This is a genomic window from Ruminococcus sp. RTP21204st1_B2_RTP21204_210225 (assembly GCF_040914135.1).
GTDB classification, from domain to species: Bacteria; Bacillota; Clostridia; order Oscillospirales; family Ruminococcaceae; genus Hominimerdicola; species Hominimerdicola aceti.
Genome location: NZ_JBCPGA010000010.1, coordinates 1 through 57,671, shown reverse-complemented (window position 1 = coordinate 57,671; position 57,671 = coordinate 1). Strand labels below are relative to the sequence as shown.

Genomic DNA, 57,671 nt, shown 5'->3' with positions numbered 1-57,671 from the left:
GTCCTCACTGCAAGACAGTGATATCCGAGTAGAATGGTACAGTGTTGAAAACGACAAGCGCACAAAAATAAATGCCCATGGCACAAGCATGTATGTGGGGCGTATGGGCAACAGTGACAATGGTACGCATTATCAGGCAGATGTATATTATTTAGGCTGGGATTCCAAGCTCAATCATTCATATACCTATGACGCATATATCTTCATTGACGAGCCGGTATTTACTGCTCCTGACAAATTCCACTTGGATAAAAAGGCAAAATTCGAGGTCACAAACAATACGCCAAATGGCGCAGTAAGGCTCAAATATCTATGGGAAGTGAGCAAGGACGGCGGAAAGACTTTCACCGCCATTGACGGAGAAACTTCTTCTGTTTACGAGCCTACTATAGAAAGCCAAATGAACGGCTGGCAGATAAGATGCAAAACATGGGTATCAACAGGAGACGGACAGAAAACTGAACCGACCGTTTTCGGCCCTGTTACGATAAACTTCTCCGAAAAAGCACCGGTCATAGTAAAGCACCCGCAAAGCGGTTCAACAAACGCTCCCAGCCAGCCTGCACCTGTTAAGCCTGGAGAAATAACTATCGTAATTGAACGTTACTATTTCTTCAATGTAGAAGCAACAGGCAGTGAACCGCTCCAATATCAGTGGCAGGAAAGCAGCGATAACGGAGAAACTTTCGTGGACATCCCATATACCAACGACAATTCACATTCATTAAAAATGCGAAAAGAAAACAACGGAAAGCTTGTGCGCTGTGTTGTATCAAATGAATACGGCTCTGTAGTTTCAAATGCGGCAAAGCTTACAATATATTATTCTCCTGAGTTTACAGCCTCACTCGGCAATAAGACCATAAACAGCGGAGAAAAGGCTACGTTCACACTTCCTATCGCTCAGGGAAATCCTTACGGAGCTGAGGTGATATGGCAGGTGAGCAAGGACGATGGAAAGACTTTTGCAGACGTTACCGAAGCTGACGGAACGTTCTCTCTTGATTCAAAAGTCGTGGACGGCAAAGAAAAATGGTCGACTACTTTCACCACCTGTGCAACGAACATAAGCTTTAACGGATATATGTACCGATGTACGGTCAAGAACGCTGAAAATGCGGACTATGTGGGTACTTGGGTATCTGAAAAAGCAACGCTTACAGTAATAAGAAACTGCGAAGTAGACGGACATATATTTGACGAGGGAACGATAATCTCCGAGCCAACTTGCATCGATAAGGGTGTGAAGAGGTTTAATTGCTCCGAATGTTCACAGTACAAAGATGAGCCTATAAACCCATTGGGACATGATTGGAAAGAAGCGACCTGCACAGCTCCAAAGACCTGCAAACGCTGTCAGGCTACTGAGGGCGAGCCTATCGAACACAACTTCGGCGATTATATATCCGATGAAAACGGACATTGGAAGCAGTGCAGTGAGTGCGGAACTGACAGCCAAAAGGAACTTCACTCCTACAAGTGGAATACGGAAGACGGCGAATATTGGCAGGAATGTACAATTTGCGGATATGAAACGAAAAAATCAACTATTTTGAAGATATCCATAAACGGAACTGACGAGACCTGTCCTTTAGGTGATTATGAATTTACATTTGCTCTGCCTGAGGGCTGTACTGACGTGACAGCAGGCTTCAGATTTGCAGGCGACGGTACGGAATTGGCGTTTACCGAAAAAGACGATCTTTACACCGCAAAGGTAAGTGCATCAGATCTTGAGAGCGGAACAATGACGGTTTACGCTTCGGCAAAACTCAAAGACGGTTTTGTCATCACAGGTGAAAAAGAAGTAACCGTGCTGAAAAACCATGTGGGCGGCACTGCGACTTGTACTGAAAAAGCAAAGTGCAAATTCTGTAATAAAGAATACGGCGACCTTGACCCGACAAATCATACAGGCAAACCTGTTTGGGACTTTGACAGCAAAGAACACGAGAAAAAATATGATTGCTGCGGCGAGGTGACTATCGAGAGAGAACCCCACGAATGGAACGCAGGCGAATGTACAGAGTGTGGATACAAGTGTACACATTCCGGCGGCAAGGCGACCTGCACAAAGAAAGCCACCTGCAATATCTGCGGCAGTGAATACGGCGATATCGACCCGAACAATCATGGAAAGCTCACACATATAGATAAAGTTGACGCAACACATGACAAAGAGGGAAATATCGAGTATTGGTACTGTGAAGAATGCGGCAAGTATTTTGGTGACAAAGGCGGCACAAAGGAGATACAAAAGGCAGACACTATTACAGATAAGCTGAAAGACACTCCAAGTGATGACAAAAAAGATAGCTCAAAGCCAGATAAGACGAAAGGCGATTCAAGCGAAATCAAGGCAGACAGCTCCACGGCTGATAAGCCTAAGAGCGAGCAGAAAAATCCACAGACCGGAAGCGGCAGTGGTATGAGCCTTTGGCTTGCAATGCTGTTGATAAGCGGCGGTGCGGCAATGGGAATAAAGAAAAAACACAAGAAATAACTGATCTCTTAACTGCACACAGCGGTTGTCTCAAACGGCAGCCGCTGTTTTTTGATCAGCATGACAAAAAATTTGTTACCCAAAGTTAAATTACCCCTTGACCTGTGGCGAAAATAGTAGTAAAATAGAAATGTAAATACAATAATTGAAAGGAATGTTCATCATGCCAAAGTTTATCGTTGAAACATCTGCACGTCACGTTCACGTTACTCAGGAAACTCTTGAGATACTGTTCGGAAAGGGTGCAACACTTACAAAGAAGAAAGATCTTTCACAGCCTGGTCAGTTTGCTTGTGAGGAGAGAGTTACAGTTGTAGGTCCTAAGAAAGAGCTTGCAAACGTATCTATCCTCGGTCCTGTAAGAAAAGCAGACCAGATCGAGCTTTCAGCTACAGACGCACGTTCTATCGGCGTTGCCGCTCCTATCAGAGAGTCAGGCGACACAGCAGGCTCAGGCGCTTGCAAGCTTGTTGGCCCATGTGGCGAAGTTGAGTGTTCTGAGGGCGTTATCGTTGCTAAAAGACATATCCATATGACACCTGCTGACGCTGAAACATTCGGCGTAAAGGATAAGGATATCGTTGCAGTAAAGATAGAGTCTGCAGAAAGAACAGCTATCCTCTGCGACACTGTTATCAGAGTAAGCGACAAGTTCGCTCTTGCTATGCACATTGATACAGACGAGTCAAACGCTGTAGGCGCAGGCAGAGAGCAGTACGGCGAGATAGTTAAGCTCTAATTTCATAGTACATATAAGACCGCTCATCATAGGGCGGTCTTTTTTCATATAAAATAATCATCGCCGCAGGCGATACCATAATTCCTCATTCCTCACTCCTCATTCCTCACTATTATTACAACGTTTCGATTGACACAAAACTCCACCTGTGATATAATTTTCTTGTAAAACACATAACGCAAATATGGAGATCATAAAATGAATAACGATACAATAAAACTTATACGCAAAACCTCAAACGTAAATTCACTTATGGTGATAATTTTCTATATGCTTGATATCGCACTTATAAGACTTGGCGACTTGGCGGTGTACCATATCGCAGGAAAGTCAGCCTACTATGAGGATATCGCTCAGCTTGTAAGCTACTGCATACAGTATCTAGTAGTTGTGCCAATAGTTCTTGTGGTATTCAGACTTGTGAGTGGCAAAAAAGAGGGACTTAAAATAACAGCCTGTTTCAGAAAGTCTTCAATGCCTGCAAAATGGGTAGCAAAGTGGATTGTCATATCATTCGGACTTATCTATGCCTCAAATTATATCAACACATTTATTTTCTCATATGTGCAGAAAGCTTCTGGAACGAGCCTTAAAGGCGTTGACTTCACTTCAAGCGGCACTGCCCTGGGCGGCGTAACGAGCGTGCTGGCAATGTCAGTGCTTGCACCGTTTTTTGAGGAGCTTATGTTCAGAGGTACGCTTTTCAGAAATGCCGAAAAGTGTGGTCAGCTCACAGGCATTATAATGGTGGGGCTGACATTCGGTCTTTGGCATGGAAGCTATCAGCAGATACTCTATGCGGCTGTTATGGGAATGTGTGCTTGCTTTATGGTTGCAAAAACAGGATCTATCTTCCCGTCTCTGATACTTCACTTCACCATGAACACTATCGGAGCAATTCAAAGCGTCGCACTTGGTTCGATAGACTTTGACAAGTTTGCCGCAGACCTTGAAAAAGGTCAGATCACAGGCACAGCACCAATGATAATAATTGCTGTCGCTCTTCTCTCTTTCGGTCTTATGATAGCTGGTCTTGTGCTTTTTGTAAAAGAGCTTAGGTATCATCGTGACAGCTTCAGGCTCATAAACTTCTGCCCTGACGTTTCACAAGGCCAAAAGATAGTCATCTATCTCACCGCACCTGTTACCATACTCGCCTTTGCCGGGCTTATCTTCATCACAGTCCGCACAGCTTTAGGTCTTGGGCTATTCTAAAATACGCATAAAAATAACGCAGACTTTTTACAGCCTGCGTTATTTTTTATCAGGAGTTATTTATTATGATTTAAGGCTTGCGATCTTCTGGTTGAGTTCCTTGATCTCGGAATCTACAGTTGCAGAATACTTCTCACGAACCTGCGTCCATGTGGACTGTACACCCTCTTCATTAACATTTGAAGCATCACTGTAGAGTGCGTCAACAAGGCACTGGTTTCCGTCAAACTGCTTTCTGTCGCCGAGAGCGGAAGATATACCGTAAGCATAGTCAAAGAGCATAAGGTAATCGTCAGAAACAACGTCCATTTTCACATCATACATCTCGTCTGTCCAATTAGGGTTGTTCTCCATGAACTTGTCCTTGTTTGTCTGCTCATACTTAGGATCTGTCTTTGAGGCTCTTACGCACTCGAACCAGCACTTAACAGCTTCGCTTCTTGTTGAGCCTTTTACCCACATGAAAGCTGTCATATCAGAAGTTGTTATCTTCTGCTGATTATCGTCATACTGAGGAATAGGAACAACGCCCCAGTTCTCGCCCTCCTTTGGAGTCTGGTTGCCTGTATAAGCCCACTCGCCCATTGCATAGAACAAGCAGTTCTGATTGAAGCAATCTCTTGCAGAGCCTACCCAGCCGTTGAGGATAAGTCCGTCCTTCATCATATTATAAAGGAAGTTCTGAGCCTTTTCTATATCAGGGTCGTTAAGATTGCTTGAAAACTCGTTTGTTGCAGGATCATAGTTTACAAGACGCTTGCCTGTCTGCTGAACAACGTGCGCTCTAAAGAAGCCGTTTACACCGTAACGCTCAGTATCAGCCGGTGCGTTGCCAACATATGAGGACATGATATCCTCCCAATTCTTCCAAGTCCACTCATTGTTTACATAAAGCTCATATGGATCGTCAAGGCCCTCTGCGTCAATGATATCCTTATCATAGCAGAGCATAGCAGAAGCAGAATAGCCAAGAGGCGCAACATAGTGCTTTCCATTGAGCATGAACTGATCTGCTGTATCCTTTGTTGCAGACCACAAAGGCTGGCTGAAATCAACTATGCTGTCGATAGGCTGATACATATCCTTTACTACCTGTGAAGGGAATGCAAGCCACTCATACTTGAATATATCAGGAATGTCCTTGTTAGCTGTGATAGCAGCAGCAAGATTATCAAATCTGTCCTCATTTGAAGTCTGCTGGAATCTTATCTTTCCGCCCTTGCTCTCAAAAAGCTGAAGCTCTGTGCTCTTCTCAGGACTGCCCTTAGTAGGGTTAAGGTCGCCCTCACCGAGATAAAGTATCTCTTTTTCAGCACCCTCAGGGATAGCCTCGATAGATTCCGTGTCAGCTACCGCAACGTTCTCTGTTGCAGAAAAATCGTCCTCCGCATTGCTTGAAGAGTTTGATGAGCTTCCGCAACCCGCTACTCCTGTTGCCATTGACAAAGCCATTACAGCCGCTATGTACTTTTTGTAATTCATAAAATATTCCTCCATAATTCAATATTTTAGCATCAAAGCTGTCCGTATGTAGTTGATGAGTTCATATATTAAATCTTGCTATAATTATACAACACATATAAAGCTATTGTCAATCACCATTATAGCACAATTATCAGCAATTTCATTGTACACTTTGCACAATAAAATCCATATGTATTGTTAAAGCGCAATATTACAATCGGTATCGTTTAAAATATGCGCATAAAGTTCAAATATTCAATATGCCCGTTTTGAATGAATATACAACAGATACAAGAGCTTTTTGTAGAAAACATTAACCAAAACAGCAAAATATGTACAGCATTTATGCAGTTCGTAAAACTTTTTTCATGTAATCGTTTGATGTTTTCAGTGGTACTTGTAATTAGCGAATTATTATAGTATACTTGTTTAAGAAGATTTTTTACCGAAAGGAAATTGCTTGATATGACAGATTTTGAAAGAAACAAAGCAAGGGTGACAGCCGAATACGAGGCTCTCATCAACAGAAAAAACATTGTGTCCGACAGCTATAACGGAATTTATGACAGATACGTTTACCCTGTTCTGACAGCCGCGCACGCACCTATTATCTGGAAATATGACATGAACCCTGAGACAAATCCATACTTCATGGAGAGATTGGGCATAAACGCAGTACTGAACTCAGGCGCTATTTATCTCAACGGCAAGTATTACCTTGTTGCAAGAGTTGAGGGCAATGACAGAAAGTCATTTTTTGCAGTAGCAGAGAGCGACAGCCCTGTTGACGGTTTCCGTTTCTGGGACTTCCCTGTTCAGCTTCCTGACACTGAACCGGAGGAAACAAACGTATACGATATGAGATTAACACAGCATGAGGACGGCTGGATATATGGTGTATTCTGCTCAGAGAGCAAGGACAAGACTTCAAACGATCTTTCCGCCGCTACAGCTCAGGCCGGAATCGTAAGGACAAAGGATCTTAAGACATGGGAAAGACTTCCTAATCTCAAGTCCAAGTCACCACAGCAGAGAAACGTTGTACTTCACCCTGAGTTCGTTGACGGAAAGTACGCATTCTACACACGTCCACAGGACGATTTTATCGAAACTGGCTCAGGCGGAGGAGTATGCTTCGGTCTTTGCGAAGACATCACAAACCCTGTTATCTGCACAGATGAAGTTGTTATCTCACCAAGGCAGTATCACACAATCACAGAGGTAAAGAACGGTGCAGGCGCAGTGCCTATCAAGACACCAAAGGGTTGGATACACATTGCACATGGCGTAAGAAACACAGCCGCAGGTCTTAGATACGTAATTTATGTATTCGCAACTGACCTTAAAGACCCTTCTAAGCTAATCGCTTCGCCGTCAGGACTTTTCATTGCACCACACGGCAGTGAAAGAGTGGGTGACGTATCAAACGTTGCGTTCACAAACGGCGCGATCGTTCGTGAAAACGGTGACGTGTATATTTACTACGCTTCATCAGACACAAGACTTCACGTTGCGGCAACAACTATCGACAAGCTTATGGATTACACATTCAACACTCCGTCAGACCCACTGCGTTCTGTTGACTGCGTAAAGCAGAGATGCGATCTTATCAGAAAAAATCTCGAATATCTTAACAAGTAATATATCAAACACAAACAGACGGCTTCTGCTGTCTGTTTTTTTGTACACTAACAAATATGGTATATCACAATTTTGTGAAAATTCATAGCTCACCGCTCTCCTGCATTTGTACCTATGTTTTGTCTGCCGCAAAACTGCTGAGTCCCTTTACCGCAACTTTTTTTATATACCCTCTTGCAATCGTCCACAATCTATGGTATAATTAATTAATAAAAGCACAATATATGCAATATCACGCACAAAATTTTCTCTTAACTAAGGAGTGTTTATAATGAGATGTCCTTTTTGCAACTATGAAGATACAAGAGTAATAGATTCACGTCCAAGCGAGGGAAAAAAGCGTCGCCGCCGTGAGTGTCCGAAATGCGGAAAGCGTTTCACTACTTATGAGGTGGTCGAAAAGCCACAGCTTATGGTATACAAGCGTGACGGCTCGTTTGAGCCTTTTGACAGACAGAAGCTTATAAAAGGCATTCAGAACGCTATCAAAAAGCGTCCTGTCAGTGTTGATGATATGAAAAACCTTGTTGACGATATAGAGAACACCTTTGCAAACAAAATGCAGACCGAGACCACTACAAGTGAGATAGGCGATATGGTGCTTATGGGTCTGAAAAAGCTTGACCACGTTGCATATGTGCGTTTTGCTTCCGTTTACAAGGACTTTTCAGACGTTGATTCGTTCATTCAGATAATCACTGAGCTTTCTGACAAGAAGAAATAAATAAGAGCGTTCCGATAATTTTCGGGACGCTTTTTTTGCACCAAAAAAGCGGACAGCCTAAGCCGTCCGCCATATTTTTTATATTGTATTAAAGCTGTGTATCAACAAAAATTGTATAGATAGCCTTCATTGCAGATTCAAAATCAGCCTCATTCACACCGATGATGATGTTAAGCTCGCTAGAGCCCTGATCTATCATCTTTACGTTTACATGAGCGTGTGCAAGGGCTGAGAATATTCTGCCTGCTGTACCTCTGTTTGACTTCATTGCACGTCCCACAACTGCAATAAGCGCAAGGTCTGTTTCAATATCAATTGTATCAGGGTGACAGTTTCTGTGCAGACCTGACATTATCTCCTGCTCCTTTGGAGCAAACTCTGCCTGATGAACAACGACAGACATTGTGTCGATACCTGATGGCATATGCTCAAAGCAGATACCATTCTTCTCGAATACTTCAAGCACTCTTCTGCCGAAACCAAGCTCTGCGTTCATCATATCCTTTTCGATATTAACTACAGTAAAGCCCTTCTTTCCTGCTATACCTGTGATCGTGAATGCAGGCTTCTGAGATGTGGACTCAACGATCATTGTACCCATATCCTCAGGCTTGTTTGTGTTCTTGATGTTTATTGGGATACCTGCTTTTCTTACAGGGAAAATAGCGTCCTCATGAAGTACGCCTGCACCCATGTAAGAAAGCTCTCTCAGTTCCTTATATGTTATGGTAGTGATAGGCTGTGGGTTGTCGATAATTCTAGGATCGCATACCAGGAAGCCTGATACGTCTGTCCAGTTCTCATAAAGATCAGCGTTTACTGCTGCGGCAACGATAGAACCTGTTACGTCAGAACCGCCTCTTGAAAATGTCTTGATAGTATCGTTTGGCATTGAGCCGTAGAAACCAGGTATTACTGCATTGTCAAGTGTAGCTAATCTCTGAGGAAGCACCTCGTTTGTTCTTGCAGAATCGAACTGACCCTGATCGTTAAAATAGATAACATCGGCAGCGTCAACAAAGTTATATCCAAGATATTTAGCAAGAACGATACCGTTAAGATACTCGCCACGGGAAGCCGCATAGTCACGTCCCGCCTTGCCGATAAAGCAAGCCTTGATAGTTTCAAACTCCTTGTCAAGAGAAAGGTCAAGACCCAAATCATTGATTATGCCGTAATATCTTTCCTTGATAGCGTCGAACTCGCTGCTGAAATCCTTGCCCTTTGCAGCAAGATCATAGCAGCCGTAAAGCATATCAGTTACCTTTGTATCGTTTGAAAATCTTTTACCAGGAGCAGACGGCACAACAAATCTTCTTGAGCTTTCCGCTGTGATTATCTCCTTAACCTTTTTGAACTGCTCAGCACTTGCAAGAGAGCTTCCACCGAATTTTACAACCTTTGTCATTTCACAAACCCCTTATAAACTATAGAATTAATCCTGTCTGCGTACTTTTCCCACGCTGACGTTACAATAAATAGTATACCGAATTTGCGTGATTAAGTCAATGTATAAATGGACTAATTTTTATAGTTTTTTTGGTGTATGTTTGTGAAATACGCTTGTATTTGTATGACGGACAACTCATGCTTATCTGTCTGCCTATTATCTGTAATGTTCGTCTATCCACTTATCATGTTTTCGTGAAAGAAAGCCCCAGCGTTCTTCAACACAAAATGCAGCAGATAAAACAAGCGGCAAAGAAAGCAGCACAGCCGCAATAATAAGAATAGCCATATTACTTACGTTCACAAGAACGCCTCCCGTCTCGGTTTTGTTATGACTATATTATAGCGTTCCTTACTTAAACAGACCTTAATGCAAAGTGAAAACCATGTGAAAAAAAGCCCCGACCGAAAGTGCGGCGCTGATATAGCAGTATAATCCCAACTACTATATTAAGACCAAAACAGCGAGCTATGAAAATGAAAGACAGATACTTCCACAAGAGAGGTATCTGTCTTTTTACATAGAAGAAACGACTTCCGTTATTAGATTTAACTGGAACTAGTGGTCTGAACTAATTTATTCTTTATGATTTCCAGACTTTTAAAACCATTATGTTCAGATGAAAAACCAGAAATAATTGCTTCCATCGTTTCGGAACTCCAGTAAATGGTTAGTTTTTTCTTTGTGCGAGTTATCGCTGTGTAAAATACACCTTTTGTTATTTTTTCGGTATTAACGCTCGGAATAACAACTTTTACAGAATCATATTCTAAGCCTTGTGCTTTATGAATCGAAACGGCATATGCTAACTGGAAAGGTATAATAGTCTTCTTAGCGTTTTCCTCGTCATCAACTTCATCTTCATCGAAAGCATATACAATGAGTTTAATCCGAGTTTTTTCGTCTATGGTGTCAATGTACTCTATTTGATCTGATTTACATTGTTGTTCAGTAATTATTGTTTCCACATCAATAGTAAACGCTATTTGATCATCAGCCTTTTCAATTTCAACGATGATCCCTTTAAGATTATTATAAAGATATGTGAAACGAGAGTTATCATTAAAGAGAATTTTGTCTCCCTTTTTAAACCTCCAGCTTTGCCATATTATAGCTTCTCCATTTGGATTTGCATTTTGGAAATAACTGTTTATATTATTTAACCCGAATTTCCCATCATAGTTCAAGCATAAAACAACTTCATCTTTAACGTCAGAAGTAAAAATATCTGATCCGATTTCCTTTGAAAAGGGCCCGTCTATGACGAGTTTTTCGGTGATCCTAACATCATTGTTCCTTACTTCTTCCCATAGGCTCAGTAAGTTTTCTTCCCGAGTCCGCCAAGTATCAAGTAATTCAACGTTAGCTCCATGTGTAGTTATGATATCTTTAGCATAATAAAACCAGTTACCAAAATCAATTGATTCGATTTGATTGATGTCTCCTGCAAGGACAATCAATGAATCCGAACTAATTTTACTAATAAAGTTAAGCATCGTTCGATTATCTATTGTACTGCACTCATCTACAAAAATAATATCATAATCTGGCAAATTAACTCTTCTTGTAAAACTATCAATACAAATAAAATCAGAATCTGATCCTGGATTATCAATTCTTCTTTGAAGGTGTTGAATGGCAGCATGTGTTTTAGTAAGAAAAAGCTTTTTTGATTTGGGCATAAGACTAGATATATAATTAATAAGTGTTGTTTTACCCGTTCCAGCAGCACCATATATCAACAGTATTCTTGAATTAACAAAAGCATATTTAATTGCTTTTTGCTTGGAAACATCAACCTTGTCAAAGAGTGCTGAATGATCTTTTATAAATCGTGCGTTTAGTTCTTTTTGACCTTTAATTCCTGCTTGCGTAAAATCTAACAATCTCTGTAGAATCTTAAGTGTAATGGTTTCATAGGCAGATATTGTAACTAAGCCACTATCATTTACTATGCTATATCCTTGATCTTGCTCCCACTCAACTAAATACTCATTATAATCGTTAATGGATTTGTCTGAAGCAATTTCGCTTGCTTTGAAATATAATTCACCCGATTTATTTATCGCATTTCTTATTCTTAGATATGGTAAAAGAATATTGATTTTTTCTGTTCCAGATGCACTAAGTATTTTTGTTATACTAACTTCAGCTGTTTTACTATGTGGTAAATTTGCTAGAAGCGGATTGCGTTCAAATGGACGACATCCTGATGCAAGGTAAAGAGGGGAACCAGCTAGCATTTTTGTGAATCTATTAGGCATTACATCAATTAGACTTTTTTCACGAAGATTAATCAAAAGATAACGAACAACATTTTTTCCAAATATTACGGAATCGGAAGAATAATCTCTTCTCAATATCTCAATCACTTCTCTAAAGTGTTTAGTGTTTGTATTACCATATATTTGATCAGTAATTGAATGGAAATCCATTTCTTGTAAATCAATAAGATCAAGCAACGTCATTCCCGTTTTGGTGAGAAAACTCATTAATTCAGCATACTCGCCATAGTTTGCATTCAAACTTAATGGAATATTTAATATTCTTCCAAGTTTGTTTAAACAAGTAGGTGCAATGGATACCCTCCAGTTTGTGATGATTTTTATATTTGAAGCAATACCCCATAAATCAATCGTTGTGTCGGTATAGCCAATATTAATTGAATAACCAGTTGAAATATTCTGCTTTGAATAAACAGTTATTCTATTAAATTTAGTAGCATATTTATTGGCTAATTGCAAGGTGATTTCATAATAACGTTTGGTGCCAACATAAAATGGCATTTTCTTTTGAACATAAAAACGTGTGCTTTCCATAGAACGAGGTGATAAATCCGTAGATTCAATAGCTTTTGCAACTATATTATAGTACTCGTTGTCAAGTTGATCCGTATTTAGTGGGAACTTTTCAAGGTTTTGCAAGATTAAAATCTTGTAAATATTATCGAAAAATTCTCTAATCTGCCACATGAAGTTATAGTATTTTAGCATCAATCTTTCAGATTGACCATCTTCCGGAATACGGCAATCAATATACTTCAATCCTCTTAAAAAATTAGCAAGATATTTAGTTCTCAAATCGAGTTGAGCTTGTTCATATGCTAATTGAAGATTTGGCTTTGAGCATCCAAGATTATAAGAGTTTAGTAAAAGAGCCGCTCTACAAAGATCATATAATTTCGGTAGAATATCTTGTGAGACTTCATCTCTAGTTGCGCCAAGGCTTTCTATTGTATCAATACTTCTGACTATCGACCTATTACAAGCCATTACAATTCTTTTGATCTCATCAAGATTAAGCTGAGTTGAACTAAGCTTATTTACAAATGAATGATGTTCAATTATACGATCAAGTTTTTTACAAAAATCAATAATACTTTCATCAGTATTATAAATTTCCTCTGAGGGGGCGAAATCAACCGTTATACTTCCTTGAGTGAAATTTATAGAGTTGATATAGTCTACAGACATATACTTCCAGAAAACACGTTCAGAGCCTCTTTCATCAGGATTAAGTACAACAAAGAGTATTCCGGGGTCTAAGGTGACATCCATAGCCATCGTTGCAGGAAAACCAAGACTTTGCAATGAATATTTGATTTTCCCATTATCCTCTCTGTATGAATGAGATCCTTTTATCTGAACAAAGAAATTTTGCTTAGGTCGCCTTGATACATCAGGATCTGCTACATATTCAAACGTTCCATCAGTATTAGGCCACTTATCATTAGATGCAAATAATGGGTTAATCCGCCCATTTGAACGAAAAAAGAATTCTAATGTAGAGACAGCAGCTTCGTCTTCTGCTGATCTTTCAGTATGCGTTTTTATGTGCTTTTCTATTAGTTCTTTGGGCTGCTCTAACATTTTTTACTCCTTTCTCTGCCTAAGGCAAACAATCGCATCATTCAACCTTATTATAATAATCTAGTCTTAAATCATTAAGTTCTTTTCGTACAGCCCGCCAATCCTTCATGTACAAATCCATACATGAAATAAAAACTGAATTATGTGTACGTTCCTTTAAATGGAGAAGTTCATGCAATATTACATACTCTAAACACTCGATTGGTTTCTGTGCAAGCTGTAAATTAAACCATAGTTTTTTCTTCTCTGTATTACAAGTTCCCCAGCGAGTTAACATATATTTGGTTTGCCAAGAATCACAGTATAGCTCGGTAAGCCTTTCCCACTTCGGAAGTAATCTTTCAATTTCCGCTTTTAGTAAGATACGGTACTGCTCTCGCACATAGTTTTCTCTTTGCTTTACTGTACTTTCTTCACGCATAGAGAGTATTACCTTATCTCCTTTTATTTCAAATCCGTTCTTTTGTGAATTAGGCTGAAAGGATAGATAATATTGTTTTCCCCATATGAAAAGCGTTTCTCCGCTTACATACTGACGTTTAGTGCTTCTTGCCTGATGTTGAAACTTTTCAATCTGTTTTTTGATCCAAATAAGATTTGTTCGGGCATATATTTCTATTACCTTATCATCAATAGATGACGGAGCAGAGATAACGACGTGTCCATCAGGAGGCTTGACCTGAAGATGCATATTCTTGATATTCTTTTTATGGATATCAATAGGTATGCCAGAAATCATAATTGTCATATATTAGTATTCCTCCTGCTTTTCGATGATTTTAAATAATCTTTCGACTTCAGAATCATCATTAAGAATAATGAATAAAGCTTTCTTTATTCTATTTTCTTTTATAGGATCACCACGGAATCCACTCATTTTACTGCTAAGAACAGCATTATGAAGTTTGATTGCTAATATTTCATTACCGTCAGTATTATCGTATAGAGCTTGCAAAGCCTTACTTTTTCTTATGCTTTCAGGATAGTCTTCATTTTGTTCCGGATGTTCAACATTTTTAGCAAGTTTTATTTGTTCCTCAAGGAGTTCCTTATAAGAGATAACGCCTTGCTTTCTTTTTTGAATCAGCTCATCCAGTATTGTTGACATCTTTTCATAATACTTAGGGTTGACCGCAACTTTTTCTACCATTTTACGACGAATATTATTTTCAATTGCTTCAGCTGCTCCTTCTTTTTTATCTGAGGGGGCATCTTCTTCGGTCATGATTTCTCCCTGTTCTGCTACGAAATCAAGTAGTGTTAGATCATCGAACTCACCGATTTTAACGCTATCTGAAGCTGTAATATAGTTGTCGATCAGTTTGCGCATATCCGGCTCATAAGCTTTAAAATCCAAGAAGTCTCCACTTTTATTTCCGATTGTCTGTTTCAGCTCAACATAGAATTTTACTTTTTCATCGTATGCAGATACTTCTTTGGCAGTATAAATATCAACCATGTATGGCTTGGCTTCTGCAAATGCACGAACTAAACCGCTTACAAGCTTATAAAGCCTCTCTCTAAGGCGAGAATAGATCTCATCAGTTTCTTCGCTCATGCCGGATTCTCCGCAGAAATAATGCATATACTGTAAATCACCCTTTGGAGCTTCTACGCCTTCGCATAGTTCTTCCAACTGATCGTACACTTCATTGAAATGCTTGATTGCTTCAGCGCTTCTATCTTTGATAAGTCCATCGACATCTTCCGGATCATAGTTTTCAAATGCACCTGATGTATAGGTGTCCATAGCATTCTTTAGGTCTCCGAAAAGCTGCTTATAATCAACGATATATCCAAATTCCTTTGTGTCACCATCCAGTCTGTTAACACGGCAAATAGCTTGGAACAAACCGTGATCCTGCATACTCTTGTCAATATACAGATATGTACACGGCGGAGCATCAAATCCTGTGAGCAGCTTATCAACCACAATGAGCAGTTTCATGTTTGCAGGCTGGTTGATAAACTTATCTTTAACATCTTTTTCAAAGTCCTCGACTTTTTTCTGTATTGAAAGCTTTTCAGGAAGATTATCAGGATCAAGTCCTAACATACGGAGATATATCTCGTATTTTTCAAAAGTTTCAGTTTCATCATCGGCACTTACAGTATCAGTTCTCAGATCACCGGCTTGCGGAGTGTAAGAGGAGATAATCGCACACTTCTTGAAACCTCTCTGCTGGAAGATCTCATAATACTTGCAAGCAGTATAGATCGAATCTGAAACGAGAATTGCATTTCCATTTCCGTCCATTAGGCGAGGCTTCAAATCAAAATCCTGAATTATATCCCAAGCGACACGTTCAAGCCTTGAACGGGAACTATAGATTTTCTGCATACTTGCCCATTTCTCTTTCAGCTTTGCTTTAGCTCTGCTTGAAAGAGAACGTGTTTTAACGTCAAACCATTGGTCAACTCTGTCATGAGCGCTAAGCTCCTGGGGGATATCTCTGTATTCATATCTCAGATCAAGCACAACACCGTCACGCACAGCTTCGTTATACTTATAGGTATGAATATAAGTGCCAAACACTTCTATGCTTGTCTTCTTATCTTTTTTCAGAAGCGGTGTTCCTGTAAAACCGATGAATATCGCATCAGGCATGATTGCCTGCATTGCTGCGTGGAGCTTGCCTGACTGCGTTCTGTGACATTCATCAACAAAGACAAAGATTTTTCCTTTCGCCTTAAAGTCAGCAGGGAGCGACTTCTTCAACTCATCAATATACTTGTCATAATCGGATTCAGTAGCTTCTCCGCCACGACGACCAAATTTATGCACCAATGAACATAAGAGTGAACTGTCATAGGAATTCAACTTACGGAGCAGATCATCACAGCTCTTGGTTCTGGTGATCTTTTCATCAACACCAATGTATGTCTTTTCAATCTGCTCATCCAGTTCATCACGGTCGGTGACGATAAGCACACGAGAGTTTTCTTCTTTACAATTGGCAAGGATCCATTTTGACAGCCATACCATTGTCAACGTTTTACCGCTGCCTTGAGTATGCCATAGAATACCGCCACGCTGTTTTGCTAATCTGTTCTGAGTACGTTTTATGCCGAAAAACTGATTATAGCGGCATACCTTCTTAATGCCCTTATCGAAAACTACAAAATTCTCAATGAGGTCTATAAAGCGTTTCTTATCGAACATCTGATACAGCTGCTGAAGCAGGAGGTTATCAATATGATCGCAGTATTCCATAATACGTGCATCTTCAGGATCACGCTCGTCTTCGTTTTCATGGAATCCGTCAGGCTTCCATTCCATATAGTATTTTTCGCCTGTCAGAATAGTGCCGTAACGCAGACCTTCTATTTCATTGCCTGCCATACAAAACTGCACTGTGGTAAAGAACGATGCAATAAAGCCGTCCTTCTGATTGGTAAGGTTCTGCCTGATACCGTTTGAAACGGACACGCTGCTCTTTTTCAGCTCTATAACTGCCATGGCGATGCCGTTGACATAAATAACAAGATCTGGTCTTTTCTCCTGACGGTCAATAACCGTTACTTCCTCGGCTATTGCAAAATCATTATTTGTAGGGTTATCAACATCAATGAAGTAAACCGTCTTAGGGGAGCTTTCGGGAGTTTCCTTGACCTTGGCACCGTATTTCAGCAGCGTATAGACCTTATGGTTAGCATCATAAAGCCCATGTGTCATATCATCAGCAGCTTTCACAAGTTCGGCAACAGCACCGTCTATCAGCCTTTCACTGTAACCGCTAAGGCGCAGGTACGCACGAAGTCGGTCTTCACGGATATTTTTATTTGCTGTGTCTTTCAGGTTGCCAATATATTTATAATCGAGGATATTTCTGTTCTTAAAGAAATCAATTACACGATTTTGCGTGGTTCTCTCGGTATCACCGATACTCATACGTACATTCCTCCTTAATGTGTTTGTTATTTCATGGAAAAAACTTTCTGATCAATCCTGCTTTTATGCTTTTATATTTATCACACTTACGCTGGTGAAGGGTGATAAGGGTGTCAAGTTGAGAGAAAAAGGTTCCGATTTTTTGCTGTTCATCTTTTTGAGTAGGTAATAAAATAGGTGTCTTTTTCCCGCTTTCGATAGTATAAGTTCCGACTGTTCCTATTCCAGCAGATTCTTTTATAAAGTTCTGAATGAAACTACCGTTAAAAGAATGATAGAAAAATTCGCCATCTATTCTATCTTCATTTTTGAACCAAATAATATTTCCATCCTTGAAGTATAGCGGTTCTTCGTTGTTTATCAACATTGGAACGCCTATTGTTCCAACACCCGTTACAAGCAAATCACCAATTTTCACTTTGCCCGATAAAGCACTGTACTCATCATATTTCTCTTGTGATATAAATAACGGTTCAGAAACTTCTTCGTTTTTTGATACTGCTACAATATCTCTTGCTCTTAAAAATCTTACACCTGAATCTGTCCAATCGGACTGATGAATTCGTTTTACAGATGTTATTTCCATCAGCTCACCCAACTTACGTTGTTCCCAAGCGTCAGTAAATCCTTTGAATCTTAGTTCAGGCTTATCAGCACCATTTTGGGGAAACATTTTTTTCAGCATAGCCGCTTTGAATTGAATCAACTTGTCACACTTACGCTGATGAAGGGTGATGAGGTTGTCGAGGTTCTGAAAATATGCTGAAATTTCTGCTTGTTCATCAAGCGATTTTGGATACGAAATACTCGTTCCTTGTAATGCAGATTTTGAAATTGAGGTTACTTTTGTTCCCTGCATTAAAGGTATCAATGTATCGTGATAGGAATTTGAATTTAAGTAATATCCAAGGTATCCAGAAGCATATTCTTCCTTTGGTCTTACTGGAATTGTATGCAAACCCGAAAGAACTGTTTTATCGCCTAAATTGGCTATTTCACTGCATTTTCCTACTGTCGCATCTTCTGCTGTGTCAGCAATAATAACATCACCATTTTGAAGATAGGAGTTCTTCATAGCTGTTACAATTTTATCAGAATTTATATATGCTAACGGCTCATTTCCAACATCAAGAACCTCGCCATATTTTATAAGCACATCGCCATAGTGAATGTTCTGTGCAAGTCCGCTTTCATCACACAAATCGGCTCTTGAAAGTGTGTTATTTTGAAGTATTTCAAATACTGAACTAAACCCACGCTGTTCCCAAGTGTCAGTAAATCCTTTGAATCTTATCGCCGGAGTTTTGTTATTATTCGACATCGTTTGAACCTCCGAGCAATTCTATTAACTCTGCAAAAGCTTTCATATCATAATCATTGCCTGTTAATTCACCAAGCATATCTGACAGTGATGATTCTGCTTCGTTTATCTGACCGTCAAGGTCTGTAAGTGTAAGCTTATATCTTTTTGAAAGCTCAGTGATACGCTCGGCAAGCTTATGAGAAATTGCTGTGTACAGATCAATTATTCCCTTGCCTATGGCATAATACCACTTCTTGTCTACAAGCAGTTCCTTGATCTCATCATCGGTAAGTGACGCATATCTCTCACGAGCCTTTTCATCAAGTGCCTTATCCATTTCTTTTATAAGCTTTGTAGACTCCTCAGACCTTTGTGCAAGCTCAAACGCTTTCTTTAACTCTTCATAGTCATCGGCGTATGCAGCAGGTGCAGGCGCTTCTGCACGGGCTGCACTTAAAGCATTATTTATGGATGTTTTGGTTACTGTTCCTTTATCGGTATACGCAACTTCCAGTTCAGCGTGCTTGTCGATATACTGTGTATATTCCTTCTTTTTCATTGACGGAAGAAGATTCAAAAGCGTTACAAGGCTGTCAATAAGCGGAGTATGGACATTTTCCATGATCTTGTCGATTTTCTCCTGAATGTCCTTGCTCTTGACTTTTCCACCCTCTGCAAGTTCCGATAATGCCGAGTCTTCTGCCGATTTCTCGATCATTGCCATGAGTCTTGAATCGGTCTCTGCGACAATATCCATAAGGTCATCTATCGCCTTTTTCTCCTCGGGGAATAGCTCTGAGATAACTATTTTCTTCGGAATAAGCTTACCTTCCCAGCCTGCAACCTTTAGCTCAGGGTTGCCGTCAGCATCGGTTTTCTTTGTCTCCTTCATGATGTTCTCGGTCTCTCTTGCAATTTCATAGCCCTTATCATCCGAGATTATCAAAGAAACATCGTCATTAAGCACTTCGTTCCAGTATGCAAGAAGTATCTGGTAAATATCATACTTGTTGATAAGCAAGATATCTTCAAATGCTTTCATTATATTCTCTGCCAACTCGGATATGAGAATTTTGGCAGAAACGGAGCTATCAAGTTTTTTCAACTTTGTATCTGCAAAAGATTTCCAGTCTGTGAATGCCTTGTCGATAAGATCCCCATATGCCGAGAATTCACCATTAGCATATATCATTCTGCGAATGTCGTTTTCTTCCACATTCAGCTTATAATAGCCATCACTAAGCGAACTGAGCAACTCATCTTTCAGCGTCGGGAATGCATCCCAGTATTTACTCAGTGCATCTATATCCACAGCAGGGATACCGCCGTGAATATGAGCATAAATATCCTGAATATCCTCAGGCTCGGAAGAATCTATATAACGGGAAATATTCAGGTTATAGCCATTCTTCTCTTTGATCTCCTTATTGGGAACAAAGCGAGCATATTTAGGATCATCTGTAATCTGCTCATTGAATGTAGTGACTATGCGATAGATATCCTGTTCACGCAGTCTGTTCTTGTTTCCGTCCTTAACAAATCCCTTTCCTGCATCTATCATAAAGATTCCGGAACGGTTTTCAGCACCCTCTTTATCGATTATAATAATACAAGCAGGTATTCCCGTACCGTAAAACAGGTTAGGCGGCAGACTGATAATGCCTTTGATCCAGCCCTTATCAACGATAGCCTGACGAATAGTACCTTCAGCATTTCCACGGAACAGAACACCATGAGGGAGAATGACAGCAGCTTTACCCGTAGATTTCAGCGTTTTTAATATGTGCATCAACCAGGCATAGTCGCCGTTTTTCTCAGGTGGTCTATCTCCATAACCGGAGAACCTTCCATACTCCTTCAAACCATCTGACCAGTTTTTAAGAGAAAAAGGGGGATTCGCAACAATATAGTCGAAGCGTTCCAGTTCGGAAGAATCTTCATTTTTGATAAACTGAGGATCAGAAAAAGTATTACCTGCCATGATCTTGATAGTAGCTTTATTATGAAGAACGGCATTCATTTTAGCAAGACCTGCCGTCGAACTCTCTTTTTCCTGTCCATAACCTGATATCTCAAAAGGAACCTCTGCAAGTGCTCTGATAAGTAATGAACCACTACCACAAGCAGGATCACATACTGTGGCATCATGATCCGTACATTTATCTATGCCTATAACCTTTGCAAGAATGCGTGATACTTCTGCCGGGGTATAGAACTGCCCCTTACTTTTACCGCTTTCGGTGGCAAAGTTTCTCATAAGGTATTCATAAGCATCGCCAATGATATCGTCACCGTCAGCTTTATTATTTGAGAAATCCAATTCAGGACGCTGAAAAATGGCTATAAGCTTTGTGAGCTTATCGACCATTTCCTGTCCTTTACCGATTTTTGCTTCATCATTGAAATGTGCGATGTCAATTACACCTTTTAGACTGTCATTTACTTCAGCAAGGCGAGCGATGATTTTATCTATACCTTCGCCAATATTCTTCTTGTTCTTGAGTGCAATAAAGTCATCAAAAGAACAGCCTATTCTTTTTTCGGGATCAGGATTGGGATCATGTTCTTTATCGAAAACGGTCAAATCTCCGTATTTATGTCCCTTATACTTATCCGTTACATACTTCATAAACAAAAGGGTTAGTATGTAATCCTTATACTGTGATGCATCCATTCCTCCGCGCAGTGCATCACAACTTGCCCATAGTGAACTATATAATTCCGTTTTCTTAACCGCCATAATACGAATCTCCTTACAATTAAGTTGCTATATTTCCTACTCAATAGCACTTTTGCCGCTTTTTACCCATGCATCAAGCTCCGAGCGTTTGAATTTCCACTGCTTACCGATTTTGTGGGCAGGGATATCTTTATTATTGCGAATCCAACTTCGGATAGTAACAGGCTTGATTCCTAAGTGTTCAGCTGCCTCTTCAAGGCTTATCCATTTTTCATTAACAGCGCTATTTCCCATTTTATCACCTCTTGTAGTAGATGAAATATATAACAATCCATTATGATTATACTATATCGGTTTGAAAATTACAAGAGGTTTAGTGTTATTTCGTGATATTTATACTAAGTTTATGTATATGCATTGTGCATTTTTCTTGTCGTATAGAACGAGGCTCTCAGAATCACTCTGAAAGCCTCGTTTCGTATTTATAGATATCAGAACGGATGCTGTATCTGACAGCCGCAGTGAGCCATTTTCGTTCGCCTGAGAGCATACCACCTGCACTATCAGAAAATTTGCTCCGAATTAACGTCCACCTTAACAGCAAACTTATTCTGAAAGTGCAGTTCCTCCACGATGAGAACAGCGGTGTTATCGGGAGTGTTCCTGAGTGAACCAACAAAGGTAATCGTACCGCCTTTGGAATAGAGAAAACTCACAGCACTTGCATTATCATCAAAAGCGAGGCAGGTGAAAGTATCGCTCTCGACATCCTCAACGCCTTTCTGCTTAGGCTGCTCAACGGCGATACTGAATTTACAGTATTTAGGGTCATCTTTGGTAGTAACAGCAGGCTCGCTTAGAAGCCTGCATGACATCATGATCTTATTCAACATAGTCTGCTCCTTTCAATCTTCGTCCGAACACTCGTTAAGCCCGTGTATAAGCTGAATGTATACGCACTCTGCTCGGTCGTGCTCCTCGCCGTCCGTGGACATCATTATTTCAAGGAAATATGCCTTAGCCTGTTCATAGTCCGTCCAGACTTCACGCTTGCCATTGCATACGGTAGTGACCTTGTTTGTTCTCGGCATTGCCAATTCTGGTGTTTTCAACATAGCTGTGTACCTCCATAATTTTTATCGTGAATCCATTATATCCGATAAAACTACCGGAGTCCAGCATATTAGAATGATTGTAATAATTCTTGTGAAAGGCGCAGCAAAAGTATGTTTTTCCCCAGTGCATTGCGCTGTGATGCTAATTGACTTTTTCGAGTATGTGTGCTATGATATTTGAAAAGAATTCTAGTAAATGCTAAATCAGCAGACATTTATGTATTGATTAGAAAGAATTATCGGAGGTTTTTATATGAGCAACACCGTTGATGTATATTTTTTATTTAAAATCATGCCAATTGAGTATATTGATAATTTTGCTAAAGGAAATTTCTATTTTTCGTGTTGTGGAAACTGGGTAGATATTGCTAAAAAAGGATTTGGAAAAGGACAAGGAGATAAATATGAAGGTGTATTTGCCAAATATAAAAGGAAGAACAGTAGAAAGCCAGTGAAGTATTATAAGACACTTTTTAAAAAAGATTTAAAAATCGAACAAGAAGGAGATTATGTATTATTAAGAAGAATATCTTCCTTATATATTCCAGCAATTTGTTTTTATAGTTTGGATAATAATACATCAATAGAGTTTTTCCCTGAAAAAGAAAAGGCTCGAATCGAGGAAATCATAAACAATTGTGGAGATGCAGAAGAAATAACTGTTGATAAATTCCCGCTTGGAATATCTGATAAATATTTGTCGGAGTTTTCTATCGACTCAGACAAAATAGATGCTGTAACGATACAGCCTCGAAAAGTATTGAACGAATTTAAAAATAAAGGATTATTCTATCAAAAAGTTACTTATATTGATATGGATACCGAATTCGACATATTTAAAGATAAGCTATATGAAAAATACGGTTTTAACTTTAATGATGCTATTGATAAACATATTGAGATATTTTTCAAGGATAAAGCAAATTATTCACATCAATGTGAATTAAGAGCGATTATTCTTGATGAACGATTAAAAAGTATAAAACGAGGAAAAACAATACATCTCGATAATCTTTCAAGTATCAGCGTAAGTGGAAAAGACGGAGCACCAGTCAATGCAACCGGTAAAGATTTCATATGCTATACCAAAAACGCAAGAGATTTATTTGGCAAAGTAGTTCTGAAAAAGCTGAATTAAACCATCCTAATATTGAAAAGATATTATTTGGATATTGTTCTTTTTAGCTTTGTTTATAAAGATTCTTTCTCCTCCCACTCCTCGATGTTTCTGCTGATGTTTTTATTATAAACCCGTGCGGAAGTCACGTCAATCCACGCTCCGTAGAGTGGATTATTCGATGCATTTTTTCTGCTTAGATTCGGGGGATTGGGGGCATCCCTCAGCAAGCATTGTATGTCGTTTCTCACGAAACTTGTGGGAACGATATACCGTGCTTGCTGAGGTTGAATTTTGTCCCTTGGGGGCATCTCTGTTTCCGAGCCATCAGGCTCGGTATTTTTGCTCACTTGTGGTTCAAGGGATAGCATCAGTTCTTGTAAAAATCTCGGTCGGGGTCATAGGAGCAGAGCTCCTGTCAAGCTATGTATCGGAGCATTCAAATCTGAAAATTTGTAATGCGGAGATACCGAGCTTGCTGGGATTGATTATGCCCCCTTGGTACTTCTCTGTATCCGAGTCATCAGGCTCGGTGTTTTTGCTCACTTGTGGTCAATAATTTTGTATCAGATCTTCATCTATTATCGTTCGGGGCATAGGGGTAGAACCCCTGTCAAGCTATGTATCCAGCATTCAAATTTGAAATTTGTAATGCAGGGATGCCGTGCTTGCTGGATTTGACTTCAATCGAAATTGATAGCCGTATAGAAATTAGCGCTTGGATGACATTTAATAAATAATGTGTAGTTTAGATATTGCAAATAATAAGACAAAATGCTATAATATGTACATAGGTATATGGTTTTATTTGGAGGTATAACGGAAATGATAGATACACTCACGGCGTATAAATGCTCATTTAGATTTTTGCAGCGTAATAATCCATTAATAGGCGAACAGAGAAATGCCATAAAAGATGATAAAAACCAGATTATTCCTTCTTGGAATTTTTGAATGACTACACAGAGTATACTAAGGATATTGCTGTGGGCGAAAGTTCTCATAGAGCAATTTCTTTATCTCAAGATAATATAGATTATTCAGAGCAAAACGATATTTGTAAATGGCATATAATTATGAGTGCTGGAAAACAAGGACAGCCTGTTACAGTTGTTAAAATACATACAAAGAAAAGATATAATTATGGATCGGATACGGCGGCTTTATATAACCATCATGTGTTTTTTTATCAAAAATCTGATTCAATTATTGCTATCTTCCATAGACAGAATGGATCGGGATGTAAGAGCGTTTTCCTTGAAACCGCAAATAAAGCAATCAAATCTCGAGGTATTAAACTTGAGATGGAATTAATTATGCCTATGAGCAATTCAGTTATCGATGCCACTCCAACAAAGATTACTCTTCAGTATAAAAAAGATGTAATCTCATCAGATGTTGCTGATAATATAGGTAAACATAAGAAAAGCTATCTGGTGCGTGAATTAGGATTGAATTTAAGTGTTAATGAAAATAATAGTATCATGCGGATTTTTAGAGATTTTCAATTACGCAGAATTCCTTCAAATGAAGCTTTTGCATTAATAAAGGCAGAAATTAATGATTCAAAAGAATACAATGACGCTGAAGTTAATGTTAAAATAGGAAATAGGCGAAGGAAAATTAAATGGAATGAATTTGAATCTATGATGGGCACTTATGATATTTCAGAAAAACTATATAATGCATATAGTAAATCGAAAGATTTTGTTCGTGAATTATACATATCAGTTGATGAATATTATAATATGATTACAGATTCAGAGGTGATTTAATATGCTTGAAAAAATAGCAAGTATATCTGTTATTGTTATTTTAATATGTATGCTATTCTTAAATCCCAAAGTCAATATAATAAAAATCCTCATAAAACAGCTTTCGGTTTTTAAAAATGCTAAAAATGAAAAGATATCAGTATGGGATTTAGTCTGCTTTATAGTTGCCCCAATAGTATTAGCTATACTACTTGTTTTTATATTGGGATATGATATATCCAATAGTGTCGCCAGTGTTTTGACTACCGTGTATGCCTTTGTTTTTACAGTGCTATTCGGGTTTGCAGCTGTTCTTGTAGGAAAGATTGATAGTAAAAATGAGCTTGAAAAGCAAGTAACTGAGGAGACTTTTGTTTCAGTGCTAACTTCAAATATTCTATCATTGATTAATGCAATAGCATCTATAATCTTACTAAATATTAATGAAGACTCAGAATGCGTTCGCAATTTAGTATCTGCTATTATTTACAGCATTTCATTTATCACAATTATGCTTTTATTGATGATAACTAAAAGAACATTTATCATATACTGTGATAAGAAAAAGAAATAAAACCATATCTGAAGCAGTCTTTTTAGGCTGCTTCTTTGCATTTTCAGTATAAATTGCACCGGGGAAAACCGAAAATCATTCCAAAGTTCGTGCGCAATGCGGCTGGACAATCGCCCTCATTGCGCGCTATAATATTTATAGTCGCAAAATACTCGGTCGGTCGAAAGGAAGAAGTACCGACCTTGTGGCTGCATAGAGGGTAAGAGAGATAAAGCGATGCCCTCACCAATGCTTAGAGATATAAATGCAAAGGAAAGATCGCTATGAAAAAAGATAACAACGTGTCAGAGTACAAGATTGGGCGAACAACTTACATCGTGAAGTTAGTATTCAACCCTGCTTCAAAGGAACGACTTGCGGATATTTTGCAAAGGCTGATAGACCGTGAGTGCGAAGAAATGCTCGGTGAATCCGGACAAGAACCTGAGAAGCAGGCTGTGTAATATTAGCATTTCGGCGCATTGCCATTGACGGTATATTGCGCTATAATGATAACATAGCTCGCTTTATCTGTCGGGAAGGAAGATTAATATGACAGACAAGATAACAGCGTTGTATTGTCGTCTTTCGCAGGACGATATGTTACAGGGTGAGAGCAACAGCATCACCAATCAAAAAGCTATCCTCAAAAAGTATGCGGAGGATAACGGTTTCAGCAATCCCGTTTACTACGTTGATGACGGAGTTTCGGGAACAACGTTTGAGCGAGACGGCTTCAAGGCGATGATGGCAGATGTTGAAGCAGGCAAAGCGGGAACGATCATTACCAAAGATTTGAGCAGACTCGGCAGAGACTACTTGAAAACCGGTGAGTACATTGAGATCATATTCCCTGACTATGATGTCCGCTATATCGCTATCAATGATAACGTGGATACTCTCAAGAGCGAGAATGAGCCGATGGCTTTCAAGAACATTTTTAATGACTGGTATGCCAGGGATACGTCGAAGAAGATCCATGCTGTATTCAAGGCAAAGGGTCAGTCGGGCAAACCGCTTTCTCTGCCTATTTACGGGCACAAGGCATCTGAGGAAGATAAGCACAAGTGGATCATTGATGATGAGCCTGCAGCGGTTGTCCGCAAAATATACAAGCCCTGCATCAGCGGCTACGGTCCGATTCAGATTGACCGTAAGTTAACGGAGAAAGGTATTCCCAATCCAACGGCTTACGCTATATCGCAGGGAAGAAACCCGGCTAACAAGAATTCAAGGCTTGACCGCTGGTGTACTGAAACTGTCATTGACATTTTAGAGCACTCTGAATACATCGGTCATACGGTGAATTTCCGTACACGCCGCAAGTACTACAAGAACAAGCGTAAGATTGAAAATCCAAAAGAAGACTGGCTCATCTTTGAGAATACCCATGAGCCTATCGTCACACAGCAGGAGTTTGAGCTTGTTCAGGAGATGCGTAAGAATAAGCGCAGAAATCAGAAGCAGGAAACTGTAAATCCGTTTTTAGGTATCTATTACTGTGCCGACTGCGGAAAGAAGCTGTATCTGTGCCGAGCGACAACCATGACCGAAGATCAGGAACATCTGAAATGCTCTACTCATTCAGCTGATAAGGATAGATGTTCAGCACATTATATCAGGACTGTTGTGCTGAAAGAGTTGGTTCTGAATGCACTGAACAAGCTCCTTGATAATGTCAAAGACAATGAAGCTGAGTTTGTGCAGACAGCCATGGACAACTCTGCGTCAAAGCATTCCTCTGATGTTTTTAAGGCAAAGAAAGCTCTCAATCAGGCTGAAAAGCGTATTGCTGAACTTGACAGGCTTTTCGCAAGACTCTATGAGGATAATATTTCAGGAAAGATTTCTGACGAGCGTTTTGCTGTATTGTCCGCAGGATATGAGGACGAGCAGAAGAAATTGAAAGCGTAAGCATCAGAACTTACTGCTTTTATTGAAACAGCAGAGCAGAAATGTGCTGATGTGAACTCCTTTATAAAGGTAGTGCAGAAGTATGAGCATATCACGGAACTTACTCCCGAGATTATGCATGAGCTTATCGAAAAAATCGTTATTCATGCTCCTGATAAGAGCAGCGGTCACCGCACACAGCAGATCGACATTTATTATCGCTTCGATGTCGCAGTATCGACTGCGGTCGCTGACAGTATGAAGTACGACAAAAAGAGAAAGGCTGCGTAACTGCGATGTTACGCAACCTTATCTTCAAATCACATAAACTGCTTTATGCGCCCCGACCGAAGTCAGGGCTTTTTTCATCAGACTGCTTAAACCGTCACAGCCTGAGTATTATTCTTTTTAAGCACCTCAATAAAATCTTTTTCAGGAACAGGCTTTGAGAAGTAGTATCCCTGAATGAAATCACAGCCCATGCCAAGAAGCGTGTCGAGTTGGTGCTTGTCCTCGATACCCTCGGCGACTATCTGCATATTGAGCTTCTTTATCATCGCCACTGTACTTTCAATGGCGATATGCGCCTTTTCGCTCTTGAAACATTCCCAGACTATTTCCTTTTCAAGCTTGATAAACCTGAAAGGCAGGCTGAGAAGATATGTCATATTTGAATATCCCGTACCATAATCGTCAAGTGCAAACTTCACACCATAGTCGGAAAGGGTCTTGATGTTTTTCTCCATAATGTGCGGAGTATACACCGCCGCAGTTTCCGTTACTTCAAGACAAATAGACGATGGGTCTACCTTGTATCTGTCCATAATGCTGAGAAGCTGCTCTACAAGGTCAGATTGCATACACTGGACTACCGACAGGTTTACCTGCACATATTCGATACCAAGTGAAGTTCCCACGCCTTTCTTTATAAAGCGGCAGGCTTCCTCGAAAACATATTTGCCTATTTTGAGTATCTTGCCGTTTTCCTCAGCTATAGGAATAAATTCCTGTGGAGGGATAAATCCAAGCTTTTCATCCTTAAGCCTAACAAGGGCTTCACAGGAAACTATCTTGTTTCTTGAACTTGAATATATCGGCTGATAGTATACCTCAAAGCCACGATTATCCAGAGCCTTGTCTATAGCATTCTCTACCTCGCTTCGACGTTTGCTGTCATAAAAGTTTATGTCAGTTGCATGAAGAAGTCTTTCCGTTTCAGGTTCACGATGCTTGAACTGCTCGATAAAGTCCACCAGCATATCTGCATTGTCAACGTCCTCAGGGCAGTCAATACGCATAAAGCAGGCTGTTATCAAAGTATCCACAGTACCTATATTCCAGTTTTCAGACAGCTTTTTCCTTATCGCACGATACGTTTCCCCCACCTTTTCAGAATTCTTCGGAAACATAAGAGCAAAGCATTCGTCCTCCAAATAAAATCCATCGCCCAGATTAACAAAGTTATAAAGATAGTCGGAAAAGCTTCTTAACAGAGAGTTGGAAAAACGTCCGCCAAAGGTTTTCATAAACATTTTGAAATCCGGTATCCTTATGAGCAATAATGTAAAATCAGAAGCTGAGGCATATTTTATGGAACACCTATTGACAAAGCTGCTCCAGTTGAGCATTTTCGTTCCTTGGTCTATCATATCGTCCTGACTTTGCAAAGTGAACATTATTAGAAGCATACATACAGATGCCGCAAAGCACTCCACAAGAAGGTGTTTATTGATCATCTGAACAATTACCGCCACTACCGTCATTGAGATAAAGGCTGTTATAGAAGTGACCACCTGTCTTGATAGCATACTTCTGTTACCCATTGCGTAAACGATGCCAAATATAAGATAATAAATCGCCACAATGTATGTAAATGGCTGAAGAGTGCCACGATGATAACCACCTTGACTATCCACATAGATTATAAAATGTGTTACAGGCGTCGTAATCACAAGCAAAAGGTCAACGATCATCGGTGTATATAAAAAGCTTTTGAAAAGAGCCGACATCTCTTTATAGCCGTCCGTCAGGAAAAGTATATAGATCACAAATAGAAACGGAATAAGATTATGTGTAAAATAATAAGCCGTATGGAAGAAGATTTTAAGCCCTATGCCCCATTCGCCGGTAGAAAACACACTTAAAATATCCAACACAGTTGACAAAGCCGAGTCGCCCACGAGAATGCCAAAGACCTTATTCTTATTGCACGGAATACGCTTTTTGAAATAGAATACAACTCCTGTGATAGCATATATCACAAGGGCACATATATCATAATGGATAATATAACCCACAACGCAGACCTCCCCGTATTGTTATGATAATATTTTAACATAACTCTGTTATGGCTTCAACCGATTTAACAAAAAGTTATAATATTTTTGGTTGTGTGCATAACTTACATATAAATAAAAGCCCGAATTTATGGTTTTTGTCAATTATTATCTATTCGTTGTAATGTTCATTCTTGCGGTTTACTGATAAGATATCATAAACATTTTAACATTGTCCTAAAGCTTCACCCAAAAATGAAAAGTTAGAAAAACGATGATAATTTAACTTACGGCAAAAGATTATACATAGTTTTAAATAATTTTTAAATTTGTCGGTTTGACTTGACTAATAAACAATATAGAGTTATACTGAAATCACGGTAAAGATCCTGTCAGAGGACTTGTTATATGCTCGTATTTTGGCAGAGTTTCTGTATATGCCGAAATAATTAGTTCTTACTAATATCTAAAAACAAAACAGGAGGTAATATTATGTTAAAATGTTTTAAAGACGAGAAATTCTGGTGTGCAGTAGGCGGAGCAGCCGCAGTCATTCTTGGCAAGAAAGTCGTAAAGGCTAAGAAAACAAGAGAGCTTGCCGTTACAGGTCTTGCAAAGGGAATGAAGCTCAAGAGTGACGCTCAGTCAGCACTGAGAAGCATGAAAGACGAAGCATCTGACATCTGCTATGACGCTAAGGTCGAGGCAGGGATAGATGACGAGGAAGAAGTAACTGAATAATGAAAGCTCAGATCGTTTATGACAAGCCCTGCCGCATACGTTTTCGCTGTGGTAGCAACGCTTTCACAAAAGAACTTGAACGGTCGATACATAAGCTTGTTATGTCAAACCCGTGGGCGATCGCCTGCGAGGCTCACTATGAGAACGGTGGAATACTTATACGCTATAAAGAGGATCACAGAGCCGAAGCTGTCGAACTTGTAAGAAAGCTCAGAGGAAGCTACCTGGCACCTGTCAGCGACAATCAGTATGACACCGAGGAGATAGACAGAACATTCAAATCTGACCTTGCAAAGCTTGTGATGCAAAGATATATAAGAAAAGCTATTCTGCCTGCACCTATAGGCGCAGCACTTATCGTGTACAGCGGACTTAAATACATAGCAAAGGGCGTAAGCGCACTGTTTGACGGCAAGCTTACAGTTGAGGTGCTTGACGGAGCGTCAATAAGCGCTTGTCTTATCCAGAAAAATTACAATACGGCTGGCACTGTCATGTTCCTGCTTTCTGTATCAGGCTTGCTGGAGGATTACACAAGAGCGAGAACAAGAGCCGCTCTTACTGACAGCTTGGCGATAAAGGCAGATCAGGTATGGCTGGCAGGCAAGGACGCTGATACTCTTATACCAATGTCACAGCTTCAGGTGGACGATTGCATTAGAGTTCGCACAGGAAGCGTTATTCCTGTTGACGGTCAGATAACCGAGGGCGAAGCTTACATAAATGAAGCTTCCATGACAGGCGAGCCTCTTGCGGTCATGAAGAGCGCAGGAGCAAGCGTATTTGCGGGAACAGTTGTCGAGGAAGGCTCAGTTGTGATAAAAGTTCGCAAGCTTTCTTCCGACACAAAGATAAGCAAGATAATCGAGCTTATCGACAATTCAGAAAACCTTAAAGCAGGGGTGCAGAGCAAAGCGGAGCGTCTTGCGGACTCTATCGTGCCGTACAGCTTCCTTGCCTTTGGTCTTACACTGCTGTTTACTAGAAATGTCACAAAAGCAGTTTCCGTTCTTATGGTGGACTATTCCTGCGCTATCAAGCTTTCAACACCTATAGCCGTTATATCCGCTATTAAAGAAGCCGCTGATGATGACGTTACGGTAAAGGGCGGAAAATATCTTGAAGAATACGCACTTGCCGATTCTATCGTTTTTGACAAGACCGGCACTCTTACAAACGCTGAGCCTGTGCTTGAAAAGGTAATAGCCCTCGGGGATTACTCCGAGGCGGAAACGCTGAAAATTGCGGCTTGCCTTGAAGAGCACTTCCCTCACAGCGTAGCGAGAGCTATAGTAAAGGGTGCGGCCGATAGAGATATCGACCATGCCGAGGAACACGCTGAGGTGCAGTATATAGTTGCCCACGGAATTTCAACAACGCTTCACGGCAAACGTGCTATCATAGGAAGCAGGCATTTTGTCTGCGAGGACGAGGGCATAGAGATAACAGACGAACAGCAGGCTGAGATCGACGAAAAGTCGGGAGCATGCTCGGTAGTTTATCTTGCTGTAGGCGACAAGCTCACAGGTGCGCTCTGCATAAGCGACCCGCCAAGACCTGAAGCTGAGGAAGCTGTTAAACAGCTCAAAGAAGCAGGCATCACAAATATCGTGATGCTCACAGGCGACAGCGCAAAGGCTGCCGAGATAACTGCACAGAAGCTTGGCATATCAGATTTCAGGGCGCAGGTTCTTCCTGAGGACAAGCACAGATATGTTCAACAGCTCAAAGAGCATGGACACAGAGTAATAATGGTAGGCGACGGAATAAACGACGCTCCAGCCCTTGCGGCGGCGAACGTTTCTGTTGCAATGAGCGATGCTTCCGATATCGCAAAGGAAACTGCCGATATCACAGTTCGTGGTGCAGACCTTACACAGCTTGCGGCTATAAGACAGCTTAGCGAAAAGCTGATGCACCGAATAAACAGTAACTACAGATTTATACTTCTGTTCAATTCAGTGCTTCTGCTGTCAGGAGCTTTCGGGCTTTTACAGCCGTCAGCCTCAGCGCTTTTGCACAACGCTTCAACAATGGCGATCTGTGCAAAGAGCATGACCCCTTTAGAGGATAAAAAGCGCAAAAAGAAAAACAAGTAAACAAAATATAAAGAGCGAATGATCGTAACGTCATTCGCTCTTTTTGCATCTTAATAAATGTAACGCTTTTTTCTTAAATTACTTAGCAGGTGTACAGTAGCAAATAGAATAAACTGTGATATCACCGTTTTTTGCCGCAGCATGAAGCTGATCCAGCTTATCAAAACCTGCACCAAACTCCTTTACACAGTCTGCATATGTGAACTTAGCATAGTAATGATCATTCGCTCTGCCTGTTTCGCTAGGCTGAACTCTTGCCCAGTTTGCTCCTCCTGACCAGCTCTGGAGAATAAGCTCAAGCTCGTTCTCTGCACCTGAATACTCAACATAGAAATAGCCATTTGCAGAAAGATACGAAACATCAAAACTGCCATAATTTTTTGAAGTCATAACTGAAACTGCCTGACCCCATGAGCCACATGATTTTGCACCCCAGAAAATAGATACATATGGATCCTGCTCCGGCTTATCAGGGTCAACAGGATCTACCGGATCAACCGGCTCTGTTGACTTTCCGACAATATACTTAACACTAAGAACTTCGATATCTCCGTTAGCCGCACCAACATGGAAGCGGTCTACTTTAGAGAAATCTGTTGTTCCGAACGCCGCAGCAACATCGTCGTAGCTGTACTTTGCGTATGCAATGCCGTCCTTTTCTGTTACCTCAGTTGGTGAAACTCTCGCCCAGTCTGCACCGCCTGACCAACTCTGGAGAATGACCTCCGCCTTGTCTGTGCCGCCCTTGAACTGAACTTCAAAATATCCGTCCTTTTCGATAACTGAGCTGTCAAAGCTGCCGCCCTCCTTAGTTGTGGAAAGTGTGATAGCCTGACCCCAGCCTGATGTCTTTGCCGAGCCTGTGAAGATAACAGTTTCTTTTTTGTCACTTACCTCGCCAGTTGCAGGGATAACCTCTGTCTTTATCACCTTGCCGCAGGTTGTACACTCAGTGTGCTTTGAGCCATTTTCTGTCGCAGTAGCCGCCTTGTCGATTATCCATGCGCTTTCGCTGTGACCTGTCGCAGGGATAGTTTCAGTGTACTTTTCACCGCATGAGCAAGTGTATACCTTTTCGCCGTCAGCTTCGCAAGTTGCAGCCTTTGTTGATGTGAGGGTATATCTGTGTCTGTGACCGATAGGGTCGGTGTAATCGTCCTTCTTTGTCTCGCCGCAGGAAGCGCATGTGTAGATAGTGTAGCCCTTTTCGTTCTCTGTAGGAGCAACTGTCTCGCCCTTTACCCAGCTGTGACCCTTGGCAGGGATAGTTTCAGTGTACTTGTCTCCGCAAGTACAAGTGTAAATTCTCTCGCCCTCTGTTGTGCAAGTAGCTTCCTTTGTTACCTTTGCGGTGTAGCTGTGAGTGTGTGATGACTTAACATTCTTGACAGTGAGTGCAAATGTATCTGTGTTTCCGTCTGAGAATGTGTATGTAAGTGTGTAATTACCATTTGCAAGCGTCTTGAGCCAGCTTTCGTTGAGCATTATCTGACTTCCGCTTTCCGCTTGTAGAATAATCTAAGCCGCCTGTAAGCTTCTTGCCGTTTACTATGATAGACTCAACGCTCTTTCCATAAAGCACAAGGTCTGTTCTCACACCGCTTGGAGCATCAGCGTCAAATATGCCTGACTTTGTGGAAAGGTGTGGCTTCTCGATCTGTCCGTCCTCATAGAAAACAACATCGTCTATGTAAACTGTACCTGTCTTTTGAGCAGAATCTCCGCCCATATAGAACGAGAACTGGTTAAGTTTTGATGTATCAAGATTTCCGCCCGACTGCCAGCTTGGCGCTTTAAAGTCAGCGAATGGTATCTTGATATTTTTTCCACCTGCGAAATCAAGTGCTATCTGCGCTTCAAAATAATTGTCGTTTGCGTCTCTAAGCTGAACAGTAAGGCTGTTGCCTGTGCCGTCCCCCTCTACCCAAAGCTCAACGCCTGCAAATGATGAAGCATTTCTTACTGCAATAGGGTGGTTTACTCCGCAGTAGCCGTTTGGCGAGCCGATATCATATCCGAAAGCAAGCGCCTTTGAACCGTTCTTTGTAGCAAGAGAAAGTGAAACTTCATTGCCGCCTGTGTTTCTTGAATAAGACGACCAAAGTGCCTTATCATTTGAATAGCTCTCAAATGTGTCAAGCTCATCAAGGCCTGTGGTGTCGGAAACATTTATTGTAAGCTCCCTATCCTCGCCCTCATAGAAATCGAACTTAAGCGTCACAATGCCTGCTGAAAGCGTCTTGAAATATGCACTTTTAAGGGTCACAGTGTCGCCCGAAGTTGTGTAATCTGTACCCTCTGCGAGTGCTTTTCCATCAGCAACAATGCCTCTGAACTCGCTTGTCTTGCGATCCATGGTGATATCAACATCACTGCACTTCTTAGGGTTTACGTCAACAGAGATTATCTCAGGTGAGATAATAGGCTTAGGGATAGAGCTGTCGCTCACCGTCAGATTGAACTTAGGCTGATTGCCGCCTGTTGTGAGTATCCTGCACGAATACTTTGCAAGCTCCTGCCTTTTAAGATAAGAAGCCTTGATAGTAACAGCGTTGCCCCTTATGGTGTAATCGTCTGACGAGAGTTTCTTTCCGCCGACCTCAACACCGCTTATGCTGCCCTCTTTCATAGAAACATTCACCACAACGTTACCTGACTTGCTTCTGTCAAAACTGTATGTAGACTTGTCAGTGGTGTTTACAATGTTCTTCTTTTCCATTTTTGCAGCAGCGTTCATCATAAGAGTTCTTGTGCTGTCCGTCTTTTCGATACCCTCAGGGCCGTAAACGGTGTAGCCGTCATAGTCCTGATAAAGAGTGCCGTCATCAAGATAGGAAGCTATCATCCAGTAGTTGAAGCCCTGATATTCAACACCCTCATAGTAGTCCCCTGTTACAATATCCAGCCAATCGGAATAAGCGGCGTCACGCTTTGTTTTGTCTGTAAGACCGAATTCCTCAAAGATAATAGGCTTGTCAGCGGAAGATGTGGTCTGGGCATGGCGCTTTATCCATTCGAGGTCATCATCACCAAGGTCAAAGCCCCACTGATCAACGTACATATGCGGTGTGCCAAAGTCTACAGTTTCGATAGTCATAAGCTTGTCAAAGTCAACACCGTAGTAGCCTGAATATGCGGAAGACGGAAGATCTTGCCTTGCAGCTTCCTGATAGCCAAGGTTATAAAAGCCCTCGTCGCCAACAGATACCATGTGATAAGGGTCGATAGACTTTACATATGCTGACATTTCCTTTGCCCAGTTATAAAGAATATCGTCCTTGCAGAACTCGTCAACAGTACATCTCGGCTCGTTTGAAAGCTCCCAAGAAAAAACAGCTTCAGAATCCATAAGCTTCTCGCCTGTGTAGTAGTTGGTGTGATTTAACAAAGTCTTGATATAATCCTTATACCAACCCTTGATAGTTTCATTAGTGTAAAAATCACAGGTGTCCTTTTCGTCCACTTTGCTATTGCCAACGCTCTTGCCCTGTGACATCTGATACCACTTTACATACTGACCCATTCCACCGAACGCTTCCCAATAGTTCGTGAAAGTGATAACAAGCTTCATATCATGTTCTTCAGCCTGCTTGATAATATAATCAAGATGTCTCAGACCGTCCTCGCCCTCGTTCACAACAGGCTTTCCAGCCTCATCGTCCCAATACTGGAAGTAAACTCCGTCCTTTTCGCCCGTTCCGTCATTGTTGCCCTCAAAGGTCTCATGACCAGACTGCGAGTCGATCTCGCCTGTTTTCTTACCAACGTCAAGATTTCCCCAAATTCTTATTGCTTTAAGCCCCATTTTTGAAGCGTCATCGAAAACATTCTTTACCTCACTCTTTGACTTATAGGTGAGATAATAACAGTTCGTGCCGCCATAATAGTAAGGGCTTCCGTCACACATAAACTTTGAGCCGTCAGCATAAACAAATCCCTCTGGGTGTGTCGCCGCATACTCCGCATATGCGCTGATATCTGCGAAAGGCACAATGCTAACAGCCATTGCAGCAGCCGCCAGAGCCGCAGAAAATCTTCTCATTACTCCTGTCATAACCATACTCCTTTTTCATCACTTTAGCTAATTTTTGATTAATTTAGCTTGCCGAATTATTGCGTTTTTACTTTATCACAAACTTAATTTAATGTCAATCTCTTAAAACGATTAAGTAAGCAAGTTTTTTAAAATCAATGTTTTTGACAAATAAAGAAGTACAAACTTAGTGAATTGTGCTATAAGTAATCATCATTTTATATTATTTTTGTCTTTCATTGCCAAAGAAAATAATAGTTAAAAAACGTTTACATTTCATATTAACATCAAACGTTTAAGATAAACAAATTAACAAATGCAATTTACACACAAAACAAAGCCGGGCATATCATTTCAAAACAAAGCCGGGCATATCATTTCAAAATGATATGCCCGGCTATACAAAAAGATATTCAATACACTTACCATGCATAAAGATGATCCCTATGTAAACATAAAAAACACCTATCCAAGTGCCACATCAAGTATCATCATAAGCACAAAGCCCAGCGCAAAAACTATCGTTCCAATATTGGAGTGTGGCTTTTCCGACATTTCAGGTATAAGCTCCTCCACCACAACATAAATCATAGCACCTGCCGCAAAGCTTAGAAGATACGGCAAAACAGGAATTATAAACTGTGCCAAAAGTATGGTCAGCACAGCACCCACCGGCTCGACAACTCCCGATAAAACGCCGTAAACAAAGGCTTTTCCCTTTCCCATACCCTCCGAACGCAGTGGCATGGATATTATCGCACCCTCTGGAAAGTTCTGTATTGCAATACCGAGGGATAATGCCAACGCACCAGCGGCGCTTATGGCATGATGGTCAGCCGCCCAGCCTGCATATACAACGCCAACAGCCATTCCTTCGGGGATATTGTGAAGCGTCACCGCAAGCACAAGCATCGTTGTGCGCTGAAAACTGCTTTTTGCACCCTCCGGTTCAATGGCATTCATGTGAAGATGTGGTATAACTCTATCGAGAAAAAGCAGAAAAAGCACTCCAAGCATAAATCCAACCGCCGCAGGAACAAACCTCAGTCTACCCATTTTCGCTGATTGCTCCATAGAGGGTATTAGCAAGCTCCACACGCCTGCCGCCACCATTACTCCTGCCGCAAAGCCTGTCAAGGCTCGCTGGACAAGATAATGCAGATTTTTCTTCATAAAAAGCACACACGCCGCACCAAGAGATGTACCCAAAAACGGTATCAGAATGCCTTTAAAAATAGTCATGCTCATTGTTCTTCACTGATATGCTTCTTCAATGCCGCAAAGCTCTCGTCAGACAAAACGTGTTCTATCTTGCAGGCGTCATGTTCAGATATTTTTCTGTCAACACCAAGACTTACAAGCCACTCTGTCAATACAAGGTGCTTTTCGTAGATCTTTTCCGCAACATATCTGCCGGCGTCAGTTAGAGTGATAAAACCGTTTTCGTCCATTGTGATAAACTTTCCCTCACGAAGTATCTTCATGGCGTTTGATACGCTTGGTTTTGTAACATTCAGTTCCCTTGCAACATCAATGCTCCTCACCTCGCCGTTTTGCTTGTTCCATAAAACGAGTATCGTCTCCAGATAGTCCTCCCCAGACGTGTGAATGTTTCCCATTTGTATGCCCCTTTCTTTGTTAGTTATAGCTAACTTGCATCTATAAAATTACTGCACGCCACGAAGCTAAGCCTATCAAAACAAAACGCCTTTTCACAAAAAGCTTTTTGCAAACTTAGCCGCACCTTTCTCGTGCAGTATCAAATGTATAGAACATCGGTTAATGTATACTAACTGATATTTATTATATCACAGAAAATATGTTTTGTCAAGCAAACAAAAAAAAGCCGTGACAGACCTTTTCATCTGCCACGACTTTGTGCATAGCTATTTACTTGAATCTTGCAAAAAATCCTTTTTTCTCATAAGGCTCTCTTTCAGCGGAAATAAAAGTGTAGCCTGTTTTCTCAACTGCTTCTTTAAGCTTTTCATCAGGGATATCTTCATCAACTATAGCCACAGTTTCGCCCTTTGCATGGGAAGAGCTTACCTTTTTCACCTTGAAATTCTGCCTGAAAGTGTCATTCATATGCGATTCACACATTCCGCACATCATTCCGTCTATTTTTACTGTTATCTTTTCCATTTCTGACCCTCCAATGCTTAATAGGTTAGAATTTGCTAACCACGCTTATTGTAACACAGCCTATAGCTTTTTTCAAGTCAATAATGTAAATTTTAATCTGCCGTTTGTCTGTTGTTCTCCGCAAGAAGATAATTCTTCACTTCCCAAAGCTTCTGAGAAAGGTCAACATAATAAGTGTGCGGATTTTCAAATCTTGTGATCTCGTCCCAAAGAGTGTCTATCTCAGCCGCCGCATACTTTACGATATCCTCATATGCAGGCTTCTTGTATACGCACTTGCCGTCCTTGAATATCTGCTGTTGAATAGGCTTTGCCTCAAAGTTTGTGACGACCTTTTTCTTCCATGTAAACTGTGGGTCAAAAAGCGTAAGGGGTCTGCTTTCATCTATCACCTCGTCATGAACACACAGCAGGTCAGCCACAGCCTTGTGGTTATTCTTATCATAAATTCTGTAAAGCTTTTTGAAGTGCGGAGTGGTTATCTTCGCCACGTTCTCTGATATCTTTATCTTAGGCTGGATATTTCCCTCGTCGTCCTCCACAGCCGCAAGCTTGTAAACTCCGCCGAAAACAGGCTCGCTCTTTGCGGTGATAAGTCTTTCGCCCACTCCGAACATATCCACCTTTGCGCCCTGATATATCATATCTCTTATAAGATACTCGTCAAGGGCGTTTGAGGCACATATTTTGCAATCAGGATAGCCTGCCTCGTCAAGCATTTTTCTTGCTTTCTTGGAAAGATAAGTTATATCTCCCGAGTCTATCCTTATTCCCACAGGTCGGCAGCCCATAGGCTTCAGCACCTCGTCAAAAGCCTTTATTGCGTTAGGCACACCGCTTTTCAGCACATTATAAGTGTCCACAAGCAGAACAGTGCCATTAGGATAGCACTTACAGTAAGTCTTGAAAGCTTCAAGCTCGCTGTCAAACATCTGTACCCATGAATGTGCCATTGTGCCTGTTGCATTGAAGCCGAAAAGCTGGTCAGTGATAGTGCAGGCTGTGCCTGAGCAACCGCCTATGCCTGCGGCTCTTGCACCGAGTATGGCAGCGTCTGCACCATGAGCACGTCTTGAACCAAACTCAGATACCGCCCTGCCCTGAGCCGCCCTTACAATACGGTTAGCCTTTGTTGCAATAAGTGTCTGATGATTTATGCAAAGCAGAAGATAAGTTTCCACAAGCTGAGCCTGCACCGCAGGTGCTCTAACTGTGATGATAGGCTCGTTTGGAAACACCACCGTACCCTCAGGCACAGCAAATATATCTCCTGTGAAGCGGAAATCCTTAAGATATTTAAGGAAGCCCTCGTCAAAAATGCCCTTTGAGCGCAGGAACTCTATGTCCTCTTCGTCAAAATGCAGATTTTCGATATAGTTTATGACCTGCTCTAGACCGCAGGCAATGGCAAATCCGCCACCGTCAGGTATCTGTCTGAAAAACAGATCAAAATAAGATATCTTTTCCTGCATACCGCTTACAAAATAACCGTTTCCCATTGTCAGCTCATAAAAATCGCACAGCATAGTGTAATTGAATTTGTCCATTTTGCTCTCTCCTTTTCAGCTTATAACAAGAGGGACTAATGTCCCTCCTTGCTGTTTTACAATATTATATCACGCCACAGGTGCAAAAACCTGAACTAAAGCGCAAACTTTTCTGAATATTCAGCCAACAGCTTCTCGTAATAGTCAGGACCGTTTCTGTGAAGCTTATCAAGATATTCATGCTTTTTAAGGCTGTTGTATTTCTCTTGGTTTGCTATAAGATAGACCGCAATATTTGAGCAGTGGTCTGATATTCTCTCAACATTTGTGAGTATATCAAGGAAGTTCACACCCACCTCGATGTTGCAAAGACCATTCTTAGACCTGTCGATATGAACAGCCTTAAGCTCCTCAACAAGTCTGTCTACTACTTCTTCAAGTGGCTCGATCTCCTTGAGAACGTTCATATCCCCTGTCTTTGTGGCTTCGATAGCAAGCCCGATTATCTCCTGAATGGCGTTGCACACAACGTCAAGCTCGTGCTTCGCCTGCTCAGAAAAACCGATCTCCTTTTCATAAAGAACATCCGCAGTTTCATAGATGTTTATAGTATAGTCACCTATTCTCTCATACTCCGAGATAAGGTGGAAAAGCGCTGTAACAGTTCTCGACTCATCCTCGTTCAGACCGCAGTCGTTGAGCTTTATAAGATATGAACCTACTCTGTCCTCCAGCCTGTCGATAAGCTCCTCACGCTCTTTTATCTTGTCGATAGACTTAAGGTCATACTTGTCATAAAGCTCTCTTACCGATATGAAATTCTTCTGTGCCAGCACGCCCATTTGAACAACTGCCTCTGTAGCCTGTGCGATAGCAACGTTTGGAGTAACAAGAAATCTGTCGTCAAGAAGATCCTCCTTAGTAAAAGTATCATCGTCCTCAGCGTTCTTCTTATCTCTGATAGTCCATTCGGCAAGTTTTTCAAGCACTGTATAGAACGGCAGAAAGATTATAGTTACCACAACATTGAAGATAGTATGGAAGTTTGCGATGCTTCCCGTTGTAAAGCTATTATTCCAGAATGGAAATCCTATTGTATACTGAATGATATAAACGCCGATAAGAAAGATTATAGTACCGATAAGGTTGAAATAGAAGTGTATCATAGCGGCTCTCTTAGCGTTCTTTGAAGCACCTATACTTGAAATAAGAGGTGTAGCACAAGTACCGATGTTAGTACCCATTATGATAGGAAATGCAGAAGCGAATGTGATAGCGCCTGACACTGAAAGTGCCTGCAAAATGCCTATAGAAGCGGCCGATGACTGTATGATAGCCGTGAATATCGCACCCACCAATACGCCCAGAACAGGGTTTTTAAGCACTGCAAAAAGCTGCTCGAACTGCGGAAGCTCTGCCAGCGGAGCGATCTTCTCCTGCATAAGTATCATTCCGGTAAAGAGGATACCTATGCCCATCATTATCTCGCCTACGTTCTTTGTCTTGTTCTTCTTGCCCACCATTATGATTATAAGACCGATAACGATAAGTATAGAAGAGAAGTTTGACGGCTTGCAAAGCTGCAATAAAGCAGGGCCGCTGCTGTCGCCCTCCAGGTTTGTGAGCCTCAGTATCTGCGTTGTCATGGTCGTTCCGATATTCGCACCCATGATTATTCCAACTGCGCCCTTTAGTTTCAAAAGGCCTGCGTTTACAAGTCCCACCACGATAACAGTAGTTGCAGACGATGATTGCACCGCTGCCGTCACCAACGCACCGAAAAGTATTCCTGAGAACACGTTTCCCGTCATTTTCGCAAGGACCTTCTCCATAAGTCCGCCCGAAGCCTTTTCAAGTCCCGAACTCAATATGGTCATTCCATATAAAAACAGACCAAGTCCGCCCGCCATTCCGATAATGTTAAAGATACTCAAATCAATTCATTCCTTTTCTTGTTTTTTCCACTGCACAACGTCCGAGCACGCCCCTGCGCACCCCATTACTTACCTTACCTTTACGCCGATTTTACTTAATAAATAAAACAAAGCCAAAGCCTACACGGATATCCCGCAAGGCTCTGACTTTGATAATTATTTCTTTCCTGCCACCACAAGTCTGTTCATGGCACGTCGCAGCTTCTGCTCCGCCCTTTCAAACTCTTTCTGGCTAGCATTTTCTCTGAGCTTGTTCTCTGCCGCAGCCTTTGCCTTTTCGGCTCTTGCAACGTCTATCTCATCAGCCCATTCGATAGCAGATGTCACCACTGTCACACCGTCAGCAGACACCTTTATAAGCCCTCCCGAAATAGCGGCTGTTCTGAACTCACCTTCTATTTTGATACGGAAAGGAGAAGAAACGATATTTGCCACATATGGCGCATGACCTGCAAGTATACCGATATCACCTGATACGGTCCTCACAATGATCTGCTCAGTATTTCCCTCAAAAAAAGTTTTTTCAGGGGTTATTATCTTAAGATCAAAAGGCGTCATAATCTTTCTCCACAAGTTTTTACAAATCAGCGTGTGTGACACAAAATTGCCACATACATTCACTATATACTATAATCCGACTCTTGTCAAGTATTTTTCTTTAAACGTTCTGTTACTACTGTTCACTTTCTGCGATCTGTCTGCCCTTTTCAACAGCCTCGTCGATAGTTCCCACAAACAGAAAAGCAGATTCAGGCAGGTCGTCATGCTTGCCCTCGATTATCTCCTTGAAGCCTCTGATAGTCTCCTTGATAGGCACATATTTGCCCTTCATACCTGTGAACTGCTCCGCAACGGAGAACGGCTGTGACAGAAAACGCTGTATCTTTCTTGCTCTTGATACAGTGAGCTTATCCTCGTCAGAAAGCTCGTCCATACCCATGATAGCGATGATATCCTGAAGCTCCACATACCTCTGCAAGATAGACTGGACCTGTCTTGCCACCTGATAATGCTCGTTGCCCACTATCTCAGGTGAAAGTATCCTGGAGTTTGACTCCAACGGGTCAACGGCAGGATAGATACCAAGTGATGAAATACTTCTTGAAAGCACAGTTGTTGCGTCAAGGTGAGCAAACGTAGTTGCAGGCGCAGGGTCTGTCAAATCGTCCGCAGGCACATAAACTGCCTGAACGGAAGTGATAGAGCCTTTTGTTGTTGAAGTGATACGCTCCTGTAACTGACCCATTTCAGTTGCAAGTGTAGGCTGATAACCAACGGCTGACGGCATTCTGCCAAGGAGTGCCGACACCTCAGAACCTGCCTGAGTAAATCTGAATATGTTGTCGATAAAAAGCAACACGTCCTGATGCTCAACATCTCTGAAATACTCCGCCATTGTCAGACCTGAAAGTGCAACTCTCATTCTCGCTCCGGGCGGCTCGTTCATCTGACCATACACAAGCACAGTCTTATCGATAACTCCCGACTCTTTCATCTCATAATAAAGGTCGTTGCCCTCACGGGTACGCTCTCCAACGCCTGTGAATACCGAGATACCACCATGCTGATTGGCAACGTTATTTATAAGCTCCTGAATAAGCACCGTCTTGCCTACTCCTGCACCGCCGAAAAGACCTATCTTTCCGCCTTTCAGATATGGTGCGATAAGGTCGATGACCTTGATACCGGTTTCCAGAATCTCGTTTGAAGCAGACTGCTCTTCGTATGTCGGCGGTTCTCTGTGTATCTCCCAGCGCTCCTTAGTTTCAGGGGCAGGCAGATTGTCAACAGGCTCGCCCAGAAGATTGAACATTCTCGAAAGAGTTTCCTTGCCCACCGGAACAGAAATAGCCTTGCCCGTATCAACAGCGTCGATACCTCTCATAAGTCCGTCTGTAGAGCCCATGGCGATACATCTTACTATATCGTCGCCTATATGCTGAGCCACCTCAACAACGAGCTTTTCGCCCTTGTTGTCTATCTCAATGGCATTGAGCAGGTCAGGCAAGCTGTCCTTTTCAAAGCGTATATCAACTACCGCACCAACTATCTGGACTACCTTGCCTATGTTTTTGCTTTCCATTTATTTACCACCTTTCAAAAAGGGATATCATAGCTTGATATGTTTAAAAGCCTGCAAAATGCAGACGAACGCTGTTCGCCCCTGCAAGACTTCTCCAACAATATCCACAACATTTACTTTTGAACGCCCACATTCGGGCATAATTATTCTTCCTATCTTCCGATAGTTGCCGAGCTTATCTCTGTAAGCTCCTGAGTTATCTGCGCCTGTCTTGCTCTGTTGTAAAGAAGCGACAGATTGTCTATCATTTCTCCTGCGTTGTCCGTTGCAGACTCCATTGCAGTACGTCTTGCCGCCTGCTCAGAAGCGTAAGAATCCACTATCGCAGAATAAAGCATACCGCCTATATACTGCGGTATCATGCCGTCAAAGACCTCCTCAGGGGACGGGTCATAGATAGTTGACGGGTGCTTTCTTCCCCCAAGCTTGTCAAGATCCTCCACGGGAAGTATCTGCAAACTGCAAGGCTCCTGTGTCAGCGCCGACACGAATGTGGTATACACAAGCTCTACCTTGTCATAATCCCCATTTCTGAAGCCTGCGATAATATCTTCCACAATGTCTATAACAGTGTCAGTGTCAATGCTCTCCGCTATCTGCGGATATTTCCACACAAGGTCATAGTCACGCTTCTCAAAGAACTCAACAGCCTTTTTGCCCACAGCCATAACACGAAGCTGACCGCCTGATGACAGCACATCGTCAGCCTTTGCCTTAGCCATTTTCAGCACGTTGGAGTTAAATCCTCCTGCAAGTCCCCTGTCGCCTGCCACCACTATAAGCAGTGTGGAATTAAGAAACTTCTTCTTTGTATACACCGACTTGAAAGCTCTGTCGCAGGATATATCGCACATTGTCTTAAAAAGCGTTTCAAAGAACGGCTGAACTGCCACCGCCTTGTCTTTGGCACGTCTGAGCTTAGAAGCCGCCACAAGCTGCATGGCTTTTGTTATCTGCATGGTGCTTTCAACGCTTTTGATACGTCTTTTGACGTCTTTCATATTAGCTGTTGCCATCGCTCAGCGCTCCTTATCTGCTTTGAAGAAACTTCTGTGAATACTCCGCAAGCACATCCTTTATTGCCTGTTCATTCTCTTTTGTAAGCTCTCCTGTTTCTCTTATTGAAGAGAAAATATCAGGGTGAGTTTCATCTATATACACAAAAAGGTCTTTCTCAAATTCAGCGATATCCTCAACTCTGATATTTTTCAGATAGTTGTTTACCACCGCATAGATTATGACCACCTGCTTCTCAACGTCAAGCGGTGAGGTCTTGCCCTGCTTGAGCACCTCCACTATACGTTCGCCCTGTGCAAGTCTTTCCTTTGTGTCCTTGTCAAGGTCAGAGCCGAACTGCGAGAACGACTGCAACTCTCTGTACTGCGAATACAGCAGTTTCAGCGAGCCTGAAACCTTTTTCATAGCCTTTATCTGTGCCGAACCGCCTACACGGGATACTGATATACCAGGGTTTACTGCAGGTCTGACGCCTGAGAAGAACAGCTCAGATTCAAGGAATATCTGTCCGTCAGTGATAGATATAACGTTTGTCGGGATATAAGCCGAAACATCGCCTGCCTGAGTTTCGATAATAGGCAGAGCGGTTATAGAGCCTCCGCCGTAGTCCTTGTTAAGACAGCAGGCTCTCTCCAAAAGTCTTGAATGGAGATAGAAAACATCTCCCGGATAAGCCTCACGTCCTGTTGGTCTTTGGAGCAGAAGTGACATAGTTCTGTATGCCACAGCGTGCTTTGAAAGGTCGTCATAAACGCACAGCACGTCCTTGCCCTGAAGCATGAAATACTCAGCCATTGCAACTCCTGCATATGGTGCAATATACTGCAAAGGCGCCATTTCAGATGCCGTTGCCGATACAACTATAGAATAATCCATTGCCCCATGCTTAGAAAGGGTATCCACCACGTTTGCCACAGTAGACTGCTTCTGACCTATCGCAACATAGATACAGATAACGTCCTTGCCTTTCTGATTTATTATAGTATCAAGTGCTATAGAAGTTTTACCTGTCTGTCTGTCGCCTATAATAAGCTCACGCTGACCCCTGCCTATCGGTATCATAGAGTCGATAGCCTTGATACCTGTCTGCAATGGTCTGTTTACTGATTGTCTTGTAATTATTCCGAAAGCAGGGCTTTCCACAGGTCTTGTTTCTGTTGTAAGCACAGCGCCCCTGCCGTCGATAGGTGCACCGAGAGCGTTCACGACTCTGCCAAGCAGTGCATCGCCAACAGGCACAGAAACTATCCTGCCTGTTCTCTTTACTCCCGAGCCCTCTTTTATTCCGTCCTCAGAGCCGAGAAGTACACAGCCTACAAAATCCTGCTCCAAGTTCATTGCCATGCCGTATGTTCCGTTAGAAAATTCAAGAAGTTCGCCTGACATACACTTGTCAAGTCCATGAACTCTTGAAATTCCGTCGCCAACAGTGCAGACCGTCCCCACATCGTCAAGCTCAAGCTTGCTGCGGTAGTCCTTGATCTGCTGTTTTATCAAGCCTGTTATTTCATCAGGACGTAATTTCATGTTAAAATACCGTTCCTTTCCTATGCAATGACCCCGTCGATCTGAGCCTTGATATCATCAAGCTTAGTTCTGACGCTGCCGTCTATTTCTGTGTCTGAATATCTCAGCACGATACCGCCCATAAGGCTTTTATCCACCTTTTCCACAAGCACTATCTTTGCCCCCGAAACAGCCTCCAGCTTAGCCACAAGCTTGTCCCTGAGCCTTTCAGACAGAGGCATAGCCGTCACCGCAGTGACCTCTATGATATTATTATGCTTTTCATAAAGCTCCTTGAACTTTGCGCATATCTCAGGCAGAAACCTTATCCTGCCCTTTTCGCTCACAAGGCAAAGAAAATTAAGCGTAACAGGCTGTATCCTGCCCATAAACACCTTTTCCAGCGCCGCCCTTTTTTCGTTCTCCGTCACCAGCGGCGACGCAAGCAGCTCCACATATTCCTCCTGACCCTGAGAGAAAAGTATATCCCTTATGCTCCCAAGCTCACCATAGACTTCATCAAGGCAGTTTTCCTCGCAGCACACCTCGAAAAGTGCATTGCCGTAAATATTCCCGATACTGTCTGCCATTACATCTCACCCACATTGTCAATGAACTTCTCGATAAGACGTTCGTTGTCCTCGCCTGTCATATCCTTTTCCACAACTGCCGCCGCAGCCGAGAAAGCAATATCGGTGATCTCGTTCTTGATCTGGTTGACAGCGATCTTCTTTTCTCTTTCGATCTCTCTTGAAGCGTTGTCCACAAGACCCTTTGCCTCAGTTCTCGCTTCGCTGATTATCTCGTCAGAACGCTGTTGAGCCTTTCTTGTTGCCGTCTGTATAATCTGTGCAGACTCTTCCTTTGCACCCTCTAATCTGCTTGTATACTCAGCTTCAAGCTTCTCGGCATTTTCTTTTGCCTCGTCAGCCTGCCTGTAAGTTTCCTTAACATCATTTTTCCTGTCCTCGATGACCTTGTTCACCTTATCGAACAGAAAATGCTTGAGCACCAAAAACAGTATGAGCGTATTGAGCAAAGTCGCAATTATCGTTGTCAGATCTATTGACAGAAACTCTGTCACATCGCCTGCTGCCAATACCATTTATCCAACCTCCCCTCCGCACCAATGCAGAGCAAATCTTGTTTGAAGCTTTTTATTAAAGCTTTCCGATAAATGGGTTAGCAAAGAGCAGGATAAGTGCAACTACGAATGCGTAGATACCTGTTGACTCAGCCATAGCAACGCCTATGAACATTGTTCTTGTGCAGTCGCCCTTAGCCTCAGGCTGTCTTGCGATAGCCTCAATAGTCTTTCCTACTGCGTAGCCCTCACCGATACCAGGTCCGATACCTGCGATCATTGCAAGTCCTGCACCGATTGCTGAACAGCCAAGAAGAATAGCCTTTTCCATAATGATAAACCTCCGTTATTTACTATTTACTTTTTTATACTTTCCGCAAAAGCGGTAATTTACTCTGTTTCTGCCGCCGCACCAACGTTTACCATGGTGAGCATTGAGAAGATATAAGCCTGTATGCACCCTGAGAACAGGTCGAAATACACGCTGAGTACCGCAGGTATACCTACCTGAAATACACTGAACGCCCATGAGCCTGCCTCAAAAGTCAGTCCAAGCGCCGATGACAGTGAGCCGAGCGCACCATAAAGCAGTCCCGTTATTACCATGCCGCCTGCAACGTTGCCGAACAGACGGAACGCCATAGACGCAGGCGTTGCCACCTCGCTGATGATATTAAGCGGCAGGATAAAAGCCACAGGCTGTGCAAAGCTTTTAAGATAGCCCTTGAAACCATTCGCTTTTATCTTGTTGTATGTGATAAGCACGAATGTCATAAGAGCCCACGTTGCCGTAACATTGATGTCCGCAGTCATAGACCTCAGACCTATCATACTGATAAGAGCGCCAAACACCGCATAAATAAGCAGCGTAGCAATATAAGGGGCATACTTCATCATCTTAACGCCCATGTTCTCTTTGACCATGTTGTTGACGAAGTTCACAAGCATCTCCGCAACCACCTGACGTTTTTTCTCAGGCACTTTTTTCAAATCGTGTGTGAGCCACAAGCACAGTATCAGCACCGCAACTATAATAAGCCAACCCATCACCACCGTTTCGGTGATCCTCAGACTGCCTATTTCAAACACTATCTTAGGGCCGTTTCCTATACCCGTCATTTATTTATCCCTTCTTTCTCTTATCTGTATGACATACAGAATTATCCTCGGATAAAACTGCGGAAGCAGTATCCCAACTGGACTTACTGCCTTCGTGAGCATAGCCCCCGCACAAAGAACAAAAAGCACTCCATACCTAGTCATGTAACACCCAAGCATTGTCCGCTTAGCCTTTTTGCCCTCAAGCTCCACAACCTTTTCGCAGGTCACACCAAGGTAGTACATACAAAGGCACATATAGCCCCAGCCCAATGCAAAGCCCGCAAGCTGTGTGATGTCAAAGCCCCACAGCAAAGTAAATGCCCAGCATACAACAGCCATAACACCGCCCCATAAGCATATTTTTTTCAGCAAGCCGCCAAGCTCAGAGCCTATATTTTTCACTTATTTTCTCCGATTTTCATAAAGAAATCCACCATAAATCTTTACATTTTCTTAATAGCAGAAAATATCTGCCTGATGTATTTCATTATACCACACAGCCCCACATTTTTAAAGAGCAAACCGCAAACTTAAACATTTATTTTACATGGATTTTACACTTCGTTCACAGTTAGTCAAATAATTAGTTAATTATGATTTGGCGTTAATAATTTGTCAATAGTCAACCATTGACTTTTGACATTGTTTGAGTTTTATCATACGATTTCACAATAAAAAACGGACTGCCGCAAGCCGAAATAATATCACGGCTGAGCAGTCCGCAAGCATATGTGCAGCTTATCTGATGATATCGTCAACAACGCTTTCTACAGTGCTTACAGTATCATCAATAATATCCGCACCACCGCTTACAGTGTCCTTGATACCATCGCCAACACGGCTCACAAGCGTGTCGCTGTCATCACGTCTGCTTGTGACCTCATTTTTAGAAGTTGTGGTCGCAGTAACGCCGGAAGATGTCGAACCTGAGTTATCGTCATTTCTTGAACAGCCTGCGAGCATAACACCGCAAAGACCGAGACAAGTTAGCATAGCGAACATTTTTTTCATAATTAAGTTCCTTTCAGTATAAGATATGCCATTTTAGGCTAATGCTATTATTTCTCGGAGATGAGGATATATTCATAAAAAAACAAAAAAGAGACGAGCTAAAAGCCCATCTCTTTGTCAGATCAAAAAATCAATAGAACCGCGATTTCTTTTTCTTGATAACGAAAATAACAGCACCGACAATAACCACCGCAACGACCACAATAACTACAATGCCTACTACTCCGATACCCTTTGAAGATTCAGCCTCAGATGACGAAGTGCTGCTCAGTCCGTTTGACTTAGGCTGTATCTTTAAGCCCTGCACGATCTCCTGTGCCTTTGCACTTTTATTGTAGCCATCGAGATTCATTACCTGAAGATCTACATCGTTCTTCTGCAACGGAGTATCTATTACAAGATTATCAATATAAAGCACATCTGTCTTATCCATTTTCTTTATAACCGGTATCTCAAATACGAACTTTGTTGCTCCGCACTTGTCAGGTACTGGTATAAGTGCTGTCGCATACTGAGTAACATTATTGCTTGCATCTGTATTTATTTCAAGCTGAACACTATTGCTGGTCACCTTTTTGTATTCCTCAGTACAAGGAAAAGCAAACACAGAATCTCCCATAAGCTTGCCCTGAGCGTCCTGATTTATCCTGTACTTAAAAGAAATCATACAGCCGTCAAAACAAGTCATACCAAAATCCTTGGCGTCGATCTCAACGCCCATCGTTATATAAGGCGCATCTTCAGAATCAGAGCCAGGATAAACCAAATTCTTATCGTCATCTCTTATAAGCGAAGCAAAAGTACAATAATCGCTTATGTCATTAGGCTGTGTTGCTGTTATCTTAAGGCTTGCACCCTGATAAGCATAGGTCTTTTCTTGGGATGCTCCCACTGAAATCTTCTCACCGTCAGGAGTCACCTTGATATATCTCTCCCAATCCTTCATATCAAACGACAAGGACGGTGCTGAAGTATCTGTTGTAAGGATACTCTTGTCGGCACTATATTCAGGTATTTCAGCCTCACTGTCGGCATAAGCAGGCACAGCACAAACGCCAAGCATCATTATCGCTGATACCACGCCAAGTATTCTCTTTGATCTCATTTTAATTCTTATCCTCCCTTGATACTATTGTATGTAAACGCTTTCATAGCCGTTCACACAAGTATCGAAACGTTATAAAACACTATTAATATTTTACACCTTTTTAACAAATCTGTCAAGTGTACCATACAATTTTTCATATAATGTAACTGTTTTGTAATACAAGCTAAGCGTTTTAACCAAAATAACCACACGATTTTTATGAATAAGCTCTTATTGACAGCCATTTTTATCAAAAAAAGACCGCCTTCTCAGACGGTCCTGCGAACTTATTGAATACCAAGGAACTGGAAATACTGCTTATCCGGCATTGTTGTAACAGAAGTGGCTCTCAGGTCATCAGCCTCCGAAAGTCTGTACTGCACCTTGAGAACTCCGTCCTCCTTTACCCAGCCAACATCAGGAACTGTTCCTCTTATACCCTTGTTGGAAATGGTCTTTTTGATACCTTTCTGCTTAAGAGTAAAGAATTTAAGCTCGATATCCTGATTGTATGGTACTACGCATATCTTTACAGCACCCTTGTCGCTGTCCTTTACATCATAAAGTATTATCTGATACTGGCCGTCAGGCGATATGGTATTTGATTCTGAAGTTACTTCAGTGAGCTTCTTGAAGTTATCTCTGTAGAGAGCATAAACACTTGACGATGTGTCAAGATCTGAATTTAGCACAGTTTCAACAGACGTGCCTCCGAAAAGGATATTAAGCACAAAGTATGCAACTATTCCAAGAACATACAAAAGCAGATATATTGTACCCATTATAACCTTTACAGTTTCGTTCGTGCCTGCTGCAAAGAACATTATGATAGCAACAATGAACGGCGGAACTATCAATATCCAGTCGCCCATGTTGAAAAGTATCATGCAGAACACGACCGGAAGCATGAGTATGCTCAGTATCTCCGTCACAAGCTCACGTCTTGAAAAGAGCATAAGTCCCATAAAAACTACGTTAAGCACCACATACACTGTGAAAAACGATTTTTCTCTGCCTGCCGCAAACTCCAGATCATACAGGAACGTTGCATAAGTGAGCAGAGTTATTACAGCAAAGTAAGCGACATTGAAAACTGATACCGCTCGCTTTACCCATACGTTAGATAAAAAATCCTTCATTTTTAGTCCTCCCTAGACACTCTGTTCTTTTATTTTACACGAAATTACGCAAAAAATCAAGTGCTTTATTTCTTTATTTTTTCTTAAAACACAAATCAGACATATCAAATAATATTTAATTGGCTGAATGCCGTCAATTGAGTATTATCTCCTCACCGCCGCTGAGTCCCGAAAGTATCTCAACGTTGTCGTTGTCCTCAATGCCAAGCTCTACGTCCTGCTCTATCTTTACACCGTCCACAAGCAGGTTCACATAGTTGCGTCCATCAAGCTTCTTCACCGCCTTCTGCGGAACTATAACAGTATCAAGCCTTGAATACACGTCAAAGACAACCTCTATGCCGCCAAGATCCAGCATATCGTTCTCCTCGTCAGGGGTTATAACATAAACATATGCCGAGAAATCTCCGCTCTCATTGTAGATTATATCCGTCACAGTGCCGCCCATCGTATTGGCACCCTGCACTATCTGCACTGCAGTGCCAAAATTGACGTTTGTGAGCGCGTTATCAAACACAGACACGCACAGAGCCTTTTGTGATTTATCGGAAGTATACCCAAGCACCTCGCCCTTATTCACCGGCATGAACGCTGTCAGCTCCTGACCTTGTCTGTCTGCAAGATCAAACTGTCCGTCACATGGAGCGTAAACCTTATAATCCTCCAAGGACGCCACAAGACTGTCATATTTGAGCTGTTCTATCTGTAAGTCATACTGAGAAAGCTGTATCTCACTGTAGTCAGCATCGTTCGCCTGCAATGTAGCGACCGTCTGCTTCGCCTGATTGAGCCTTATTTCTTCCTCTTCTATCTGTTCGTCCACATCGTCAGAATAAAGTGTGCAAAGCAGGTCACCCTTTTTCACATCACAAGGCGACTCCACATCTATAGACTTTATCTGACCGCTTGCCTTGAAGGTGACAGTTTCACTGTAAGGGTAATCATAAACGCCCTCCTGATGATACTCCTGAGAGATATCTCCTATCTCAGCTTTTACCGTCTTATATGTTATATCCTTAGTTTCAAGAATAGGCACAGCTATCTCGTCTTTTTTCTCCGACTTTCCGCAGGCGCAAAGTCCGAAACACATTGCCGCTGCTGAGATCAAAGCAATAAATCTTATACTTTTCATAAAAAAGCCCTCTCGGTAATATAAAACTGCGGACACACTCCGTCGCAGTGAATTATACCACATTTTCCGTCATTTTTCAAGCTTATCCCCTACATATCGTATATCTATTGTATAACTGCACAACACTGTCTGCCTATATTTATACAGGTTTACCACAGCAGTTCACCGATAATAGAGTTTGAAGCCAGAAATCCCGCAGGCGTAAGCCTTAAAATACCCTTTTCGACCACGCAAAGCCCCTGTTTCTGAAACAAAGCCGCCTTCTTGCGGATATTCTCCCCAAGCTCTTTACCACCAAGCTCCTCAGCTTTACCTATGTCAATGCCCTCCGTGAGCCTTAACCCCAGCATGACATACTCCTCTGCCTTGTCAGGGTCATCCTCAAGCACCACCATGCTCTGCATCTTGTCAGAAATAAACTCCTCAACATCGCTCTTGCAGTAATATCTCTCATTATCAAAGAAAGAATGTGCCGACGGGCCAATGCCTATATATTCTTCCCCGTGCCAATATTTAAGATTGTGCCGTGATTTTCCGTCCTCTTTGGCAAAATTTGATATCTCATACTGTAAGAAGCCCTTACTTGCAAGCTGTCCCACAGTTTGCAAATACATATCGCACAGCATATCGTCATCAGCTACAGCGTTTCTCATCTCATCACAATCAAAAGCCGTACCCTTTTCTATTTTCAGCATATAAGCAGAAATATGATCAACAGGGAGTGCCGTAAGGCTCTCTATGCTATCCCAAAGGCTTTCAAGGGTCTGACCCTTTACCCCGAGCATGATGTCGCAGGAGATGTGCCTAAATCCCACCTGAGCCGCCGTTTCCACAGCCGACTTTGCCTGAGAAAAGTCATGAAGCCTGCCCAAGAAGCCAAGCTCCCTGTCATTAGCCGATTGAACGCCAAAAGAAAGCCTTGTTACCCCTGCTTTTCTCCACACTGACATCTTCTCCCTGTCCACAGAGCTGGGATTAGCCTCCAAGGTTATTTCAGGCTGGCAAAGATCAAAGCACTTTCCTGCCGTATCTATTATCCTGTCAACCTGTTCAGCCGACAGCACAGAGGGCGTACCGCCACCGAAGTAGATAGTATCGCATTTTATGTCCCTACCCTTGAAAGCCTCAATATTGCGGCACACAGCCTGCGTGTAGTCCTCATAAAGCTCAGGCCTGCAAACGGAATAGAAGTCACAGTAAGGGCATTTTCTTTTACAGAAAGGCACATGGATATAAATTCCCGTCATAGCATATCCTCGTCATCATCAAAAGCCTTGTCGATATACTCTCCTGTTTTTTCACGGTTGAGCCGAAATCTCTCTATCGCCTTTTTCACACCAAATATACCGCCCCACACAAGGAACATACAAAGGCTTATAAGCACTGCATAAAGCACGAAATAAGCCTGCTGTTTCAAACTGAGTTGAAAATACACCGACCGCCTGTTTAGCATATCGGAAACTTTGGGGTGGATAACGATATAGCAGATAACGCCAAGAATACCTGCATAAGCAAGTGTGCATACCATGCCCATAAAAGCTTCCTTGAATTTGAGTGCCGAGAATTTAGCTCCTGCACACACCGCCCACACAGCGATAAGCACAAGCCCAGCCGCCGCAGAGATATTAGCATACACCTCATAAAGCACAGGCAATATCACCGCACCGCTCAGCCCGAAAGCCAGCGACAATTTCATAGACTTTTGTATATCAGGCATAGCTGCTCCTTTCAAAAAAATGTTGATATATTTGTATAAACCAAAACCTATCCACTCTCCGAACGGGCTGTCGAGGGCGCCAGCCCCTACGCCAAAATTCTACCGTTGCAAAATTACTCCGCTCGGTGTTTTCTCTACTTTGTATTGGTGATTTGCTCGGTATGGCTCCGCCATTCCTCACTCCTCACTGAAACTCTCTACTCGTCCAGTTTCAGCACCGACATAAACGCTTCCTGCGGCACTGACACAGATCCAAGCTGTCTCATTCGCTTCTTTCCCTCTTTTTGCTTCTCCAACAGCTTCTTCTTTCTTGTAATATCTCCGCCATAGCACTTAGCAAGCACGTCTTTTCTCATAGCCTTGATAGTTTCTCTGGCTATTATCTTTCCGCCGATAGCCGCCTGCACAGGTATCTCAAAAAGCTGTCTTGGTATATTCTCTTTAAGCTTCTCCGTCAGTCTTCTGCCCCTTGAATAAGCCTTATCCTCGTGTACGATGAATGAAAGTGCGTCCACCACCTCGCCGTTAAGGAGTATATCAAGCTTCACAAGCTTAGACTTCGCATAGCCCATCATCTCATAGTCAAATGAAGCATAGCCCTTTGTGCGTGATTTCAATGCGTCAAAGAAGTCATAAACTATCTCGTTGAGTGGAAGCTGATAATGCAGGTCAACTCTAGTTTCGTCTATATACTTCATATCCTTGTATACGCCACGTCTGTCCTGACAAAGCTCCATTATATTTCCAACATATTCAGACGGCGTGTAAATATGTGCGTTCACTATCGGTTCCTCTGCCGAAGCAATATTTGCCACATCAGGATAATTTGTCGGGTTATCTATAAACACAGTTTCACCGTTAGTCAGATTTACCTTATAAATAACCGACGGTGCAGTTGTGATAAGGTCGAGATTATATTCTCTCTCCAAACGCTCTTGGATTATCTCCATGTGCAGAAGTCCGAGAAAGCCACATCTGAAACCAAAGCCCAATGCAATTGAAGTTTCAGGCTCGAAGGACAGTGAAGCGTCATTGAGCATAAGCTTTTCCAAAGCGTCACGAAGGTCAGGATATTTTGCTCCGTCCGCAGGATAGATTCCGCAGTAAACCATAGGGTTTACTTTCTTATATCCAGGGAGTGCCTCAGCGCAAGGCTCAGCCGCATTTGTCACAGTATCGCCCACACGAGTGTCGCCGATATCCTTGATAGAAGCAGCGATATATCCTACCTCGCCTGCATGAAGCTCTCCCACAGGCACAAGGTCAGTTGCTCCCATATAGCCTATCTCCACCGTCTGAAATTCAGCCCCCGTAGCCATAAGCCTAATGGTATCTCCAGCCTTGATATGCCCCTCTTTCACACGACAGTATATGATAACTCCCTTGTACTGGTCATAATAGCTGTCGAAAATAAGAGCCTTAAGCGGAGCGTTCTCGTCGCCCTTTGGGCATGGTATATCCTTTACAACACGTTCAAGCACCTCTTTGACGTTCGTACCCATTTTAGCTGATATCCTCGGAGCGTCCATAGCAGGAATGCCTATAACGTTCTCTACCTCTGTGCAAGCCCTTTCAGGGTCAGCGGACGGCAGGTCTATTTTGTTTATAACAGGCACTACCTCGAGGTCATGTTCGATAGCAAGATAAGTGTTTGCAAGGGTCTGCGCTTCTATACCCTGGGAAGCGTCAACGATAAGCAATGCACCCTCGCAGGCAGCAAGAGAACGTGACACCTCATAGTTGAAGTCAACGTGACCTGGGGTGTCGATAAGGTTGAAAACATAGTCCTGCCCGTCGTCAGCGTGATAATTAAGGCGCACCGCACGAGCTTTGATAGTGATACCTCTTTCTCGCTCGATATCCATATTATCGAGAAGCTGATCTTCCATATCTCTCAGCTTCACAGTATCGGTAAGCTCCAAAATTCTGTCGGCAAGAGTAGATTTGCCGTGGTCTATATGAGCTATAATGCAGAAATTTCGTATATTATTTTCGTTCATTTACTGATTTTCCTCTCTCAGACAAGTATACTTTTCCATAATACTTTATTATAACACGCTTGCCCCACATTGTCAATTTCTCCGCAAAGAAAAAAAGGCGCTGTAAAAAAAGCGCAACAAAGCCCGTGGATTCCCTCGATATGGAAGCCCACGGGCTTTAATATATC

Annotated in this window: 46 protein-coding genes and 1 pseudogene (1 of these 47 running past the window's edge); 12 read left to right on the top strand and 35 right to left on the bottom strand. The window is 41.9% G+C overall.

The window, feature by feature from the left end; all coding sequences use genetic code 11:
* The 3 genes from AB5123_RS05765 to AB5123_RS05755 all read left to right on the top strand — a co-directional run.
* Positions 1-2,503: the 3' portion of an NPXTG-anchored protein gene (locus AB5123_RS05765; protein WP_368364607.1), read on the top strand. Its footprint begins 2,024 nt before the window's first position; 2,503 of the gene's 4,527 nt are visible here — the last part of the coding sequence; its start codon lies beyond the left edge, outside the window; it ends in the stop codon at positions 2,501-2,503.
* 163 nt (positions 2,504-2,666) lie between these two features.
* Complete coding sequence (gene pduL / locus AB5123_RS05760) at positions 2,667-3,242, top strand: phosphate propanoyltransferase (RefSeq protein ID WP_242988978.1); 576 nt, start codon at positions 2,667-2,669, stop codon at positions 3,240-3,242.
* Positions 3,243-3,440: 198 nt separating this feature from the next.
* Complete coding sequence (locus AB5123_RS05755) at positions 3,441-4,457, top strand: CPBP family intramembrane glutamic endopeptidase (protein ID WP_347503537.1); 1,017 nt, start codon at positions 3,441-3,443, stop codon at positions 4,455-4,457.
* A 63-nt stretch (positions 4,458-4,520) separates the two neighbouring features.
* Here the strand turns inward: AB5123_RS05755 and AB5123_RS05750 are convergent, their stop codons facing one another.
* Positions 4,521-5,939 carry an extracellular solute-binding protein gene (locus AB5123_RS05750; RefSeq protein WP_347503536.1) on the bottom strand — a complete coding sequence of 473 codons (1,419 nt, stop codon included), beginning with the start codon at positions 5,937-5,939 and terminating at the stop codon, positions 4,521-4,523.
* Positions 5,940-6,386: 447 nt separating this feature from the next.
* Here AB5123_RS05750 and AB5123_RS05745 point away from each other — a divergent pair, with 447 nt between their 5' ends.
* Together AB5123_RS05745 and nrdR are read left to right on the top strand one after the other, a co-directional pair.
* Positions 6,387-7,562, top strand: a complete 1,176-nt coding sequence (locus tag AB5123_RS05745; RefSeq protein ID WP_138339064.1) for a glycosidase — start codon at positions 6,387-6,389, stop codon at positions 7,560-7,562.
* 271 nt (positions 7,563-7,833) lie between these two features.
* Positions 7,834-8,286 carry a transcriptional regulator NrdR gene (gene nrdR / locus AB5123_RS05740; RefSeq protein WP_022288601.1) on the top strand — a complete coding sequence of 151 codons (453 nt, stop codon included), beginning with the start codon at positions 7,834-7,836 and terminating at the stop codon, positions 8,284-8,286.
* A gap of 88 nt (positions 8,287-8,374) precedes the next feature.
* On the opposite strand, the gene AB5123_RS05735 is transcribed toward nrdR, so the two are convergent.
* The 10 genes from AB5123_RS05735 to AB5123_RS05690 form a co-directional block, all read right to left on the bottom strand.
* Positions 8,375-9,694, bottom strand: coding sequence for an aspartate kinase (locus AB5123_RS05735; RefSeq protein WP_195247238.1), 1,320 nt, complete (start codon positions 9,692-9,694; stop codon positions 8,375-8,377).
* A 198-nt stretch (positions 9,695-9,892) separates the two neighbouring features.
* Positions 9,893-10,039, bottom strand: a complete 147-nt coding sequence (locus AB5123_RS05730; RefSeq protein WP_158455080.1) for a hypothetical protein — start codon at positions 10,037-10,039, stop codon at positions 9,893-9,895.
* 245 nt (positions 10,040-10,284) lie between these two features.
* On the bottom strand, positions 10,285-13,605 hold the full coding sequence (locus AB5123_RS05725) for an ATP-dependent RecD-like DNA helicase (RefSeq protein WP_117924265.1): 3,321 nt from the start codon (positions 13,603-13,605) through the stop codon (positions 10,285-10,287).
* A gap of 37 nt (positions 13,606-13,642) precedes the next feature.
* Positions 13,643-14,353, bottom strand: a complete 711-nt coding sequence (locus tag AB5123_RS05720; RefSeq protein ID WP_117924263.1) for a M48 family metallopeptidase — start codon at positions 14,351-14,353, stop codon at positions 13,643-13,645.
* Between the two features lie 3 nt (positions 14,354-14,356).
* Positions 14,357-17,497, bottom strand: coding sequence for a type I restriction endonuclease subunit R (locus AB5123_RS05715; RefSeq protein ID WP_117924261.1), 3,141 nt, complete (start codon positions 17,495-17,497; stop codon positions 14,357-14,359).
* Positions 17,498-17,528: 31 nt separating this feature from the next.
* Complete coding sequence (locus AB5123_RS05710; protein WP_117924259.1) at positions 17,529-18,818, bottom strand: restriction endonuclease subunit S; 1,290 nt, start codon at positions 18,816-18,818, stop codon at positions 17,529-17,531.
* On the bottom strand, positions 18,808-21,540 hold the full coding sequence (locus tag AB5123_RS05705; RefSeq protein ID WP_242998279.1) for a type I restriction-modification system subunit M: 2,733 nt from the start codon (positions 21,538-21,540) through the stop codon (positions 18,808-18,810). Before AB5123_RS05705 ends, AB5123_RS05710 begins: the two co-directional genes overlap by 11 nt.
* A gap of 36 nt (positions 21,541-21,576) precedes the next feature.
* Positions 21,577-21,774 (bottom strand): helix-turn-helix domain-containing protein, encoded by a 198-nt coding sequence (locus tag AB5123_RS05700; protein ID WP_117924257.1) that lies wholly within the window; start codon positions 21,772-21,774, stop codon positions 21,577-21,579.
* Between the two features lie 269 nt (positions 21,775-22,043).
* On the bottom strand, positions 22,044-22,373 hold the full coding sequence (locus AB5123_RS05695) for a single-stranded DNA-binding protein (protein WP_117924255.1): 330 nt from the start codon (positions 22,371-22,373) through the stop codon (positions 22,044-22,046).
* Positions 22,374-22,385: 12 nt separating this feature from the next.
* Entirely contained in the window at positions 22,386-22,595 is a 210-nt protein-coding gene (locus AB5123_RS05690) for a hypothetical protein (protein WP_117924253.1), read from the bottom strand.
* 253 nt (positions 22,596-22,848) lie between these two features.
* Here AB5123_RS05690 and AB5123_RS05685 point away from each other — a divergent pair, with 253 nt between their 5' ends.
* The 5 genes and pseudogenes from AB5123_RS05685 (at position 22,849) to AB5123_RS05665 (ending at position 28,203) form a co-directional block, all read left to right on the top strand.
* The gene (locus AB5123_RS05685; protein WP_117924251.1) at positions 22,849-23,733 is read left to right on the top strand and encodes a hypothetical protein; all 885 of its coding nucleotides are present in this window, start codon (positions 22,849-22,851) and stop codon (positions 23,731-23,733) included.
* Between the two features lie 929 nt (positions 23,734-24,662).
* On the top strand, positions 24,663-25,487 hold the full coding sequence (locus AB5123_RS05680; RefSeq protein ID WP_368364606.1) for a hypothetical protein: 825 nt from the start codon (positions 24,663-24,665) through the stop codon (positions 25,485-25,487).
* Position 25,488: 1 nt separating this feature from the next.
* Positions 25,489-26,040: a hypothetical protein gene (locus AB5123_RS05675; RefSeq protein ID WP_117924245.1), complete on the top strand. Its 552-nt coding sequence runs from the start codon at positions 25,489-25,491 to the stop codon at positions 26,038-26,040.
* A 263-nt stretch (positions 26,041-26,303) separates the two neighbouring features.
* A complete protein-coding gene (locus AB5123_RS05670) occupies positions 26,304-26,483 on the top strand; it encodes a transposon-encoded TnpW family protein (RefSeq protein WP_117924243.1) in 180 nt (59 codons plus the stop codon).
* Positions 26,484-26,571: 88 nt separating this feature from the next.
* Positions 26,572-28,203: pseudogene (locus tag AB5123_RS05665) on the top strand (DUF4368 domain-containing protein).
* Between the two features lie 86 nt (positions 28,204-28,289).
* Here AB5123_RS05665 and AB5123_RS05660 read toward each other — a convergent pair.
* Positions 28,290-30,209, bottom strand: coding sequence for a bifunctional diguanylate cyclase/phosphodiesterase (locus AB5123_RS05660; protein WP_337812539.1), 1,920 nt, complete (start codon positions 30,207-30,209; stop codon positions 28,290-28,292).
* Positions 30,210-30,680: 471 nt separating this feature from the next.
* Between AB5123_RS05660 and AB5123_RS05655 the strand changes: the two genes are divergently transcribed.
* Both AB5123_RS05655 and AB5123_RS05650 read left to right on the top strand, forming a co-directional pair.
* Positions 30,681-30,929, top strand: a complete 249-nt coding sequence (locus tag AB5123_RS05655; protein ID WP_022288604.1) for a hypothetical protein — start codon at positions 30,681-30,683, stop codon at positions 30,927-30,929.
* The gene (locus AB5123_RS05650) at positions 30,929-33,028 is read left to right on the top strand and encodes a heavy metal translocating P-type ATPase (protein ID WP_195551289.1); all 2,100 of its coding nucleotides are present in this window, start codon (positions 30,929-30,931) and stop codon (positions 33,026-33,028) included. Before AB5123_RS05655 ends, AB5123_RS05650 begins: the two co-directional genes overlap by 1 nt.
* 78 nt (positions 33,029-33,106) lie before the next feature.
* Here AB5123_RS05650 and AB5123_RS05645 read toward each other — a convergent pair whose 3' ends face one another.
* From AB5123_RS05645 to lepA, 23 genes are all read right to left on the bottom strand, one after another.
* On the bottom strand, positions 33,107-34,513 hold the full coding sequence (locus tag AB5123_RS05645; protein ID WP_368364605.1) for a hypothetical protein: 1,407 nt from the start codon (positions 34,511-34,513) through the stop codon (positions 33,107-33,109).
* A complete protein-coding gene (locus AB5123_RS05640; RefSeq protein ID WP_368364604.1) occupies positions 34,473-37,082 on the bottom strand; it encodes a X2-like carbohydrate binding domain-containing protein in 2,610 nt (869 codons plus the stop codon). The genes AB5123_RS05645 and AB5123_RS05640 overlap by 41 nt, the downstream gene beginning before the upstream one ends.
* A gap of 444 nt (positions 37,083-37,526) precedes the next feature.
* Entirely contained in the window at positions 37,527-38,309 is a 783-nt protein-coding gene (locus tag AB5123_RS05635) for a ZIP family metal transporter (RefSeq protein WP_195551291.1), read from the bottom strand.
* Positions 38,306-38,680 (bottom strand): metal-dependent transcriptional regulator, encoded by a 375-nt coding sequence (locus AB5123_RS05630; protein ID WP_022288608.1) that lies wholly within the window; start codon positions 38,678-38,680, stop codon positions 38,306-38,308. The genes AB5123_RS05635 and AB5123_RS05630 overlap by 4 nt, the downstream gene beginning before the upstream one ends.
* A 271-nt stretch (positions 38,681-38,951) precedes the next feature.
* Entirely contained in the window at positions 38,952-39,206 is a 255-nt protein-coding gene (locus tag AB5123_RS05625) for a heavy-metal-associated domain-containing protein (RefSeq protein WP_022288609.1), read from the bottom strand.
* 92 nt (positions 39,207-39,298) lie between these two features.
* Positions 39,299-40,753 carry a nicotinate phosphoribosyltransferase gene (locus AB5123_RS05620; protein WP_368364603.1) on the bottom strand — a complete coding sequence of 485 codons (1,455 nt, stop codon included), beginning with the start codon at positions 40,751-40,753 and terminating at the stop codon, positions 39,299-39,301.
* A 95-nt stretch (positions 40,754-40,848) separates the two neighbouring features.
* The gene (locus tag AB5123_RS05615) at positions 40,849-42,627 is read right to left on the bottom strand and encodes a Na/Pi cotransporter family protein (RefSeq protein ID WP_368364602.1); all 1,779 of its coding nucleotides are present in this window, start codon (positions 42,625-42,627) and stop codon (positions 40,849-40,851) included.
* A 156-nt stretch (positions 42,628-42,783) separates the two neighbouring features.
* Positions 42,784-43,185, bottom strand: a complete 402-nt coding sequence (atpC, locus tag AB5123_RS05610) for an ATP synthase F1 subunit epsilon (RefSeq protein WP_022288612.1) — start codon at positions 43,183-43,185, stop codon at positions 42,784-42,786.
* Between the two features lie 115 nt (positions 43,186-43,300).
* Positions 43,301-44,710 carry a F0F1 ATP synthase subunit beta gene (gene atpD / locus AB5123_RS05605; protein ID WP_038671187.1) on the bottom strand — a complete coding sequence of 470 codons (1,410 nt, stop codon included), beginning with the start codon at positions 44,708-44,710 and terminating at the stop codon, positions 43,301-43,303.
* Positions 44,711-44,862: 152 nt separating this feature from the next.
* On the bottom strand, positions 44,863-45,726 hold the full coding sequence (gene atpG / locus AB5123_RS05600) for an ATP synthase F1 subunit gamma (RefSeq protein ID WP_117892207.1): 864 nt from the start codon (positions 45,724-45,726) through the stop codon (positions 44,863-44,865).
* 13 nt (positions 45,727-45,739) lie between these two features.
* On the bottom strand, positions 45,740-47,254 hold the full coding sequence (gene atpA / locus AB5123_RS05595) for a F0F1 ATP synthase subunit alpha (protein WP_022288615.1): 1,515 nt from the start codon (positions 47,252-47,254) through the stop codon (positions 45,740-45,742).
* A gap of 20 nt (positions 47,255-47,274) precedes the next feature.
* Positions 47,275-47,823, bottom strand: a complete 549-nt coding sequence (gene atpH / locus AB5123_RS05590; protein WP_117877640.1) for an ATP synthase F1 subunit delta — start codon at positions 47,821-47,823, stop codon at positions 47,275-47,277.
* Positions 47,823-48,338 carry a F0F1 ATP synthase subunit B gene (atpF, locus tag AB5123_RS05585; protein WP_038671185.1) on the bottom strand — a complete coding sequence of 172 codons (516 nt, stop codon included), beginning with the start codon at positions 48,336-48,338 and terminating at the stop codon, positions 47,823-47,825. Before atpF ends, atpH begins: the two co-directional genes overlap by 1 nt.
* Before the next feature lie 55 nt (positions 48,339-48,393).
* A complete protein-coding gene (gene atpE, locus AB5123_RS05580) occupies positions 48,394-48,648 on the bottom strand; it encodes an ATP synthase F0 subunit C (RefSeq protein ID WP_022288618.1) in 255 nt (84 codons plus the stop codon).
* Positions 48,649-48,707: 59 nt separating this feature from the next.
* Complete coding sequence (locus tag AB5123_RS05575) at positions 48,708-49,436, bottom strand: F0F1 ATP synthase subunit A (RefSeq protein ID WP_046439674.1); 729 nt, start codon at positions 49,434-49,436, stop codon at positions 48,708-48,710.
* Positions 49,437-49,820 carry a hypothetical protein gene (locus tag AB5123_RS05570; RefSeq protein WP_117924226.1) on the bottom strand — a complete coding sequence of 128 codons (384 nt, stop codon included), beginning with the start codon at positions 49,818-49,820 and terminating at the stop codon, positions 49,437-49,439.
* 336 nt (positions 49,821-50,156) lie between these two features.
* Positions 50,157-50,429 (bottom strand): hypothetical protein, encoded by a 273-nt coding sequence (locus AB5123_RS05565; RefSeq protein WP_022288621.1) that lies wholly within the window; start codon positions 50,427-50,429, stop codon positions 50,157-50,159.
* Between the two features lie 130 nt (positions 50,430-50,559).
* Entirely contained in the window at positions 50,560-51,534 is a 975-nt protein-coding gene (locus AB5123_RS05560; protein WP_022288622.1) for a hypothetical protein, read from the bottom strand.
* 269 nt (positions 51,535-51,803) lie between these two features.
* Positions 51,804-52,655, bottom strand: coding sequence for a hypothetical protein (locus tag AB5123_RS05555; RefSeq protein ID WP_256321386.1), 852 nt, complete (start codon positions 52,653-52,655; stop codon positions 51,804-51,806).
* Positions 52,656-52,788: 133 nt separating this feature from the next.
* The gene (locus tag AB5123_RS05550) at positions 52,789-53,787 is read right to left on the bottom strand and encodes an efflux RND transporter periplasmic adaptor subunit (RefSeq protein ID WP_256320942.1); all 999 of its coding nucleotides are present in this window, start codon (positions 53,785-53,787) and stop codon (positions 52,789-52,791) included.
* 149 nt (positions 53,788-53,936) lie between these two features.
* The gene (gene hemW, locus AB5123_RS05545) at positions 53,937-55,034 is read right to left on the bottom strand and encodes a radical SAM family heme chaperone HemW (protein ID WP_337777763.1); all 1,098 of its coding nucleotides are present in this window, start codon (positions 55,032-55,034) and stop codon (positions 53,937-53,939) included.
* Entirely contained in the window at positions 55,031-55,504 is a 474-nt protein-coding gene (locus AB5123_RS05540; RefSeq protein ID WP_022288626.1) for a hypothetical protein, read from the bottom strand. The genes hemW and AB5123_RS05540 overlap by 4 nt, the downstream gene beginning before the upstream one ends.
* 197 nt (positions 55,505-55,701) lie before the next feature.
* Complete coding sequence (gene lepA, locus AB5123_RS05535) at positions 55,702-57,504, bottom strand: translation elongation factor 4 (RefSeq protein ID WP_022288627.1); 1,803 nt, start codon at positions 57,502-57,504, stop codon at positions 55,702-55,704.
* Positions 57,505-57,671: the final 167 nt, after the last annotated feature.

Excerpts from the sequence above, each read along its gene's own strand:
- pduL (WP_242988978.1), top strand. The coding sequence starts at position 2,667 with ATGCCAAAGTTTATCGTTGAAACATCTGCACGTCACGTTCACGTTACT.
- AB5123_RS05755 (WP_347503537.1), top strand. The coding sequence starts at position 3,441 with ATGAATAACGATACAATAAAACTTATACGCAAAACCTCAAACGTAAAT.
- AB5123_RS05750 (WP_347503536.1), bottom strand. The coding sequence starts at position 5,939 with ATGAATTACAAAAAGTACATAGCGGCTGTAATGGCTTTGTCAATGGCA.
- AB5123_RS05745 (WP_138339064.1), top strand. The coding sequence starts at position 6,387 with ATGACAGATTTTGAAAGAAACAAAGCAAGGGTGACAGCCGAATACGAG.
- nrdR (WP_022288601.1), top strand. The coding sequence starts at position 7,834 with ATGAGATGTCCTTTTTGCAACTATGAAGATACAAGAGTAATAGATTCA.
- AB5123_RS05735 (WP_195247238.1), bottom strand. The coding sequence starts at position 9,694 with ATGACAAAGGTTGTAAAATTCGGTGGAAGCTCTCTTGCAAGTGCTGAG.
- AB5123_RS05725 (WP_117924265.1), bottom strand. The coding sequence starts at position 13,605 with ATGTTAGAGCAGCCCAAAGAACTAATAGAAAAGCACATAAAAACGCAT.
- AB5123_RS05720 (WP_117924263.1), bottom strand. The coding sequence starts at position 14,353 with ATGACAATTATGATTTCTGGCATACCTATTGATATCCATAAAAAGAAT.
- AB5123_RS05715 (WP_117924261.1), bottom strand. The coding sequence starts at position 17,497 with ATGAGTATCGGTGATACCGAGAGAACCACGCAAAATCGTGTAATTGAT.
- AB5123_RS05710 (WP_117924259.1), bottom strand. The coding sequence starts at position 18,818 with ATGTCGAATAATAACAAAACTCCGGCGATAAGATTCAAAGGATTTACT.
- AB5123_RS05705 (WP_242998279.1), bottom strand. The coding sequence starts at position 21,540 with ATGGCGGTTAAGAAAACGGAATTATATAGTTCACTATGGGCAAGTTGT.
- AB5123_RS05700 (WP_117924257.1), bottom strand. The coding sequence starts at position 21,774 with ATGGGAAATAGCGCTGTTAATGAAAAATGGATAAGCCTTGAAGAGGCA.
- AB5123_RS05695 (WP_117924255.1), bottom strand. The coding sequence starts at position 22,373 with ATGTTGAATAAGATCATGATGTCATGCAGGCTTCTAAGCGAGCCTGCT.
- AB5123_RS05690 (WP_117924253.1), bottom strand. The coding sequence starts at position 22,595 with ATGTTGAAAACACCAGAATTGGCAATGCCGAGAACAAACAAGGTCACT.
- AB5123_RS05685 (WP_117924251.1), top strand. The coding sequence starts at position 22,849 with ATGAGCAACACCGTTGATGTATATTTTTTATTTAAAATCATGCCAATT.
- AB5123_RS05675 (WP_117924245.1), top strand. The coding sequence starts at position 25,489 with ATGCTTGAAAAAATAGCAAGTATATCTGTTATTGTTATTTTAATATGT.
- AB5123_RS05670 (WP_117924243.1), top strand. The coding sequence starts at position 26,304 with ATGAAAAAAGATAACAACGTGTCAGAGTACAAGATTGGGCGAACAACT.
- AB5123_RS05655 (WP_022288604.1), top strand. The coding sequence starts at position 30,681 with ATGTTAAAATGTTTTAAAGACGAGAAATTCTGGTGTGCAGTAGGCGGA.
- AB5123_RS05650 (WP_195551289.1), top strand. The coding sequence starts at position 30,929 with ATGAAAGCTCAGATCGTTTATGACAAGCCCTGCCGCATACGTTTTCGC.
- AB5123_RS05645 (WP_368364605.1), bottom strand. The coding sequence starts at position 34,513 with ATGCTCAACGAAAGCTGGCTCAAGACGCTTGCAAATGGTAATTACACA.
- AB5123_RS05640 (WP_368364604.1), bottom strand. The coding sequence starts at position 37,082 with ATGACAGGAGTAATGAGAAGATTTTCTGCGGCTCTGGCGGCTGCTGCA.
- AB5123_RS05635 (WP_195551291.1), bottom strand. The coding sequence starts at position 38,309 with ATGAGCATGACTATTTTTAAAGGCATTCTGATACCGTTTTTGGGTACA.
- AB5123_RS05630 (WP_022288608.1), bottom strand. The coding sequence starts at position 38,680 with ATGGGAAACATTCACACGTCTGGGGAGGACTATCTGGAGACGATACTC.
- AB5123_RS05625 (WP_022288609.1), bottom strand. The coding sequence starts at position 39,206 with ATGGAAAAGATAACAGTAAAAATAGACGGAATGATGTGCGGAATGTGT.
- AB5123_RS05620 (WP_368364603.1), bottom strand. The coding sequence starts at position 40,753 with ATGGACAAATTCAATTACACTATGCTGTGCGATTTTTATGAGCTGACA.
- atpC (WP_022288612.1), bottom strand. The coding sequence starts at position 43,185 with ATGACGCCTTTTGATCTTAAGATAATAACCCCTGAAAAAACTTTTTTT.
- atpD (WP_038671187.1), bottom strand. The coding sequence starts at position 44,710 with ATGGAAAGCAAAAACATAGGCAAGGTAGTCCAGATAGTTGGTGCGGTA.
- atpG (WP_117892207.1), bottom strand. The coding sequence starts at position 45,726 with ATGGCAACAGCTAATATGAAAGACGTCAAAAGACGTATCAAAAGCGTT.
- atpA (WP_022288615.1), bottom strand. The coding sequence starts at position 47,254 with ATGAAATTACGTCCTGATGAAATAACAGGCTTGATAAAACAGCAGATC.
- atpH (WP_117877640.1), bottom strand. The coding sequence starts at position 47,823 with ATGGCAGACAGTATCGGGAATATTTACGGCAATGCACTTTTCGAGGTG.
- atpF (WP_038671185.1), bottom strand. The coding sequence starts at position 48,338 with ATGGTATTGGCAGCAGGCGATGTGACAGAGTTTCTGTCAATAGATCTG.
- atpE (WP_022288618.1), bottom strand. The coding sequence starts at position 48,648 with ATGGAAAAGGCTATTCTTCTTGGCTGTTCAGCAATCGGTGCAGGACTT.
- AB5123_RS05575 (WP_046439674.1), bottom strand. The coding sequence starts at position 49,436 with ATGACGGGTATAGGAAACGGCCCTAAGATAGTGTTTGAAATAGGCAGT.
- AB5123_RS05565 (WP_022288621.1), bottom strand. The coding sequence starts at position 50,429 with ATGAAAAAAATGTTCGCTATGCTAACTTGTCTCGGTCTTTGCGGTGTT.
- AB5123_RS05560 (WP_022288622.1), bottom strand. The coding sequence starts at position 51,534 with ATGAGATCAAAGAGAATACTTGGCGTGGTATCAGCGATAATGATGCTT.
- AB5123_RS05555 (WP_256321386.1), bottom strand. The coding sequence starts at position 52,655 with ATGAAGGATTTTTTATCTAACGTATGGGTAAAGCGAGCGGTATCAGTT.
- AB5123_RS05550 (WP_256320942.1), bottom strand. The coding sequence starts at position 53,787 with ATGAAAAGTATAAGATTTATTGCTTTGATCTCAGCAGCGGCAATGTGT.
- hemW (WP_337777763.1), bottom strand. The coding sequence starts at position 55,034 with ATGACGGGAATTTATATCCATGTGCCTTTCTGTAAAAGAAAATGCCCT.
- AB5123_RS05540 (WP_022288626.1), bottom strand. The coding sequence starts at position 55,504 with ATGCCTGATATACAAAAGTCTATGAAATTGTCGCTGGCTTTCGGGCTG.
- lepA (WP_022288627.1), bottom strand. The coding sequence starts at position 57,504 with ATGAACGAAAATAATATACGAAATTTCTGCATTATAGCTCATATAGAC.